The sequence below is a fragment of the Flavobacterium sp. genome (genome assembly GCF_036405015.1).
Lineage (GTDB): Bacteria > Bacteroidota > Bacteroidia > Flavobacteriales > Flavobacteriaceae > Flavobacterium.
In genome coordinates, this window is sequence record NZ_DASWYK010000014.1 from 1 (window position 1) to 53,361 (window position 53,361).

Sequence of the window (53,361 nt, forward strand, 5' to 3'; positions counted from 1 at the left end):
AATTTTGATGGTTTTTCTGGGTATTTAAGCGATGTTGGAAATGTTGAAGAAATGGCTCAAAATGCTTTGAAAATATTAAAAGATGATACGATATTAAATCAGTTTAAGGCGAATGCTTTGGAAGTAGCCAGAAAATTTGATATTAAAAACATCCTGCCTAAATATGAAGCTTTATATCAAAAAGCAGTTGATGATTATAAGTATGAAAAACATTAATTTAAAAGGAGATAAATGAAAAAAGTAATTTCTGTTTTAGCAATTTTTGTTTTGATTTCGTGTGGAGTAAAAAAAGTGGAAAGTTCAAACGCCTTGTATGAAGTTTTGACTAAACAATCTGATGGTGGAGGAAATATTAAATTTTTCGAAATTCTGACAGAACCAAACGAAATTAAAATGCTTGAAAATGATCCGCTTTTGGCAGATAAGATGAAGAATCCGAATGTTCATGATTACAATTATGTGATTTTGAATATGGGTGAAAAAAACACAAGCGGTTATTCTATAGATGTTGAAAATGTTGAAGAGACAGATAAAAACATCATTATAACAGTAAAAGAAAATAGTCCTGCAAAAGATGCGATGACGATGCAAGTAATTTCTTATCCTTATACTGTGGTGAAAATTCATTCTAAAAAAGAAATTATTATTAAGTAAGTTAGAAGTAAAATGTTAGATGTTAGAAGTGATCTTTTCGTCTCGCTGAACAATATCGAAGCTTTTTTACTGTTAAGCTTAAATCATAAAAAAAACCTGTCGCTTGTAAACGACAGGTTTCTTCTTACAATTATTTTTTATTTTTATTTAGAATCTGAATTTAACGCCTAAACCAACGTCAAAACCAAAGTTGTCATCATCATAATATCCTGAACCAATTTCTGGTCTTGCGTCTAATGATAATGTTAAGGGTACTTCTTTAAATCTGTATTCGATACCAACATCTCCAGCTGCAAAAACGTAAGTTCCGCTATCTTTATATCTGTTATCGTTGAAACGGTAGTCGTAATCCCAAGCGGCTAAACCTCCACCGACACCAGCGTACCAGTTAAAACCTCCGTCAATATTCCAAACCCATTGGTAAAGTGCTACTCCTTTTATGGCATCAACATCTCTACTGTTTCTCCAGCCTAAATCGAATTCAAGTCTGTTTTTTTGATTTAATCCTAATTGGTAAGATACCTCACCTCCAAATCCGTTATTGTCTCCTAAACGTAATCCTAATGCGTGTTTTGAAATCTCTTGTGATTGAGCCGTAAATGCTAAACCAAAAAGCATAATGGCAGATAATATTATCTTTTTCATAAAATGGTTAAATTATTTTTTTCAAATTTATTATTACAGTTAAACAGAGAACGTATAATATTTTTGAAAATTGTTATATAATTCACATTTTATCGGGTGAAAAATCCAATATGCTCGCTGTGAAGCCTCTAAAGTAAAGATTATTTCAAAATTATAGAAGATATTAATTGTGATGTCAAAATGTCTTCCATTTCAAAAAGATTATCTTCTTCTACAAAATTACTTGCCTTGTATGAAAATAATTTCCAACGTTTTTTGTGGTATTCAAGGGCTGTTAAATTTTCAACCCAATCGCCAGAATTTAGGTATAATGTAGATCCGTGTTTGTTTTCTTTGGTCATAATTTTCGGTTCATGAATATGTCCGCAGATTACATAATCGTAATTTTTTTCAATTGCCAAATCGGTTGCAGTGGTTTCAAAATCAGAAATAAACTTAACTGCTTTTTTAACGCTGGCTTTGATTTTTTTAGAAAAAGAATAAGGTTCGCGTCCTAATTTTGATAAACACCAATTTACAAATCGGTTCATTAGAATTAAGTAATCGTAACCTAATCCGCCCAATTTTGCGATCCATTTAGAATGTTGTACAGAAGCATCAAAAACATCTCCATGGAAAATCCAAGCTTTTTTATCGTCTAATTCTAAAACTAATTTATCAACCAAAGCAAAATTTCCCATATTCATATCGCTGAATTTTCGAAGTATTTCGTCGTGATTTCCAGTGATGTAATACACTTTTGTTCCTTTAGAAGCCATTCCGATAATGCGCTGAATAACTCGTAAATGCGCTTTTGGAAAGTATGATTTTCTAAACTGCCAAGCATCAATAATATCGCCGTTTAAGACTAAAGTTTTGGGTTTAATGCTTGAAAGATAGTTGTTTAATTCTTTTGCGTGACTCCCGTAAGTTCCCAAATGGACATCAGAAAGAATGACCAATTCGACGTTTCTCTTTTTCAATTTTTCTTGATTTGAAGTTTTACAAATTAATGAAACTTTCATCAGATTGATTTTATCAAAAGGTTACGAAAAAGAGGATAATTTTACCAAATTGTGATTTTTAATCCATTTAATGTTTCGTTAATAATACCAGTTTTAAATTTTTTAATTTAATTCATAAAACTTACATTTGCTCAAAACAAAATACAATGGCAGGAAACAGCTTCGGCACACTATATAAAGTAACAACATTTGGAGAATCTCACGGTGAGGCTTTAGGCGGAATTATCGATGGATGCCCTCCGGGAATACAATTAGATTTTGAAGCAATTGAATTGGATATGGCTAGAAGAAAGCCAGGTCAGTCAGCAATTGTTACGCAAAGAAAAGAACCAGATGCAGTTCAGTTTTTATCTGGAATCTTTGACGGTAAAACTACTGGAACTCCAATCGGTTTTATTATTCCGAATACCAATCAAAAATCAGATGATTATTCGCATATAAAAGATAATTACAGACCAAGTCATGCTGATTATGTTTACGATCAGAAATATGGTTTCCGTGATTATCGCGGTGGTGGAAGAAGTTCTGCCAGAGAAACAGCGAGCAGAGTAGTGGCGGGAGCAATTGCAAAACAAATGTTGCCAGAAATTAAAATTAATGCTTATGTTTCTTCTGTTGGTCCAATTCATTTAGATACTCCTTATCAAGAATTGGATTTTTCTAAAATTGAAAGTAACCCTGTTCGTTGTCCAGACGAAAAATCGGCGGCGATTATGGAAGAATATATTCGTGATATTCGTAAGCAAGGTGATACTGTTGGAGGTGTTGTAACTTGTGTAATTCAGAATGTTCCGGTTGGTTTAGGAGAACCTGTTTTTGATAAACTTCATGCTGAATTAGGAAAAGCAATGCTTTCTATTAATGCGGTAAAAGGTTTTGAATATGGAAGTGGTTTCTCTGGTTCTGAAATGAAAGGAAGCGAGCATAATGACTTGTATAATCCTGACGGAACTACAAAAACAAATCTTTCAGGAGGTATCCAAGGCGGAATTAGCAACGGAATGGATATTTATTTTAGAGTAGCTTTTAAACCTGTTGCAACCATTATGCAGACTCAGGACTCATTAGATAATAAAGGTAACATTACACCAATGACAGGAAAAGGACGTCATGATCCATGTGTAGTGCCTCGCGCTGTGCCAATTGTAGAAGCAATGGCGGCAATTGTTTTGGCTGATTTTTATTTGATCAACAAAACATATTAGTAAAAGGTAAGACAGTGAGGGTCTTATATTTTAATAATCAAAAAATAAATTAATGCAAGAAGTTACAGAAACTAAAAAAAAATCATTTCTTTCAGGATTAACAGCGCAGATTATAATTGCGATGGTGCTTGGAGCTGTTCTCGGAATTATACTCCATAACACAATTTCGCCAGAAGCAGCACAGTCTTTTAGTACTAAAATTAAAATGCTGGCAACTGTTTTTATTCGTTTGGTGCAAATGATTATTTCTCCTTTGGTTTTTACAACATTAGTAGTAGGAATTGCAAAATTAGGAGATATTAAAACAGTTGGAAGAATTGGAGGAAAAGCTATTGGATGGTTTTTTACGGCATCGTTTATTTCTTTGTTAATTGGATTGTTTTATGTAAATGTTTTACAACCAGGAGTTGGTTTAAAACTGGAGCATGTTGATATGGCAACGGCTTCTGAAGTTACAGGTAAAACGCAAAATCTATCTTTTGAAAACTTTGTTGAGCATATTGTTCCAAAGAGTATCATAGAGGCTATGGCTACAAATGAAATTCTTCAGATTGTAGTATTTTCAATTTTCTTCGGATTAGCGGCAGCGTCTTTAGGATCTGCTGTAAAACCAATTGTTGGAGCTTTTGATAAGTTATCTCATATCGTTTTAAAAATGGTAAATTATGTAATGAACTTTGCTCCAATCGGAGTTTTTGGTGCCATTGCAGGAGTATTTGCTGTTAGAGATGCAAAAGAATTAGTGATTACTTATTTCAAATTCTTCGGTTCGTTTTTAATTGGTATTGGTACGCTTTGGATTATTTTGATCCTAGTTGGATATATTTTCCTAAGAGGAAGAATGACAGACTTATTAAAACGTATTATTGGGCCATTAGCGATTGCTTTTGGAACAACGAGTAGTGAAGCTGTATTTCCTAAATTAACAGAAGAATTAGAAGGTTTTGGAGTAAAAGATAAAATTGTTTCTTTTATGCTGCCACTTGGTTATTCTTTTAATCTTGACGGAAGTATGATGTACATGACTTTTGCCAGTATTTTTATTGCTCAGTTTTATAACGTGCATTTAGATTTAGGAACTCAAATGGCAATGCTTTTGGTTTTAATGCTTACCAGTAAAGGGATTGCAGGTGTTCCGAGAGCAAGTTTGGTTGTGGTTGCAGCAACTTGCGGGATGTTTGATATTCCGATTGAGGGAATCGCTTTAATTTTGCCAATTGACCACTTTTGTGATATGTTTAGAAGTGCAACCAATGTACTTGGAAATGCTTTAGCAACCTCTGTTGTAGGACAATGGGAAGAGAATAAAGAATAAAATTTAATACTAAGAATAGTATATTTATTGCTTAGTAATCATAATAATATTTGAAAAGCTGTATTTTTTTTGGAAATACAGCTTTTTTTTATTTTAAAGTGTATATTTGAGCAAATTAGCCGATTGATGCCCCACATACGGATTCTTTTACTTTTACTGTTTGCACTGAATTGCTGTGCCAATTCGGCAATATCTCAATCTAATTGTAACAGCGATCCTGATTTAGATAAACTTGTAAAAAAAGCACTCTTCAATTTTAGAGAATCCAATTTTGAGCAATCACTCAAAATCTCGAGAACTGCACTAAATGCTGCTACTTTAAATAAAGATTATTGTCTGATGTCTCGTTCTTACAATATCATTGCAGCCAATTATAACGAATTAACAGATTTTGATAAAGCAATTTTCTTCTACAAAAAAAGTCTGTATTACGCCGATAAAACCGAAAACGATTCCTTGAAAAGTAATGTCTATAATAATTTAGGCAACATGTATTGTTTTGAAAAAAAACAATTTGAAGACGGAATTCGATACTTCAAGAAATCTGTGGCTTATGCTCTTAAAATTAACAATTTAAAAGAAGTCTATTTTACCAATGTTAATATTGCATGGGCTTATTTTGATATCGGAAATTATGAACAAGGTTATCTTTTTTTAAAGTATATCAATAGTGCAAAAAATAAATATAGCGACGGCTCAACAGAGGTAATAGTCGAAATGCTGAATGGTATTTATTTAAGTCATAAAAATGATAATAAAGGGGCAAATGCCTATTTTTTGAAAGCTATTGAAGTAGGAAAAAAAGCTCAAGAAAAAACAGATTTATCTAGTGCTTATTTAGAATATTCAAAGTTTTTGAATAAAATTAATAAGCATAAAGAAGCTTATCAGGCTTTGATTAATTACAATGCTATTTCGGAAGATATTTATAGTGTAAAGAAGATTAAAAAAGCTTCAATTGCTGGACTTGGACTTGAACTCGATGAATACAAAAGGCAGATAAACAAAATAGAAAATGAGAAAGTAGAGCAATCTCAAAGCCTTAAGAAATCGAAAATTATTGTAATTCTTTTTGTACTTATTTCTCTAATACTTTTGTTTTTAATTATTACTCTGGTAAAGAATATTCGTTTCAAGAAAAGACACAATCTCGAGCTTTTAAAAGCAAAAGAAATTGCAGAGGAAGCCTCTTTGCTTAAAAGTCAATTTATTTCGACCATAAGCCATGAATTACGTACTCCTTTGTATGGAGTAGTGGGAATTACCAATATGTTGCTCGAAGAACATAAAGAACTTTCCAGAAGTCAGCATTTAAGTTCGCTAAAATTTTCGGCAAGATATCTTTTGTCTTTAGTGAATGATATTCTTCAAATTAATAAAATTGAAGAAAATAAAATTGTTTTGGAGAATTTGACTTTTAATATTTCGGATGAAATAACTGTAATTAAAAATTCGCTTTCTTTCCTTTCTCAGAAAAACAACAATAGAATATCGATCGATATTGATTCGACTATTCCTGAATATTTAATTGGTGACAAACTTCGTTTAGCCCAAATTTTAATGAATTTAGTGAGTAACGCTCTAAAATTTACGAAAGACGGTCAAGTTGAAATAATCGTTAAGTTGAGTAAAGTTGAGGGTAAAATGAATTACTTAGATTTCTTAATCAGAGATAATGGCGTTGGAATTGCCATTATGGATCAAAGTAAGATTTTTGAGAAATTTGTTCAGGTTGGAAGAAAAGATGAAGATTATCAAGGAACCGGATTGGGACTTAGTATTGTAAAAAGGTTATTAGGTCTTTTTGGAAGTGAAATTACTCTAGAAAGTGATTTAGGAAAAGGTACTTCATTTTCGTTTGAGATTGCATTTGAACATGATCTTGTCAAAACTCAAAGTATTATTGATGAGATAGAAGTGGACTTGACTTCATTCGAAGCGTATAAAATTTTAGTGGTTGAAGATAACTTAATTAACCAGCTTGTGACTAAAAAGATTATTGAAAAGAATAATTACGTCTGTAAAGTGGTTGATGATGGTTATGCTGCTCTTAAAGTTTTAGAAGAGGAAGTTTTTGATCTGATTTTAATGGATATCAATATGCCTATAATGAATGGTTTTGAAGCCACAAAAAGAATTCGTCTTGCAGGAATAGAAACGCCAATTGTAGCTTTGACAGCTTTTGATAAAGATGAAATAACAGACGAGGCGCTTTCGTCAGGGATGAATGATATTATTATAAAGCCTTTTGAACCCGTTAAATTGTTTAAAATTATCAATTACCTTATAAAAGAAAAAAGCGCTGTTTAGTACCAGCGCTTTTTATTTTTCTTAGAAGAATTAGATTTTCTTGATTTATGAGCTCCTCCGCTTCTGTTAGAGTTTTTTGGTTTTTCTCCCGCTTCAGGACTTCCTGAATGCCATTGATACGGATGATCAGTAATCGTTTTTACATCTACTTTTATTAATTTCTGAATGTCTTTCCAATAAGGCAATTCGTCTTTTCCACAGAAAGAAATCGCAATTCCGCCATTTCCTGCACGACCTGTACGTCCAATACGGTGTACATAAGTTTCAGGAATATTTGGTAAGTCAAAATTGATTACATAAGGCAGTTGCTCAATATCAATTCCTCTTGCTGCAATATCTGTTGCAACCAAAACACCAACTTCTTTGTTTTTAAAAGCATCTAAAACACGTTGTCTCGCGTTTTGTGATTTGTCTCCGTGAATTGCTTCCGCAGGAATGTCTTTTTTACGAAGCGCTTTTACAACATTGTCTGCGCCGTGTTTGGTTCTAGAGAAAACAAGTACATTTGATAAGTTTTCTTCCTTGATCAAAGTGTACAATAAGTTTCTTTTCTCTGTTTTGTCAACGAAATAAACGCGTTGTTCTACATTTTCGGCTGTTGATGAAACTGGCGAAACTTCTACTTTTTCAGGATCCTGAAGAAACATTTCTGCTAGTTCACGAATTGCAATTGGCATTGTAGCCGAGAAAAGTAACGTTTGTCTGTTTTTAGGCGTCAGTTTTATGATTTTTTTGACATCGTTGATAAAACCCATATCCAGCATCTGATCGGCTTCATCAAGCACTAAAGTGTGTAAATGATTTAAATCAAGAAAGCCTTGTTTGTGAAGGTCTAATAAACGTCCTGGCGTAGCAACTAAAATGTCAACTCCGTTTTTTAAAGTTTCAACTTGAGGGTTTTGAGAAACTCCACCAAAAATAGTCAACTGTGTTAAATTGGTGTATTTAGCGTAAGTATCAAAACTTTGTCCAATTTGAACGGCAAGTTCGCGGGTAGGGGTAACTACAAGTGCACGAATTTGTTTTGCTTTTTTTGATGAACCGACAATTCGGTGTAATTGATGTATAATTGGGATGGCAAATGCTGCCGTTTTTCCTGTTCCTGTCTGAGCGCAGCCAATTAAATCACGTCCTTCTAAAACAACAGGAATTGATTTTTCCTGAATAGGAGTCGGATTTAAATAGCCTTCTTCAAATACGGCTCTTTGTATACTTTTTGAAAGTGATAAATCTTCGAATAACATATCTTTGGTATTAAGTATTTTAGTTTTAAGTACTAAAATGCCGTGCAAAGATAGTTTTATTCGGCCAATCGTTTGTTTGAATTGGCTTTTATTTGGCAAAACCATATTGTTTTACAATTTGGTTCTGCCTATTAATTAGTCTTTTTCGATGTTTGCCTTGATAAAATCGGTTACTAAATATCCAATTAATTTTCCAATCAAATTGTGATTTGGAGAATTGTCTAAATCGGGTGCACCTTCGCAGATATGAAGATAAGCTGCATTTTTATGCTCACCAAAAAAGGAAACAAACTGTCTTAGTTCTTCAACAGAAAATCCGCTAATGGTCATAGCACTGCTGGCGATATTAGGAATAGCGTCTAAGTCAATTTCAATCCCGAAAGCATCATTTTTAATAAAATCCAAAGCTGTAATCATTTCACGATTAAAATCTTTTTCTTTTCTAATGTTAACGCTGTCGTAGGTGTTATAACGAACTCTGTCTTCCAATTTTTTGATGATATCCAAAACACTTTTTGAAGTGTAATTTTCATGAAGACCAAAAATGAAATATTTTTTCAAGAAACCTTCCTCGTAAGCATAAGAAAACCCGTTTCCGCTATGACGTCCTTCTAGGATTCTAAAATCAGAATGAGCATCAAAATTAATGGCATTTACTGGTTTTCCTTTTGCTAAGGCAGCACCTTTAATATTTCCGTATGCATTATTGTGGCCTCCGCCAATAATAATAGGCGTTTTTCCAGCTTTAATAATAGTAAATATAATATGAGATACCTCTTTGTCTATTTTTTCTACTAACTGACTCAGTTTAGAACGATCGTCAACGTCATTAAAATCTAAGTTTTCGACTTCGCGCATTTCGTCAGCAACATTAATATGACCCAGAATTATGATGTTGCTTCCTTTAGAAAATCTATTGTGCTGAATGTTTGCAATGCTTTTTATAGCACATTGCCATGCAGAAGCAGCTCCAGGTCTTCCATAATTAGCTCTTATGCCAATATCTTCAGGAATTCCAAGAAGGACATATTTAGCTTCACTTTCTTTAAGAAAATTAAGTTTGTCAGCTCCGGGTGGAATGACAATCATTTTCTCTCCAAACTTTATTTCACCGCTTCGATGATTTGTGACTTTTGCTAAATCATTTATAGTGAAAGGGATTAATTTCTCCATTAAAAAAATTTATTTTCCAAAAATAATATAATTGTAGAAACTTACGTTATTACCTTATATTAATTCTTAAATTTGTTATTAAAGAAAATTTTTTAAATATGGAAAACCCAAAGAACAACAATTCAAGTCTAAAGGCGGTAATCGCAGTTTTAGCAGTCCTACTGATTGGTAGCTTAGTGTATATTTTTAAATTATCTTCTGACTCAGAAGTAGTTAAGACAGAACTTACGACAAGTTTAACAGAGAAAGAATCTGTTATGAAAGATTTACAGGAATTGAAAGCAACTTATGATGCTGCAATTGCTGAAAACACTTCTATGTCTGACGAATTAATCCAGGAGAGAGATAAAGTAGTTGCTTTAATGGATGATTTGAACAAGTCTAAAGGAGATGTTTCTAAATACAGATCTCAGGTTCAGGCAATGCAGAGTAAAATGAAAACTTTAGTTGCTGAAAACGATGAGTTGAAAAAACAAAATGGTGTTTTAACAACTCAAAGAGATAGTACAATTGTAGTTTTAGGAGAATCTAAAAAATACAACGAAGTATTGGTTGGTCAAAACGAGGAACTAGCTAAAACGGTAGAAAAAGGTTCTAAATTATCTGTTTTAAATACAAAAACTTCTGCTTACAAATTGAAAAGCTCAGGAAAACAAATTGAAACAGATAAAGCTAGTCGTGCTGATATTTTAAAAGTAAGTTTTACAATTGCTGAAAACCAAATTGCAAAATCTGGTGATAAAACATACTATGTTCAGGTAATTGACGCTAAAAACAATGTTTTAGGTGAAAAGAAAACAGAAAGTTTTGGAGATAACTCTTTAACTTACAGTTTTAAAACTACTGTAAAATATGAAAACAAAAGTGTAAATGTAAGTGAAGATCTTCCTGGTAAAGATTTTGCAAAAGGAACTTACTTCATCAATGTTTTTGATAATGACGAATTAGTTTCTAAAACTAGTTTCAGCTTAAGATAATTGCCTAAAGGGATAAAATACCACTTTGATATTAAAGGTCTGTGCATTTTCACAGACCTTTTTTTATGGAGTTTAGTGGTTATTCCGTAGAGATGTTTGTTTATAGACCAGATTATCATTTTTAGAAATCAAGTGTTCCTAAGGAACACAATTTGAAACATATATTCTTTTTTACCAACCAGATATTCCTACGGAATAGTTGAATGCAATTTATTGGTAAAATGAAATAAAATTAATTTCAGCGAATTTGTTACTATTAATCAGTGATTATCCGTGTTTTCGCAAGGCGAATCTGTTTTATCCGCGTACTATTTCACTACGAACTATTCTAAAATTTTTCCATCCACAAAAACAGATTCGATTAAATTGCTTCCAAAAGCGTAAGGAATCTGGTAATATGACGAAATAGGTTTTGTAAGGATCAGATTGGCTTTTTTGCTTTTGGTAATACTTCCGTGAGTATCTGAAAGTCCCATGGCATAAGCTCCGTTTATTGTAGCTGCGTTAATGGCTTCTTCTGGTGTCATTTTCATTTTAATACAAGCTGTGGCCACAACAAAATTCATATTTCCGGATGGAGTAGAGCCTGGATTGAAATCGGTTGCCAATGCTAAAGGTAATCCAGCTTTTATCATTTCGCGAGCTGGAGTGTATGGAATACTTAAAAAATAAGAACAAGAAGGTAAAGCTACTGGCATTGTTTCAGTTTCTTTTAAAGCTTCGATATCTTCCATGTTCATAACTTCTAAATGATCGACAGAAAGGGCGTTAAATTTAACTCCTGCCTGAATTCCGCCAATAGAATTGAATTGGTTTACATGGATTTTAGGTTTTAGGCCAAATTCAATTCCTGCCTGCATGATTTTTTCGGTTTCTTCGACAGAAAAATAGCCACTTTCGCAGAAAACATCGACATAATCTGCAAGTTTGTTTTTTGCAATTTCGGGAATCATTTTAGAAATGATTTCTTCAATATATCCAGCTTTGTTGTCCTTGTAATGTGTCGGAAAAGCATGAGCACCTAAAAAAGTAGCTTTAATTGAAATAGGATAGTTTTCTGCCAGTTTTTTTATTACACGAAGCATTTTTAATTCGCCTTCAATTGTTAGGCCGTAACCTGATTTTATTTCTACAGCTCCGGTTCCTAAATGCATGACTTCTTCTAAACGAAGCTTGGATTGTTCGTAGATTTCTTCTTCAGAGGTTTCGTTTAGTTTTTTGGCAGAATTTAAAATACCACCACCGCGATTCGCAATTTCTTCATAAGAAAGTCCGTTGATGCGGTCTACAAATTCCTGTTCGCGATTTCCCGCATAAACAATATGAGTATGACTGTCGCACCAGGAAGGAAGAACAACTTTTCCTGTAGCGTCTATAGTTATATCAGCATTCATTTTAGGAAGATTTTCCATCGAACCAAAATCGGCAATAAGATCGTTTTCTAAAACTATAAAAGCATTTTTAATACTTGGAAGTATCGCCATTTCAGAACCTGAAACTTTATGGATTGAAGTTTCACGAACTTGTAATAATTCTTGTATGTTGGTGATTAAAGTGATCATTGATATGAATTGTTATAAAACACAAATTTCACAAATTAGCACTAAATAATTAGTGAAATCTGTGAAATTCGTATTTTTTGATTTTTTGTTCTAATTATTCTGAAACAGCTATTTCAAACATTTTGCTCCAGTTTTTACCTGTTACAAAAATGGTTTTAGTTTTAGGATTGTAAGCAATTCCGTTTAAAACATCGTCTTTAGTAATATCGGTCATTGTTTTACGTAAATCAGACAGGTTTAGAATTCCTTCAACAGCTCCGTTAGCAGGATTTACAACAGCAATAGCATCTTTAAACCAGACATTGGTATAGATTTTTCCATTAATCCATTCTAGTTCGTTAACAGCTTTGATTTTGGTATCTCCTGAGTAAACGTTAATATAGTCTATCATTTTTTGTGTTGCAGGATCAACTTTCCAAATTTTCTCAGTTCCGTCAGTTTGGTAAATGTATTTGCCGTCGTTTGTCATTCCCCAACCTTCAATATCTTTTTCGTAATCAAAAGTTTTTTCCAGTTTTAGTGTTTTAGCATTGTAGATAAAACCTTTTTTGTTTTTATAAGTTAATTGGAATAATTTACCATTTATAAAAGTAATTCCTTCTCCAAAATATTGTTGGTCAAGATCAATTTGTTGAAAGACTTTACCTGTTTTGTAATCATATTTTTTAATGAAAGAAGCACCTTCTTGTCCTGTACTTTCGTATAAAGTATCGTTGTAAAACTCAAATCCTTCTGTAAAAGCTTTTTTGTCGTGAGGAAAAGTGTTTACGACTTTATACTTTAATAATTTTGGTTGTATATCTGAAACGACTTCGATTCTTTTGGTTGCATCAGAAGAGTCTCCTCCAAAATAAACTTTTGCTTTTAAGTATTGATATCCTAATTTTTGATCAATTAATTCAAATTTAAATTCTGCGGCACCTTTTGTACTTCCAACTCTTTGGTCGTTTATGAAGTAGGCAACGCTATCAATTTCTTTCGATTTTGGATTTAAAATACCGATTGTAAGCGATTCTTTTGGCGTAAAATGAGCCGGAAAAGCAGAATCATCGATATTAAATAAAGAATTTTCACTTTTATTTTTATCTCCACATCCAATTAATGTGATTCCTAATAAAATGATGCCTAGGAAGTTATGTTTTTTCATGATTTAAAATTTGAATAATGCAATATACGATGTTATTTTTATAGCAACAAAGGTCTTGCAAAAATATAAAAAGGTTGTATATTTGCACCGGCAAGTCCTACACGACCAGCTCCTGCAGACTCCCCCAGGATGGGAACATAGCAAGGGTACGCGGTTGAGCGGTGCGATGTAGGTCGCTTGCCATTTTTTTTAGAATAAATTTAATTTGTAATCTTCCTTTTCAGGAGGATTTTTTTATTTTTGGACATTCTGAAGTTAGATGTTATTGGTTAGAAGTTAAATGTTGAGCTTTTGTATAATGCTTAAAATAATACCATTTCCAAAACTCATAACTTAATAACCCATAACTTATAAATAAAAAATGAGTAAAGTCGTTTTAATTACTGGAGGATCATCAGGGATTGGGAAATCTATTGGTGAATTTTTACACCAGAAAGGTTTCGTTGTGTACGGAACGAGCAGAAATCCTGAAAAAGTTTTAAACTCTGTTTTTCCTTTAGTTGCTTTAGATGTTCGAAATTCGGAATCGATTCAAAATGCTGTTTCAAGAATTATAGAAACTTCTGGCAGATTAGATATCGTTATAAATAATGCGGGAGTTGGTATTACGGGACCTTTGGAAGAGATTCCGACAGAAGAAATTCGAAATAATTTTGAAACGAATTTCTTTGGACCAATTGAAGTTATGAAAGCGGCATTACCACAAATGCGTAAACAAAATTCGGGACTTATTATTAATATTACTTCTATTGCTGGGTATATGGGGCTTCCGTACAGAAGTGTTTATTCTGCATCAAAAGGTGCTTTGGAATTGATTACCGAAGCTTTAAGAATGGAAGTGAAAGCTTTTGGTGTTGAAATTACCAATGTTGCTCCTGGAGATTTTGCTACCAATATTGCGGCAGGACGTTATCACGCGCCACTTATCAAGGATTCTGCTTATGAAAAGGTTTATGGAGATGTTTTGGCAACGATGAACGATCATGTTGATGCAGGAAGTAATCCGAATGAAATGGCCGAAGCGGTTTATAAAATTATTCAGACTAAGAAGCCCAATGTACATTATAAAGTCGGCGCTTTTATGCAGAAGTTTTCGATTGTATTGAAACGTGCGCTTCCGGACAAGGTTTATGAAAAGATGTTAATGAATCACTATAAATTATAAAATTATGGATAAGTTGAGTGAGTTTGTGCCTACTATTTTCGGCGTTTTAGTTATTGTTTTTATTTGGTTTGTACTTCGCAGAATACTTGGTGCTATTAGCGATAAGATTAATAATTCTGAAATTCATAGAGAAGAAACCTTAAAATTTTTGGAAGAAATTAGAAATGAATTGAAAGAATTAAATAAAAAGAATTCTTCGGGACAGTTTTAAGTCAAATGTCTCAGCAGATTTTGAGAAAAGAATACAGGCTTTTTTGAAAACAAGGTAAAATTTACTGTTTGTACTTATTTTGTGAATTTTAAGATAATTTACAAATTGATCTTGTTTTTGAAATTGTTATTGGTATTGATTTCGTAATTTTGCACCTGAATTTGCGTGAGGGATAGAAGCTAACTACCGAAGTAGTGCGGATAGCCCGACCATATTTGGAAAAGGCGCTCATACCCGTTCTGATGAGTGCGCCTTTTGCAAATTTGGGCACGCCCAATTAATCAACACAATTTAAATAATATAAATTATGAAATTTTTTATTGACACAGCTAATTTAGCTCAAATTAAAGAAGCACAGGCTTTAGGTGTTTTGGATGGTGTAACAACTAACCCATCATTGATGGCAAAAGAAGGAATTACTGGAAAAAACAATATCTTAAAGCATTATGTTGACATTTGCAATCTTGTTGAAGGTGACGTAAGTGCTGAAGTTAATGCCCTTGATTTTGAAGGAATGGTTAAAGAAGGCGAGGAGTTAGCTGAATTACATGACCAAATCGTTGTAAAACTTCCAATGACTAAGGAAGGTGTTATGGCTGCAAAATATTTTTCTGATAAAGGAATTAAAACTAACGTAACTCTTGTTTTCTCTGTAGGACAAGCTATCTTGGCTGCAAAAGCGGGAGCTACTTATGTTTCTCCGTTTGTTGGTCGTTTAGATGATATTTCTACTGATGGATTGAATTTGATTCAGGAAATTAGAGAGGTTTACGATAACTACGGTTACGAAACTCAAATTTTAGCGGCTTCTGTACGTCATACAATGCATATTGTTAACTGTGCTAAAATTGGTGCAGATGTTATGACAGGACCTCTTTCTGCAATTTACGGATTGTTGAAACATCCTTTAACTGATATCGGTTTAGCTCAGTTTGTTGCTGACTTCGAGAAAGGAAACAAGTGATCCTTAGATACTTACAAAATTTTAATCGCCTTTTTTCTAACGAGAAAAGGCGATTTTTTTTACTTTTATATGAAACTTAAATAGCTGATTATGAAAGTACTATTGATTGTGTTGTGTTTTTTTGTTAGTTTTTTAATAAATGCTCAGGCTAAAATTATTACTTCTGTAAATGACGCGGGAGATGTAGCAACTTATGAGCTGGATTGTTCGGTTCGGTTTCAAAGTTTGGCAAAAGGACTTCGGTATAATATTACCAGACATGAGTTTAAAGGGCCAGAAATGAAAAATAGTTATAGGTTGCTTTTGGTAATGGATGGTTTTTATTCTAAAACGTTGAATAAAGAAATGACTATTTCGGCAGTTTTAAGTGATGGAACTGTTTTGGAAGCCAGAAAAATTATTGAAGATGACGGATTTTTTGATGGTGCTTGTACTTTGAAAATTAAAGATCCTAAAGCTCTTTTAAAAGCCGATATTGACAAAGTAATAGTCCATGCAGATAAAGATGTAGTTTATTCGATTTCGGAGCCTAATAAGACACTTTTTAAAAAGAATCTAGAGAATATTATAAAGGCTAAATAAAGGTTCTGAGGTTCTAAGTTTTTAAGATGCTGAGATTTTCTTTTTTAATCTTTTGTATAAAAAAAATCCAAATTCCTATTGGAGATTGGAATTTGGATTTTTTTATATTGATATTTTAAATTTTAGTGTCCACCGCCACCGCCTTCAACGTGGCTGATACCTTGTTTCTTTAAGATTTTTGGACAGTAGAAACCGTAGAATCCTAAATAAGCAAAACCAAGTAATGGTACGATGTATGAGAAGTGTGTGTAAGTAATTCCGAAAATTCCGTTCGGATTTGTTGCATCTAAATCACAGATACTTCCTTGTAAAAGTGGAATTACACCACCTCCAAGAATCATCATAATTAAGAAAGAAGATGCTTTTCCTGTGTTTTTTCCTAAACCTGCAATCGCTAAATCGAAGATTGAAGGCCACATGATAGACAAGAATAATCCGCCAGAAATAAAGAAGAATTTAGCAATTTCTGGGTTTGGCCAAACTAATCCTAAGATCATCATGGTTAATCCTGAAATTCCGAAAAGCATTAATGTTTTTCCAGCGTTTTTACCACCAACGAAACTTACGCCAATAAATAACAAAATCCAGAATGGGTAAATGTAGAATGAAGAAACGTCGTGTGCTGCAAAGATGTTAGCACCAATGATTACTCCGAATGCTACAGCAGGAACGATAAATTTAAGTGCTGTGTTTACTAAGTTTGAAGTGTTGAAAACGTTAACTCCACCATTCCAACGTCCGATCATTAAACTTCCCCAGTAAAGCGCGATAAATGGTGCAATTGCGTCTTCTAAGATGTTTCCGAATTCGTTAGTGTGTAATAATGCAGGTAAATTACTGATGATCGTAACCTCAGTTCCAACATAAATAAAAATTCCTAACATACCCAAGTACAATTGTGGATAGTCAAGAATGTTGAATTTACTGTGTGCATCTTTAATTACGGCTTCTTCCTCTTTTGCTGGATTTTCGATTTTGGAGAAATTCATGAAAATAGCAACGGCAATAAAGGCAAGACCTAAAATGATGAATGGCAATTTAATATCTTCTAATGAAAGAGCTGTTTTTTTGTTGTCTCCCATTCCGAATAAAGCAATTCCTAATAAGATTGCTCCAATTGTTGTTCCGAAAGAGTTGATTCCTCCGGCAAGAGTTAAACGGTGTGCTCCAGTTTCAGGGCTTCCCATTTTAATAGCTAAAGGATTTGCAACAATTTGCTGGATAGAGAATCCTAAACCTACTGTAAACAAGGCTGTTAAAAAGAAAGGGAAACTTTGAATTGTAGCTGCAGGAACGAATAAAAATGAACCAACAGCCGACAAGATTAATCCTGCGGATAATGTTCTTTTGTATCCGTATTTTTGTAAAACATCTACTTTTAAGGAAACTATAAAAAATATAATTGATCCGACAAAGTATGCTGCATAAAATGCCCAGGCTACTAATTGTGATTGTACTTGCGATAAAGTAAATACTTTTTTGAATACTGGAATCAGGATGTCATTGGCAGACCCAACAAAACCCCAAAAGAAGAAGACGATTATCAACGAGATAAACTGCCCCCATTTGGTTTGCACATTTTCTGAACTCATAATAATAAGGTTAATTTTTTATTTTATTGTTTTTTGAAGACCGTAAATATATTTGTTAGGAGTATCAAAAAAAAATAAAAAGGCATAAATAATGTTAAATTTAAACCAACGACCGTGTTTTTTCAACAAAGTGTTAATTTTAACCTACTTAGAAAATGTAATTCGCAATTATATTTATTCCAATATCTTATTTTTGACCTCTTTACTGTAGTTTCGGCCTATCGGAATGTTATAAGATTGGATTTGAACGCGGTTTCCTTCTATCGATTTTACCTTGTTTAGCGCAATGACATAAGATTTATGAATTCTAAGGAAGCGTTCTGCTGGTAATTCTTCGGATAAAGATGTAAGAGATTTATGAGTAATATAGGTTTTATCTGGGGTGACAACTTTTATATATTCTTTCATTCCTTCCACAAACAGAATTTCTTCAATATTAATTTTCATCATTTTTTTATCGACTTTAATGAAAATATGTGAATCACCTTTTGCGGTTTCAACTTTAATATTGTTTTTAAGATTGTATTCGGTTGTGATTTTATTGATGCATTTTATAAATCTCGGAAGCGGAATAGGTTTTACTAAATAATCTAGCACATCGAGATCATAACTTTCGGCTGCAAATTCTCTAAAAGCTGTTGTAATAATAACTTTGGTTTTGCTTTCTATAAGACTTATTAATTCAAAACCAGTCATCATTGGCATGTTGATGTCTAAAAATACGGCATCTACCGGTGTACTGTTAATGAAATCCAATGCCTCCAGAGAATTATTGAACGTAGCAATTACTTCAAAATCTGTAAAATTGGTGAAATAATTTTGCAGGACTTTGATTGCTAAAGGTTCATCATCAATTAATACACATTTAATCTTCATTCTGAGTAGGTATTTGTAATCGGATTATGTAGAAATTTAGTTTGGTTTTCTGTTTAAGGCTGAAATTGTTTCTATAAATAAGTTTTAGTCTCTTTTTAGTATTGACTAAGCCAATTCCTCTTTTTGGATTATCATCTTGTGAAATTACAAAATTATTTAAGATTTCAAAATCAAGGATTTTATTGTCGACAACTTTACAATTGATCTTTATTTTTAAGTTTTTGTTGTTTAAACCGCCGTGTTTAAAGGCATTTTCGACCAATGAAATAAAAATTAGCGGTGGTACGACAACATCTTCAATATTCGATTCTAGATTTATGGTAACTTCTACATTTTCAAAACGTAGTTTTTCAATTTCAATATAATTCTGAATATAATCGATCTCTTTTAGTAAAGGAACAAATTTGGTTCCTTTCACATCATAAAGAACGTATTCCATTAAATTGGAAAGTTTGATAATTACATCAGGAACTTTTTTGGAAGATTCTAATGAAAGAGCATATAAATTATTTAAAGTATTGAAGAAAAAATGTGGCTGGATCTGATTTTCAAGATATTTTAGTTTAATCTTAAACTGATTTTCTCTTAGTGATCTGTTCCTTTCTCTTTCACGTAGCCACGTCAAAGTCAGATAAACGGATGATGCCATTGCGAGAACGTACAATTCGCCAATACAAACTGCTACAATATGATTGATTTCGAAAGGATGATATTCGCGATTGGCTTCGGGCCAGATATTTTCGGATATAATGTAATAAGTAAGTGCTGTTTTTAGCAGATAAATTGCAAATAAACTCAGTAAAAGCAAAAAAGTGTACATAATATACTTTTGCTTTAAAACATATTTTGGAACCAAAACAAATAAATTCAAATACACTAATGGAATTACTAATGAAAATTCGATTAAGTTGGATTTGAATGCATAAGGATAATCATTAAAGTAAGCTCCCCATCTTAAAAAGTTCAAAGTAAAATAGACTCCCCAAAACCAAATATGATTTTGCAGTTTGATATCAAATTTAACTTTTCTTATTTCTTTCAACTGATTGTAGTTATTTGGAGGATTTTGGTTTTTCTTAACAATATTGAAATATTGTGCAACTTTAAACAATTAAAGGCAAAGTCACAATTTTTTTGAATAAAATTTTGCAATTAAACGAGATTGGTGTTTTATTTTTTAAATAGAACGTTTTCGTAAAACGCATTATTGAATAATTTATGTCGTTGGTTTAAATTTTATTGTCGTTGGTTTAATTTATTTTTTTTAACAATGTCTTAAGAATAATTTTACTTCATAACTAACAAAATAAAATAAACATGAAAAAAATTTTCTCAATCTTTATGATTGTTTTTACGGCGCAATTTATGTTTGCCCAAGTAAAGACAGTCAAAGGTTTGGTAACAGACCAGAAAGGTTTGCCATTACCAGGTGTGACGGTTCTTGTTAAAGGATCAAACAAGGCAAGTCAGAGTGATTACGATGGATTGTATACAATTCAGGCGTCTAAAAATGATGTTTTGGTTTTTTCTTACATCGGATTTAAATCACAATCAGTTACTGTAACAGATGCTTCACAATTAAATGTATCACTTGCTGAAGATGCTCAGAATCTTAATGAAGTTGTTGTAACCGCATTAGGTATTAAGAGACAGAAAAAAGAATTAGGTTATGCTGTTCAGGATGTAAAAGGTGATCAATTAAACAAAGTAATTACTACAAACGTTGCAACAGCACTTTCGGGTAAAGTTGCTGGTGTTGATGTGTCTATTCCTGCTACAGGTGTTGGTGGAAGTACTCGTGTTATTATTAGAGGTATTTCAAGTATTGGTGAGAGTAATCAGCCACTTTACATTGTTGATGGTGTGCCAATTGACAACTCAGGTTTGTCTAATGATCAGGCAGCTACAAGCAAATGGTTTGATGGTAGAGATAGTGGAGACGGAATCTCAAGTATCAACCCAAACAATATCGAAAGTTTAACGGTTCTTAAAGGAGCTGCTGCAGCTGCTTTATATGGTTCTAGAGCGTTAAACGGTGTAATTTTGATCACTACTAAAAAAGGAAGTAAAGGAGCACTAAAAGTAGAACTTAACAGTGGTGTAAGTTTTGACCGTGTAAATGCTAAATACAGTGACTATCAAAAAGAATACGGTTCAGGATCTAATGGACTTTTACCAGATCCAGCAAGACCTACCGAAGTTTACAGTTATACTACAAGTGCATGGGGACCTAAATTTTCTGAGACAGTAGGACAACAAGTTGTAATATTTGATGGCTCTATGAAACCTTATGCAAAAGTTGATAATAATATTCAGGACTTTTTCAGAACTGGGGTTACAATGACAAATGGAATCTCTTTATCGTCAGGTAGTGAAAATGCATTTGTACGTTTCGGATATAATAATTTAAAAAATGATGACGTAATTCCGAACACAGGTTTAGAAAGAAACGATGCAAGTTTAAATGCAACATTAAAATCTGAAAAATTTACTTTAGATGCTAATGTGAATTACATGGTAGAAAACACCAATAACAGACCAGGATTAGGAGATTCTCCAAACAACGTTGGATATGCTTTAAGCGGTTTGGCTCCAAATATTGATCAAGCATGGTTGAAAAATTCTCAAAATCCTGAAACTGGTGCAATGTATCAATGGAATAACAATGTGTACTCATTGAATCCTTATTGGATTGTAGACCAAAATCATAATGCAACTAAGAAAAACCGTTTCATGGGTAATGTTACAGGAACATACCAGTTGAAAAAATGGGTTGGATTAACTTTTAGAACTGGTTTGGATACTTATACTTTTGATTCTAAAGATTTCATGGAAGGTGGAAATACTTGGCCAGGAAGAGATAATGGTTACTTAGGTATAGAAGGAATTAAAGTTTCGGAAATGAATACGGATATCATTGCTACTTTCAGTGATATTAAATTAGCCAACGATTTCACTTTTTCTGGAATTTTAGGTACTGGTAGAAGAGATTTTAGAAGAGAACAGAACTCTAGATTCGCAACTAACATTATCGAGCCAGGAACAGAGTATATTAGTAATTTCTCTAATCAAACAGAAAATGCTCCTTTAGAAACAAAAACAAGAACGAACTCTGTTTATGGTTCTGCAAAATTTGATTATAAAGGATATTTATATGCTGAATTTACAGGAAGAAATGACTGGTTTAGTGTAATTAATAAAGATGCTTTTTATCCTGCAGCTTCTATGGGATTCATCTTCTCTGATGCACTTGGACTTCAAAGCGATACTTTCTCTTATGGTAAATTAAGAGGTTCTTGGGCGCAAGTTTCAAATGCTCCTGGAGCTTACAAAAACGCATTAAACTATACAACTTATTCTTCATATAATGGAGGAAGCGTGGTTAACATTAAAAATACTTCTGCACCAAATCCAAATTTAACATATCAGTCTAAAACAGGAATTGAGTTTGGTCTTGAAACAGCTTTCTTCAAAAACAGATTAAGAGCAGATATTACAGTATATCGTGAAGATACTTCAGATCAAACTATAGATTTACCTTCATCTGCAACTTCTGGATATGAATTTATCTCTGTAAATGCTGGTAAGTTACGTAACGAAGGTATCGAGGTATTTTTATCTGGTACCCCAATCAAAACAAAAGATTTTGAGTGGGGAATTGATTTGAACTTCTCTAGAAATAAAAACTCAATCTTGTCTTTACATCCAGATATTGATACTTATACAATTTCTGAAGCTCGTTGGGCTGGAGCTGCAATTGTTGCTCAGGTTGGAGGACAATACGGAACTATTATGGGGAAAGATTTCTTGAAAACACCATCTGGAGAAAAAATTGTAGGAGCTAATGGTATGCCTCTGTTTACAGATAATAAAGTGGCTTTAGGAAAAGGTCTTCCGGATTGGGCAGCAGGTTTAACAAATCGTTTCTCTTACAAAGGAATTACGCTTCAGTTCTTAATTGATATGAAATTTGGAATGGATGTATATTCTATGACAAATGCACTTGCAGCTCAAAAAGGTCTTTTGGATATTACAACAGAAGGTAGAGATGCTTACAATGCAGCAAGAGCTCAGGCTGTTGCAAATGATCCGAACTTTAGCCAGTCAACTTGGGTTCCTACTGCAGGTTATGTAGTTAAAGGTGTGGTAAACACTGGTACAGCAGAAAATCCAAATTATGTACAAAATACAACCCCTGTAAATCCTCAGGATTACTGGAGCAGTGTTTTCAATAATACACCAGCACCGTTTGTTTATGATGCTTCTTACGTAAAACTTAGAGAGGTAAGTTTAGGATATACAATTCCTGGAAGTGTTTTCGCTGGTTCAAAAATTAGCTCAATTTATGTTTCAGCATTTGCTAGAAATCTATTGACTTTTAATAAAGATTTACCAAACGTAGATCCTGAATCTATGTATACTTCAGGTAATGGGCAAGGTTTTGAATATGGTTCTTTACCATTTAGAAGATCGTATGGTTTTAATCTTAAAGTTACATTCTAAAAAATAGAAATTATGAAATTTAAAAATATATTATTAGCTGCACTTGTAACTTTTGCTACGGTAAGCTGTACAGACAACTTTGACGAATTGGAAAAAGATCCAGTTGCGTTATCTGCAAATCCTGCAGGACAGCTTTCATTTACTCAATTGTGTATGTCTGGTGACGGATACTACCAATGGAGAGCCAATCTTATCTATTCTGGAGGATTTGTACAGCACTATGCAGGAGCATGGAATGTAACAGAATTTGGAAGCAAGTTTAAGAAAAACGACGACTACGCAACTGCATTGTGGAGAAACGGATATGCTAACGAGCTGAAAAGTATCGTAGATGTTCTTGAAAAAACAAGTGGAAAAGCGGATATGGTAAATATGAATGCTGTTGCAAAAATCATGAAAGTAATGATTGCGCAGCGTATCACAGATTTATATGGTGATGTTCCGTATTCAGAAGCAGGTTTAGGTTTCTCTAAAGGAATTGTAACTCCGAAATACGATAAGCAACAAGATATTTACAACATGTTCTTCAAAGAATTAGAAGAAGCTTTTGTACAGTTAAATGCAAATGGTGGTGCTATTAAAGGAGACTTGTTTTATAATGGAGATGTTTCAAAATGGAAAAAACTAGCTAATACGATTCGTTTGCGTCTGGCAATGAGAATTTCGGAGGTTAGTGCAGCAGAAGCAGAAAAACAAGCAAAAGCAGCATTTCAAAATGGTGTTTTCGAAAGTAATCTTGATAACTGTATCATGAAACATTTGGATTATCCTTTTAATGATACTCCTGGAGCACTTGATTTTAGAGGAAATGGTCTTTCTTATGCGCTTATCGGAAACGAAAATGGAGATCACTTTAGTTCTCTAATGATCAATTTCTTAAAAAATAACGGAGATCCTAGATTAACAATGCTTGCAACTCCAAAAACTGGTGGTGCAGCAGGTGGTGCTCCTCTTCCTGGAGAAGATTTGTACATAGGAAATACTCCTGGACTTTTTCAATGGGAAATGCCTGGTGGTTCTAACGCAATCTCTGGAATTCAGCCTTATTTAAAACTAAGAACAACGCCGTTTTTACATGTAAGTTATTCAGAATCACAATTGTTATTGGCCGAAGCTGCATTTAGAGGATGGGTTACTGGTTCAGCAGCTGATTATTATAAAAAAGGTGTTGAAGCAGGTATCAGACAATTAGAAATTTACGGAGCGGCAGCACCAACTGCGGCAGCTATCAACACGTATTTAGCGGCAAAACCATTAGTTGCAGGATCTGAAAAAGAACAAATTGCAACTCAGCTTTGGGTTACTTATTTATTCAACAGTATTGAAGCTTATTCAAACTGGAGAAGAACAGGATTCCCTCAATTGCTTCCAATTACAAATCCAGATTCTGAAACAAATGGTGTTACGCCAAAACGTTTATACTATCCAAATGATGAAATGCAGAAGAATGGAGCTAATTATACAGAAGCTTTGTCCAGAATGGGAGGAACAAACGACTGGCTGAACAAAGTTTGGTGGGATGTAAACTAAAAAAAACTAGAGTTATGCCTAATAAGGTATTATTTAAATCTAATTAAGATTAAAAATTATGAGTAAAAATAAAGCCTTGTTAGGCATCCTCTTTTTCATAAGTTCGCTTATTTCAGTTTATAGCTGCACTTCTCAAAAAGATTCAGAAAATGATGATGTTAAACAAAAAAATGCTAGAGTAGTAGGATATCTGTCTACGGATAATTTTGATAAAATGACTTCAATTCAGTTTTGTAAAATAACGCATTTGAATGTGGCCTTTGCAAATCCTGATAAAAACGGAAATCTTGTTTTTTCAGGAGATATTGATGGACTTGTCAAATATGCAAAATCGGTTAATCCGAATATTGTAATCAGTATTTCTTTGGCTGGAGGTGTAATTTCAGAAGAACAGGCATCAAATTGGTCTTGGTTAATCGATAAGCCAGAAAAGAGACCTGTTTTAATTCAGAACATTGTAAATTTTGTAGACCTTCACAAGTTGGATGGTGTTGATGTAGATTTAGAATGGGATGCTGTAACAGTCGGATATAGTGGTTTTGTTTTAGAATTGAAGAAGAGTCTTCTAGAACGTAAAAAACTAATGACTGCAGCATTACCAAATAATTCTCGTTTCGAAAACATAAGCGCCGCTGCTTTACAGGCTTTTGATTTTATAAATGTTATGGCTTATGACAGTACTGGTCCTTGGGCACCGAATAAACCAGGTCAGCATAGTTCTTTTGCTTTCGCTAAAGAGGGAATTGAATTTTGGAAACTCCAAAATGTTCCAAGTGAAAAATTAACTCTTGGAGTTCCTTTTTATGGTTACAATTTTACTAATCCAGAAGTTACAAGTTCTAAATACGGAGAAATTGTGGCAACAGGAAAACAATTTGCAGAACTTGATGAATTGGGTAAAATATATTACAATGGCAGACCTACAATTGTTCAAAAGGTAGAATACGCCGCTCAAAATACAGGCGGAATTATGATTTGGGAATTGTCGCAAGATTCTTTTGATGAATACTCTTTATTGGAAGTGATTCATAAAAAATATACTTCCTTAAAAGTAAAAACAACAAATCTCTGTGGCAACTAAATCACTGTTTTAACAAGCGTCAAAAAAATAAAAATCATAAGGTTTTAAGTTTGGTTAGTAGTAAATGGTATAGGCAGTAAAAGCTGTCTATACTGTTTCTTAAAATCAAAATGGTAATTACTACAAAAAAAGAAAAGAAATGAAAAGTGCTTTAGAAATAAAACCTGATATCAGTTACAAGAGCGCCGGAAAATTTGAAGAAACTCGATTTGAAAAAATTCATAACGAAATCTTCAAAAGTTCTGTTGAAGCTTCTGTAATTGTAGCACAGGAAATTGCGCAGCTAATTCGATCTAAACAGGACAAAAATAAATCTTGTGTATTAGGTTTGGCTACAGGTTCTTCTCCTATAAAAGTTTACGAAGAACTGGTGAGAATGCATAGAGAAGAAGGACTAAGTTTTAGCAATGTAATCACTTTTAATTTGGATGAATATTATCCAATGACAAAAGAGAACAATCAGAGTTATCACTATTTCATGCATGAGCATCTTTTTAATCATATTGATATAAAACCTGAAAATATTAATATTCCAGATGGTACAGTTGCGATTGAAGAAATCAATCAGTATTGTATCGATTATGAAATGAATATTAAAAATGCAGGTGGTCTTGATTTTCAGTTATTAGGAATTGGACGAACAGGTCACGTTGGTTTTAACGAGCCAGGTTCGCACATCAATTCAGGAACCAGAATTATTACATTAGATCATATTACAAGAGTAGATGCTTCGTCTGCTTTTAACGGAATTGATAATGTGCCAAAACGAGCCATTACAATGGGAGTTTCAACCATTATGAGATCAAAACGTATTGTTTTGATGGCATGGGGACAAAACAAAGCCGATATTATCAAAAGAACTATTCAAGGTGATATTAGTTCTGAAGTTCCAGCCACATTTTTGCAAAACCATCCTAATGCGACTTTCGTTTTAGACCAATCGGCGGCGACAGAATTAACCCGTTTTAAAACTCCTTGGTTAGTTGGTGAATGTCTTTGGACTCCTGAAATGAAAAGCAAAGCCATTGTGTGGTTATGTCAAAAAACAAAACAGTCGATTTTAAAACTGACTGACCGTGATTATAATAATAACGGAATGTCTGATCTTTTGGCACAAGAAGGTTCAGCTTATGATATGAACATTAATATGTTTAATATTTTACAGCATACCATTACAGGATGGCCAGGAGGGAAACCAAACACAGATGATTCTCATCGTCCAGAAAGAGCAAATCCGGCAAAAAAGAGAGTGATTCTTTTCAGTCCACATCCAGATGATGATGTGATTTCTATGGGAGGAACTTTTTCTAAACTAATCAAACAAGGTCATGATGTGCATGTGGTGTACCAAACTTCAGGAAATATTGCGGTTTCAGATGATGAGGCTTTAAAATTTGCAGAAGTTGCGAGTGATTTTGTTGGAAAAGACAAAGCAGATATCAACTTCAAAGCTGTAATTGATTTTCTAAACAATAAATCGGAAAACCAAATTGATTCTTTAGAAGTAAGAAAATTAAAAGGACTCATTAGAAGAAGAGAATCTTATGCAGCCACAAGATATATTGGTTTAAAAGATGAAAATACGCATTTCTTAGATCTCCCTTTTTATGAGACAGGCCAAGTAAAAAAGAATCCGTTAGGCCCAGAGGATATTGAGATTGTAAAAGAGATTATTGCCAAAATAAAACCACATCAGGTATTTGCTGCTGGTGATCTCGCAGATCCGCACGGCACGCATGAGGTTTGTTTGAATGCCATTTTTGCGGCTTTAAAAGAATTGAAACCTGAACCTTATATGAATGATTGTTGGCTTTGGCTTTACAGAGGAGCTTGGCACGAATGGGATATTCATGAAATAGACATGGCAGTTCCGTTAAGTCCGTCAGAGGTTTTATTAAAACGTCATGCTATTTTACATCATCAATCTCAAAAAGACAGAGTGATGTTTCAAGGAAATGATTCGCGTGAGTTCTGGGTAAGAGCAGAAGACCGCAACAAGAATACGGCCATTTTATACGATGAATTAGGTTTGGCCGAATATGAAGCTATTGAAGCTTTTAAACGTTTTGATTACTAATTAATTTTTACTGATTCATTTGAAAATGAATCGAATAACAAGATTCGGATTGATCTCATTGCAAGAGTGAGGTAAAGCAGAAGACTCTCTGAATTTTGTTTATTTTATAAATCTAGGATACTTAAAACCTATCCAAACCAAAAAAAAGAAAAATGAAATATCTATTTGTACTATTGTTTGCAAGCATATCTGCAGGCGCTCAAATTCAGAAAGAGCAGCTCAATCTTATGCCGTGGCCTCAGAATGTTGTTATTAATGAAGGTAATTTTGCTTTGAATAAAAACTTTAAAGTAAATATTACAGGTAATCCCAATCCAAGAATTTTTGGAGGAGTAACACGTTTCTTACGCCGCTTAGATGGTAGAACAGGTATGTTTTTCCAACAAGGATTCATTACAAAATTAAACGAGGTTCCAAACGCAGAATTACAAATCAACTGTACTAAAAGTGGTAAAATTGGTTTGTATGAAGACGAAAGTTATCATTTAGATATTACATCAAACAAAATTACGCTTAATGCTTCGAGCGATTTAGGAGCTTTGCATGGTTTGGAAACATTATTACAAATGCTTCAAAACAATGCTTCATCGTATTATTTTCCAGCTTCAAAAATTTCAGATTTTCCAAGATTTACTTGGAGAGGTTTAATGATTGATGCTTCAAGACATTTTCAGCCGGTTGATGTAATCAAAAGAAATATAGATGCTTTGGCTGCAATGAAAATGAATGTTTTTCACTGGCATTTGGTTGACGATCAAGGCTGGAGAATCGAAATGAAAAAACACACCAAGTTTATCGAATTAGCATCAGATGGACTTTATTATACACAAGAGGAAATTAAAAATATCGTAAAATATGCAGATGAGCGCGGTATTTTAATTGTTCCAGAAATAGATGTTCCAGGTCACGGATCGGCAATTTTGACGGCTTATCCAGAAATTGGCAGTAAAGTAATTACTTTGACAGGAGGAACAACCGAAAAAAATATTCAAGGTACAGCAATCGCTACCTATGGAGTTGAAAGAAATGCTGGTATTTTTTCACCAACATTAGATCCTTCAAATCCTAAAACATATCAAATTTTAAGTGAAGTTTTTGATGAGGTTTGTCCGTTATTTCCAGGAGCTTATTTCCACATTGGTGGAGATGAGAATGAAGGAAAGGATTGGGATGCAAATCCGAAAATTCAAGAATTTAAAAAGAAACACAACTTAAAAAACAATCACGAATTACAGACTTACTTTACCATGCAGTTGGCTCCAATGTTGAAAAAACACGGAAAACAATTGATGGGTTGGGAAGAAATCTTAACTAAAGATTTATCTAAAGAAGCTATTGTTCATTCTTGGAGAGGTCCAAACGAAGGAATGACTGCTGGGCAATCTTTGGTAGATGCTGTGAAAAAAGGATATAAAACAGTTCTGTCAAATGGTTATTATATTGATTTAATGTATCCAATTGCAAGTCATTATCTAAATGACCCAATGCCGAAAGGAGCAAATTTAACAGCAGAAGAAAAAGCAAGAATTTTGGGAGGTGAAGCAACCATGTGGACAGAATTAGCGACATCTGAAACAATCGATTCGAGACTTTGGCCAAGAACAGCAGCAATTGCAGAAAGACTTTGGTCTGCTGAAGATATTACTGATGTCGAAAATATGCGTAAACGTTTAGAAACGGTTTCTTTTAGATTAGAAGAATTAGGTGTTACGCACATTCGCAACAAAGATGTGATTTTAAGAAATATTGCAAACAATCAAGATATTAAAGCGCTTGAAGAATTTTCATATGTAAGCGAGCCATTAAAGGGATATACTCGTAACAAAGGCGGAACAGAATATCAAATGTATTCTCCGTTTACTTTATTCGCAGACGCTTGTGGTCCAGATTCAAAAGATTCTTTAGCATTTGATGCAGCAGTAAGTCAGTATTTAGCCAATAAATCTGCAGAGAATAAAGCCAAAGTTGCGGCATTTTTCAATAAATGGATTGCGGTACACAAAGATTTGACAGCACTTAGTGCCAATGCACCATTGGTACAGCCGATACTTCCTTTGTCTAAAAAGTTAAGCGATGCTTCGCAGGAATTATTATTGGTTTTGGATAATAAATCAGCTTCTGGTAATTTGAAAAAGCTAGTAGAAGATTGTAATACAAAAGATCATGCAGATGTAGAACTGGGTGTTTATACAAGCTTGAAGAAATTATTGTAAAATTAGTTTGAATTAGTGTTTAGTAATTTATTGCCATTATTGATTTAAAATGATTTATCTCTGCCAGAAAACAATTTGGCAGAGATATTTACAAAGATGTTTTGCTGGTCAATTCCATTTGATCGGTTTAAGATATATTTTCAAGAGTTAATAACAAAGTTCATGAAAATTAATTGAGGTAAAATTTTTGGTGGGTTAAAATTGAGTTTGGTTATTTATTTTTTAATCTAAATTTTATTTCAAAACAATGTACCGAGTTTAGGTAATTTGTTATTTGGTTTTTACCTATACGAGGACATTTATAAAACCTGGCAATTCGTTGTCAGGTTTTTTTATTAAAAAAAAGTTTCAATTTATTAGGAAGAAACTCTTTTAACTTTATTTTTACCACAACTAATCAAACCCATAACTAATGAAAATATTTTCTATTTTTAATTTTGTGTTCTCTATTGTTGGCGCTGGCCTAATGGCGGGCGCAATTTATCTTTATGTAGACAAACAAGCTTTTTTAGCGAAAGCAGAAACCGTACAAGGAACTGTTACAGAACTGATACCGAAACGTTCTAAGGAATCAACAACTTATAGTCCAGTGGTTTCTTTTACAACAAAAACAGGTCAAACTATTACGCATCATTCATCAGTAAGTAGCAGTCCGCCGAGTTATGATGTAGGGGAGAAAGTAGAAGTTTTTTATGATCCAGCGAATCCTAATAAAGCAGAAATAAAAGGTTTTGTGTCGCTTTGGCTTGGCGTACTGATTTTAGGAGTAGTAGGGACAGTTTTCTTTTTAATAGGTTCTTTGGGAGTTTTATTCCGTTGGCTTAAAAAAAGAAAAACGCAAAATTTACGCGAAACCGGAAAACCTATTGCAGCAAAATTTACACAAGTGCAATTAAATACTAATCAAACATTAAACGGTCGAAATCCTTTTCAGATTTTGAGTCAATGGCAAGATCCTCAGACCAACGAATTGTATGTATTTAAAAGTGATAATATTTGGTTTGATCCTACAGATTTTGTAAAAACAGATACGGTTAGAGTTTTCATTGATCCCGAAAATCCTTCAAAATATACTATGGATATTTCTTTTTTACCTGTTTTAAAAAATTAGAAAAAAAATATAAATAATGAACCTGACAGTTTTTTGTCGGGTTTTTTTATGTTTGAAAAATTTCTAATATTCCTGCAAGTTTGTTAATTCAATAAAAACTATCGTCAATGATTCTTCATTTCAAAATTGACAGTTTCACAGTTTCTCATAACGTAATGTGCCTTAAATTAAAACCTTTGCGAACTTAGCGTAAACCTTTGCGCCTTTGCGGTTAAAAAACTTTCATTACTTTTGAAATAAAATACAATTGTTTCAGAATCCATGCATAAATTCATAAGTTTAATCACTTTCCTTTTAATTTTCTCTTTAAGTTCAGCTCAAACTAAATTCGGAAATCCAGAAGTTGATCCCATTCAAATTCAGAAAACGTACGAACAATGGTCGGTGTATCAGAATAAAAACATCATGCTTTCTAGAGATTTTAAAGCTTTGGATTTTTCATCAAAAGAAATTTCAAAAGAAACTTTTTTAGATCAATTAGCAAATGGAAATTTTATTCCAATTCGATTGAAATCAGAAGCGAATATTTACATTTACAAGTTATTCAAAATTCAGCCCAAAACCGATTCAAGCATAAAAGCAACAATCAATCAAATTGGTTTTGATGCTTATAAAAACTTCAAAATGGAAGGAACTGCTTTTCCTCAATTTTCATTTAAAGATTTGAACGGAAATTTGGTTACCAACGAATCCATGAAAGGAAAAATCATCGTAATAAAATGCTGGTACATTCACTGTGCGCCCTGCATTAGAGAATTTCCTCAAGTGAACAAATTAGTTGAAGATTATAAAGACAGAAAAGATATTGTTTTCATGAGTTTAGCAGAGGATTCACAAGAACAATTAAAAGTGTTTTTGGCTAGAAAACCGCTATCTTATTCTATAATTCCAGATATGAAAGAATATATGAATACTGCTTTACAGCTAAATTCTTTTCCAACACATTTTATCATCAACAAAGAAGGAAATATTTCAAAAGTACTTCCAAATTTTGAGAGTCTAGAAGTTGCTTTAGCGAAAGAAAGTAAATTGTGAAGTTTTGAACCATATAAGTAATATAAGAAAATTTAAGTTTTGCTAAAATGAACTTATATTACTTATATGGTTAAATAAAAAACTTAGCACCTTTGCACCTTTGCAACTCTGAACCTTTTTCCGTACTTTTGCACCAAATTAATTAAAAAGACATTCATGTTAACAGTCAATAATTTATCAGTTCAATTTGGTAAAAGGATTTTATTTGATGAAGTAAATACAACTTTCACTCATGGAAATATTTACGGAGTTATTGGAGCCAATGGTGCTGGAAAATCTACTTTCTTAAAAGTTATTTCGGGCGATATCGATCCAACTTCTGGTCACATTCATTTGGAGCCAGGAAAACGTATGTCGGTTTTAAACCAGAACCACAACATGTTCGACGAACATACTGTTTTGGAAACCGTTTTAATGGGGAATAAAGTTTTGTATGCTGTTAAAAAAGAAATGGATGAGCTTTATTTAGATTATAACGATGCAAATGCAGATCGAATTGGAGAGCTTCAAGTTCAGTTTGAAGAAATGAACGGATGGAATGCCGATTCTGATGCAGCTGCGATGTTGTCTAACTTAGGTATCACAGAAGCAGATCATTATACTTTAATGGCAGATATGGAAGGAAAAATGAAAGTACGTGTGCTTTTGGCGCAGGCACTTTTCGGAAATCCTGATTTACTGATTATGGATGAGCCTACCAACGATTTGGATTTCGAGACAATCGCTTGGTTAGAAAACTTCTTAGCAAACTACGAAAACACTGTAATCGTTGTATCTCACGACCGTCACTTTTTAGATGCGGTTTGTACACATATTTCTGATATTGATTTCGGAAAAATCAATCACTACTCAGGAAACTATACTTTCTGGTACGAGTCTAGCCAATTAGCGGCAAAACAACGTGCGCAGCAAAACAAAAAAGCAGAAGAGAAGAAACAAGAGTTGGAAGAATTTATTCGTCGTTTTAGTGCAAACGTGGCGAAATCGAAACAAGCAACTTCTCGTAAAAAAATGATTTCGAAATTGAATATTTCTGAGATCAAACCTTCTAGCCGTCGTTACCCTGCGATTATTTTCGATCAGGATCGTGAAGCTGGAGATCAAATCTTAAACGTAGAAAACTTATCTGCTTCTGTAGAAGGAGAAGTTTTATTTAAAGATATTAACTTGAATATGGCAAAAGGCGATAAAATCGTTCTTTTCTCTAAAGATTCACGTGCAACAACTGCTTTCTACGAAATCTTAAACGGTGAACAAAAAGCAGATTCTGGAACTTTTGACTGGGGAATTACAACAAACCAAGCGTATTTGCCAGCTGAAAACCACAAATACTTCGAAAATGATTTAAGCTTAGTGGATTGGTTACGTCAATACGCTAAAACGGAAGAAGAGCGTGATGAGGTTTTCATTAGAGGTTTCTTAGGGAAAATGATTTTCTCTGGAGAAGAAGCTTTAAAAACATCTAGAGTTTTATCTGGAGGAGAAAAAGTTCGTTGTATGCTTTCTAGAATGATGATGGAACGCGCTAACGTTTTAATGCTAGACGAGCCAACAAATCACTTAGATTTGGAGTCTATTACAGCTTTCAACAACTCATTGAAAAACTTTAAAGGTTCTGTAATTTTCACAACACATGACCACGAGTTTGCACAAACTGTTGGTAACCGAATTGTAGAATTGACACCAAGCGGAGTTATCGATCGTTACATGACATTTGATGAATATCTTGATGATGAGAAGATTCAAGAGCAAAGAAAGAAGATGTACAATCTTTAATATTTTAAAATCCAAATTTAGAACTTACAACTTTGTCAAAGTTTTAAACTTTGACAAAGTTCAATAACCATAAAAAAATCCCAAACTCCAAGTTTAATTGGAATTTGGGATTTTTTAATTTGTAGATTTTATTTTATTTATTTCTTGCCAAACATTTTAGCAAAGATCCAGATAATAATCGCAATGATAAAGATTACGATAAAAATCCCGAATCCCATTCCGGCTTTAAAAATGTCTCCAACTAGTTCACAGCTTGTAAATGAAAATAGTATTACGAATACCATTAACAATCTAAGTATTTTATTTTGCATGATTTTGAGTTTTTAAATTGCTTTCATAAAATTACTTCACGAATCGGGCAAATGTGTTATATAATTTTTGAGAAATGTTTTAGTATTTGGATTTGATAATTTTTATTTCCAAAAATACGAGCCCGATAATAACTAAGATTTCAGCCAAAAAATAAGCAATTCCAAAAATCGAAATGTTTTGGTAATAATAAAGTATAATTCCAAATGTCAAAATGCAATAAAGAATATTGGCGGTACAGATTATTTTTAAATAAGATTTCCAATTTCGCTTGACGAAAAAATAACAACTGATGGAATAAACGAAGAAAATCAAAGCAAGTATTGAAAGAAGTTCGAAAACATCTTTTGATAAACCGAAAAAAGCATTGAAATTTCTGAGAACAAAATAGAGTAGAAAAGTAGTTAGCAAAGCTCCCAAGCTGTCTAATAGAAAAATGTTTTTGGGGTTAGATATAAATTGTTTACTACTTTTCCTCATACTATTTATTGGGTTTTACAACATTTCAATAAGCTGAATATTATTGCCGCAAGTATCATTTAAAATAGCAATTTTAACCGTTCCCATTTCAGTAGGTTTCATGCTAAATTCTACGCCAAGATTTACAAGTCGGTTGTATTCTTCTTCGATGTTATCAACGTTGAATTGTGTGTATGGAATTCCAGCTTCGAAAAGGGCTTTCTGATACGTTTTAGCTGGTTCAAAATGATTTGGCGATGGTTCTAATAAAATCTCAGTTCCAAATTGTTCTTCCTTCGAAACGACTGTTAACCATCTATTGTTTTCACTCAAAGGCACATCATGTTTTTTTATAAAACCTAGTTTTTCTGTATAAAATTGTAATGCAATCTCTTGATCTTGAACTGGGATTCCGATAACTTTTACTCTCATCTTTTTATGTTTTTAAATTGATTGATGCAAAGTTTGTAAAATCAATTCCGACTTACTTTGCGAAAATTGCTCTTTTTTGAAATTCCATTGGAGCGATTCCAATTTTGGTTTTGAATAAAGTACTAAACGAACTCGGACTTTCAAACCCAACTGCAAAACAAGTTTGAGTTACAGGCATTCCATTTCGTAAGTATTCTTTAGATTTTTCTATTCTTCTGTCAATCAAATATTGCATGGGCGTCATGCCGTAATATTTTTTAAATAAACGCAATAAATGGAATTTAGATGTAAATTGTGAATCAGAAAGAACATCCAAATTCAGTTCTTGTTCAAAGTTGTTTTCAATGAATTTCTTCGTCCGAATTACAGTTTTAATCTGTCCTTCGTTTTTGTAGCAGATTTTGCTGATGCGATTTATTTCTTGTTGGTAAAAATTCATTTCTTGTTCTTCTGATAATTCATGTTATTTTCTCTAATTTTTGAGTTCTTGAATTCGATTTAAAAGTACTTAAAAATCAGAGATATGTGTTGTATAATTTTTAGGGAAATGTTTTAGGATTTGGATTTACAATGTTATTTCAGAAGTCTTTTTTTAGAAAAATTAATGACTTAAATCCTCTTCTGCTTCATATTGGTTTTCAAAAATATCTTCGTAAGAAATTTTAATTCTACATTTTGTCAGGAGATCATTGCAATCATTAAGATATTTTTTTTGTTTCGGTGATAAAGTTTGCCCATCATTTATCTTTAATAGAGAAGTAGATGATCCAGAACTTATTACATGTTTTGATAATCGTTCATAAGAAAGCGATATATAATCTTTATCTGTCAATTTTTGATCTATAAGTTTGCCGAAATTGGTGAAACTGACATTGTCAAAAATAATTTCCCAATTTTTGATAATTAAAGGACCTGGTCCTTGATTTGATAGTATTATGTTTAAATTATTATATAAACGATCATAGTCAAAGTGAGGAAATGGCATATTTTGCCTTTTAATTAATTCTTTTTCTTGTGTAAATCTTTCATTATCGCGTTGAATATTTTCTCGAATGTTCCTGTCTTCAATTTCATGAATTTTAACCGCAATTTTTAATGTTATGTAAATGCTGATTATAGAAAAGACTACCGCTAGTAAATTAAAGAAAGTTCCTAATACTCCACCAATATAGTCACCAAAAGCCCCCCATATAGCCTGGCTTTTGGAAATTTCACCATCAAAATTGCAAAAGTAAGCCATTATAGTTATTAAACTAATTAATCCACTTGAGATGCATAATATTGCTACAAATTTTTTTATTATTTGCGAATTTACTATTTCCATATCTTTTAAAAATATTTTTAGATTTACTGTTTAGCTAAAATATAATTTTAAATATATATTATTGATTAATGGAAAAAAATCTTGAATTGCCATTTCAGCTTTTTGTTAATTTTTTATATTTTAATTTTTTTTAAAAAACATTTCCCGTTTCAACACCCCAACAAATAAAATCAGATTCCGTATATTTGCCCGACCAATCATTACAATTAATTATGAGCCAGAAAGTATTACTTAATTCAAAAGAAGTTACTATCATACTTCACCGTTTGGCTTGTCAGTTAATCGAAAAACATCTTGATTTTTCAAATACTATTTTAGTGGGAATTCAGCCAAGAGGCGTTTTTTTAGCTGAACGTTTAAAACAAATATTAGAAAACGAATACCAAGTTCCTGAAATTTCTTTGGGTTATTTGGATATTACTTTTTTTAGAGATGATTTTCGTCGTACAGAAAAACCACTCGAAGCCAACAAAACTCAAATCAATTTTATAGTCGAAGACAAAAAAGTCATTTTTATTGATGACGTTTTGTTTACAGGTCGAAGCATTCGTTCTGCATTAACTGCCATTCAATCTTTCGGAAGACCTTCAGAAATCGAATTGTTAGTTTTAATTGACAGACGTTTCAGTCGTCATTTACCAATTCAACCCGATTATCGCGGTCGTCAGGTAGATGCTATTAATGGCGAAAAAGTGATTGTAAGCTGGAAAGAAAACGACGGCGAAGATGTAGTTCATTTGGTTACAAATTAGTTTAATCGGTTCACCGGTTAATTGTTTAATCGGGAAAACGACATTTTAACGATTAAGCAATAAACGATTAAACAATAAAGCATGACAGAGAACGAAGAGTTTATTTATGAGTCAATTTTTAACCAGGTAAGAATGGGATTTCTTTCTATTGATGATATCAAAGAAAACATCATGGAAGAAATTGAAGATAACGAATTTGAAGATGAAATCTCTGAAGCTTGGGCTTTTGAAAAAATCGACGAAGAATATCAAAAGTTATTAGAAGAAAGTAAAAATTGGGAAAGCCCAACAGATACTGAAAAACTTATAAATGCGTTTGATGATTTATGCGATCAAAATATCATTGCGCTTCATAATGCTGGATATACCACAAGCGACGGAGAATACGAAGTAGTCGAAGTCGAAAGAGATCTCAGAAATAGCGGCGTAGAATCTGACGGTTATTGCTTTTATCACGAACAAGATTTGGCGAGAGCTGTAATGCAAGATGATCCGAGTTTGTTTATCGCTTTTCAAAAAGTGGATAATTCTGATGAAGCTACGACAATTGAAGTTGGAAATAAAGTAGCAAAAGTTCTAAGAAATAATGGTCTTGAAGTAAAATGGGATGGTTCTGCTAAAAGAAAGTTAGAAATCCCAGGTTTCAGATGGAAGCAAATTTATGATGAAGACGGAAGAGATTTACAGGATTACAGCGAAGTTGTTGAAAGAATGACGGAATAGAGTAGCTGCTCTTTAAAGAAGCATAGAATGTCGAATATTTCGTCATTCAGTAATTTGACCAATAATATTAAAGAAAGAAAAATGAAAGAATTAAGCGTAGATCATTTATTAGGTATAAAATATATCAATGAAAATGATATTAACCTGATTTTTGAAACGGCAGATCATTTTAAAGAAGTCATTAACCGACCAATTAAAAAAGTTCCTTCATTACGAGATATTACCATTGCCAATATTTTTTTCGAAAACAGTACCAGAACCAAACTCTCTTTCGAATTAGCGCAGAAACGTTTATCTGCTGATGTGATCAGTTTTTCTGCAGCTCAATCGTCGGTTAAAAAAGGAGAGACCTTGATTGATACTGTAAATAATATCCTTTCGATGAAAGTTGATATGGTTGTAATGCGCCACTCCAATCCCGGAGCGGCTTATTTTTTATCTAAAAATGTCAAAGCAAGTATCGTAAATGCAGGTGACGGAGCGCACGAACATCCAACTCAAGCTTTATTAGACAGTTATTCGATCAGAGAAAAACTAGGAGATGTAGCGGGTAAAAAAGTGGTGATTGTGGGTGATATTCTGCATTCGAGAGTAGCTTTATCCAACATATATGCTTTGCAAATGCAAGGTGCAGAAGTAAAAGTTTGCGGACCAAAAACCTTAATTCCGAGATATATCGAATCTCTAGGCGTTACGGTTGAACCGAATCTTCGTAAAGCTTTAGAATGGTGCGATGTTGCGAATATGCTTCGTGTACAAAACGAACGTATGGACGTAAACTTCTTCCCATCAACACGTGAATATGCACAACAATACGGAGTAGACAAACCGCTTTTGGATTCTCTTAATAAAGAAATCGTAATCATGCACCCAGGACCAATCAATAGAGGAGTAGAGATTACTTCTGAAGTTGCAGATTCTGATCATTCTGTGATTTTGAATCAGGTTGAGAATGGTGTAGCGATTAGAATGGCGGTTATTTATCTTTTGGCGTCTAAAATACAGTAGATTTAGTGTTCAGTCACAGTCGCAGTTTTCAGTTAATGGAAACTTAAAAACTGGGACTAAAAACTTTTTTAAATAGATAGTTTACAGTCTCAGTTTTCAGTTAGCGAAACTTAAAAAAGTAAGACTAAAAACTATTTTAAACGGAAAGTTTGAAGTTATAGTGAGAAACTGAATACTGAAAACTGCGACTGAAAACTCTTTTAAAGAGATAGTTTACAGCCATAGTAAGAAACTGAAAACTGTGACTGCGACTGAAAACTATAAAAAAACTTCGTACCTTAGCTCTCAGAAAATCAATTTTTATACAAGCCCCATACATTAAAAAATGAAAGTAGATCAAAAAGGACATACCGTTACTATTAAAGACACACAGGGAGATGTAAACGCTTTCCTTGAAAATGTGACGCAGCAGTTTAAAACCTTTGAAAAACAAAATATTATAATCGATTTGTCAGCTGATGCGATTACAGAAAAAGATTTAAAAGCTTTTTTACCGCTTTCTAAAGCACATAAAAAAGCAAAAAAATCTTTTGTAATTGTGGCTTCTGATCTTGATTTTAATGCTATTTCAGATAAGTTAGCCGTTGTTCCTTCTCTTTTAGAAGCACACGATATTATCGAAATGGAAGAAATCGAAAGAGACCTCGGATTTTAAATATTGGTTTAATTGTTTATTCGTTTAACCGTTTAATCGATTTGATTTAATTTTAGACGATTAAACGATTTACCAAATAAACGAATAAACAATTGAAACTAACAATACTTGGCTGTTATGCCGCAACTCCACGAACACTTACAAACCCGACTTCGCAGGTTTTAGAAATCAGAAACAGATTGTTTTTAATTGACTGTGGCGAAGGAACTCAGGTTCAGCTTCGAAAGAATAAGATTAAATTCTCTAAAATTAATCACATTTTTATTTCCCATCTTCATGGAGATCATTTATATGGATTGATTGGAACAATTTCGACTTTTTCACTTTTAGGAAGAACAACCGATCTACATATTTATGGTCCAAAAGGAATTAAGGAACTGATTCTGCTTCAATTAAAATTGACAGAATCATGGACAACTTATTCTTTGTTTTTTCATGAATTGGAATCGAAAGAAAGTGAAGTTGTTTTTGAAGATAATAAAGTAATTGTCAAAACAATTCCGTTAAAACATCGCGTCTATACAAACGGATTTTTATTTCAGGAAAAACCTGCCGAACGAAAATTGAATGTAGAAGCTGTTCAGCAGTATGATATTCATGTGGCTTATTATCAAAAAATAAAAAACGGAGGAAATGTTACATTAGATGACGGAACTGTTATTGAAAACAAGAAACTGACTTTTGATCCAGAACCTATAAAAAGTTATGCTTTTTGTTCGGATACCGTTTATAATGAAGAAATCATTCCAGTTATTGCCAATACTGATGTTTTGTACCACGAATCTACGTTTTTAGATTCTGAAGCAAGACTTGCGGAAAAAACACTTCATTCAACTTCAAAAGAAGCAGCGACTATTGCATTAAAAGCGAATGTAAAACAATTAATTTTAGGTCATTATTCTACACGTTATGACGGAATTGAGCGTTTTAAAGAAGAAGCGGAAACGATTTTCCCGAATGTACTTTTGGGTGATGACGGAGTTTTATTTGAGTTTTAAAAGGTGCAAAGCTGCAAAGTGACAAAGTTTTTGAACTTGAAACAAAACAATCTAAAATCAACAATCTAAAATAACAAATCATGAGTGATTTAAGTAATTATAGAAAATCTTACGAGAAAAGTGAATTGCTTGAAAGTAATATTCCAGAAGATCCCATTAATCTTTTTAACCGTTGGTTTCATGAAGTGGAAGATTTTGGTGGAAGCGGAGAAGTAAACGCCATGACCGTTTCGACAATTGGTTTGGATGGATTTCCAAAATCTCGAGTGGTGTTATTGAAAAAATTCTCAGAAGAAGGATTTATATTTTATACCAATTATAATTCTGAAAAAGGAAAAGCAATAGAAGCCAATCCCAATGTTTGTTTGTCATTTTTTTGGCAGGAAATGGAACGTCAGGTTATTATAAAAGGAATTGTACAGAAGACTTCAGAAATAATTTCAGATAATTATTTTGATTCACGTCCAGAAGGAAGTAAGCTTGGTGCTGTAGTTTCGCATCAAAGTGAAGTTATTCCCTCAAGAACTTTCTTAGAAGAAAATTTGAAAAAACTGGAGACAGAGTTTGAAGGAAAACCGATTCCGAGACCTGAAAATTGGGGAGGATATATTGTCACACCGTTACAGGTAGAATTTTGGCAGGGGAGAGCAAATCGTCTGCATGACAGAATACGTTATACCAGTCAATCTGACTTTTCATGGAAAATTGAGCGACTTTCTTCTTAATATGTAGGAAAAATATATTACTATTAAAAAATCGAATGCATTTCATCGATTAAATTTGTAGTTTAACGGTAAATTGAATATGTTTGGTATAGAAAATTAGACGACAAATTATTCAAAAATAAATTTAAAGGATTTGCCCCAACATCTACTTTAAACTGCTAAAATGCTGTTGATTATGGAAAAGATTAAGCGCACCATGTTGTTCATTGCGATTCTAGTCGCAATGAACGCATGTTCTGCAGATACTGCCGTTGGAAGCGTGGATAATACTACCGTCGAAGCGCTTGTTACCAATTATACCTACAACGATACTGAGTTGCAAACCATGAAACTCATAAACGAACACCGCTTAAGTGTAGGATTAAATGCTTTGGAAAGAATCAATCATATTTCTTTTAAATGTGAAGAACATAATCTCTATATGATTGAAAACAATGTTGTAAATCATAATGATTTTGTGGAAAGATCTAAAAATATTACAAATGTTTTAGGAGCTAAAAAAGTTGGTGAGAACGTTGCCTACAACTATAAAACTCCTGAAGCGGCTTTGAGAGCCTGGCTGGAGAGTCCAGGCCACAAAGAGAATATCGAAGGTGATTATACGCACTTCGGATTATCTGTAACAACAGATGCTGCTACAGGTAAAAAATATTACACTAACATTTTTGTTAAGATTTAAACGTATATTGAACAGGTTGGTTTTTTAGAGGTCGTTGTAATTCATAGAGTTGCAACGACTTTTTATTTAGAAAAAAGCTGCCTGTAAAATACAGACAGCTTTTTGGTTTTGATCGTGAGTTTTGGTTATAAACCTGTTATTATAAATTCGCTTCTTCTGTTGGCTTGGTGTTCTTCTTCGGTACATTTTACTCCATCAGAACATTTGTTGACAAGCTGTGTTTCTCCAAAGCCTTTTCCGGTTAATCGGTTTGCAGCTATTCCGTTTTTAATAAGCCATTTAATGGTAGATTTTGCTCTTCTATCAGATAAAGCTTCGTTGTACTTATGTGTTGCTCTACTATCTGTATGAGAACGAATATCTAATTTCATGTTTGGATAATCGTTTAAAACCACTAATATTTTTTCTAAATCTAAAGCGGCTTCTCTTCTAATATCAGATTTATCCAAATCGAAATAAATCATTTTGATTCCGAAACATTTACCTAAATCGTCTCCAATTGTAACTTGGCAATTTGATTTTTCTAAGGCAATTGGTAAGTTCGTTTTTCCAGTTGATTTTGAAATGGTAACGGGTATTTCTTTGGTTGTATATTCTGGTTTTTCGGCTCTTACAAAATAGGTTTTACCACATTCTACAGGGAAAACATATTTTCCTGATCCATCCGTAATAGTAGAATTTTTAACCGCCATTTTATCATCGTATAAAGTGATTTTGGCTTCTGGTAAAATAATTCCGCTTTCCGAATCAGTAACAATTCCTTCAAGCTCCTGAATGCATTTTAGTTTTCGGGTTTCTAAGAATTTATAAATATCATCAGAACCTTGTCCGCCATCTTTATTAGAAGTAAAAAATCCTCTTCTTGTTGTTGGATCAATAATGTAAGCAAAATCATCTTTAGGAGAATTTATATCTACACCGACGTTCTGTATGTTATCAATTTTTCCGTTATCGTCAATACTGCCCACAAAAACATCTAAACCTCCTAATCCTGGATGCCCGTCAGATGAAAAATAAATTTCATTTTCGCTAGTCACAAACGGATAGGTTTCTTTTCCTTCTGTATTGATAGTGTTTCCAAGATTTTCAGGAGTGCCATAACCGCCATTTGGATTAATACTTACTTTATACAAATCAGATTGTCCGATAGAGCCTGGCATATCAGAAGAAAAATATAGCGTTTTCTCATCTGGACTTAAAGCTGGATGACCTGCACTGTAATTGTTACTATTAAACGGAAGTTCTGTAATGTTGTTCCATTTATTTTTTTCGTCTAAAGTAGCTTTGTAAATCTTAATCAAAGTAGTTCTATGATCGTCTTTTCCTTTTTTACCGTCAATATAATTGTTTCTGGTAAAGTAAACTGTTTTGCCATCTTTAGTAAAAACTGGAGAGGCTTCATGGAATTTTGTATTAATAGCAGATTTAAACTTATTTACTTTTATAGCGTTTCCAGTTTCCGGATTTAAATCAGCATTGTAAATATTCGTAAAATATTCGCCAGTCCATTTGTGTTTGCGTTGCGAGAAATTTCCAGTGTCTCTTGCCGAGGCAAAATAAATTTTATTATTATAAACAAATGATCCGTAATCTGAATATTTACTGTTTATTCCGGCATCTTCTACTTTATATCTTCCTGAATTGGCTTTAATCTCATCCAGATAATTACGATCAGTTTTATAAAATTTGGCTCTAGAATCGTTTTTTGATTTAGCATTAAATTCGCCAAGCATTTGATTGGCTTTAGTAATATTACCAGTAGATTTTAGAGATTGTGCGTATCTGTAATAGTACTCTGGTTCTACAGTTGTATTCATGGCAAATAATTCGCCGTACCATTTTGCTGCTCCTTCAAAATTAGAATTAAAATAATAGGCATTACCTAGTTTTTTAAACATATCTTCAGATTTGTAACCTTTGGCAGCCACTTTTTCGTAGGTTTTAATAGCGTCAACATAGGCATAACTATCATATTTCTTGTCACCTGAATTTATTTTTGCCTGTTGTGAATAAGTGCTAAACGAAAAAGAACTTATAATTGTAAGGAAAAGTAATGTATAGTTTTTCATGATCCAATTTTTTAGAAGAAACGAGGAGTTGTGATTTTGCCATTGTTTTTAAATAATTCATAGCGAAGGAAAATTTCATGTGAGCCTGAATTATAGTTTTTTAATCTGGTTGTTTCGTTATCATAACCATAACCAATATATAATCCGTCAGTAATTTGAAAACCTGCCATTGCACTCACTGCAGCATCCCATCTGTAGGCAACACCAAGAGTTAATTTTTCAAAAAACATAAAGTTAGCCGATACGTCTACCTGAAGTGGAGCTCCTTCAACCATTTTTGTCAACACTGCTGGTTTAAATTTTACTTCCTGAGAAAAATCGAAAACATAACCACCTATTAAATAATAATTGATTTTGTCTTTATAAATCGCTACATCATTATCGTCATAACGATTGGTCTGAATGAAATTAGGTACTGATAATCCGATATAAGCTTTACTAGAGTGCCAGTAAATTCCAGCTCCTACATTTGGTGAAAAATCATTATTTAAGTTTTGAAATTGAGGATCTCCGGCATTTTCTGGATTTAGTTTTGTGACATCAAGATTAAAAAAATCAGCTGTACCTTTTATACCAAATGAAAGTTTCCATGTTTCCGATGTAGGTACACTATAAGAAAGATCTACAGAAAATTGATTTTCATTTGTAGGTCCAATTTTATCATTAACCAAAGAAACTCCAAGTCCGACATTGCTATTATTTATTGGTGTATTAATAGAAATTGTATTCGTTTTAGGAGCACCATCAAGTCCTACCCATTGATCACGGTGTAAAGCAAACACGCTTAATGCACCACGAGAACCAGCATAAGCAGGGTTAATGTTAATCGTATTGTACATATATTGTGTAAACTGTGCATCTTGTTGCGCATAGCCACAATATGTAATTAACAGAATGACGAAGAAAAATAATTTTGTTCTCATAGTAAATGGATTATTTTTATTATTGGCATTGACTTTAAGGTTTTGAAAATCAATGTTTTATTTTGTGTAAAATTACGTTTATTTTTACGTAAAATTAATTAATATGCTGTAAAAGAGTGTTTTACAGCATATGTTGGTTAGTTGTTATTTTGACAGATATAAATAGCCGCTTAGTTTGTTGTCTTGAAGATTATTACTTCCGTCTAATGACTTATAATTGATAATGTAAAAATAAGTTCCGGTAGGTAATCCGTCAGATTGTTTAACGGTTGTTCTTCCTCTTGAAATTCCGTCAAAAGCATTTGTTGTATTGTTGTAGTTTTTAGTTTCAAAAACCAAAATACCCCAACGATTATAGATTTCAACAGTGTTTTCAGGATAACAGGTTACGTCATCGATGTTGTCAATTTTGAACGTTTCGTTGAAATTATCTCCATTTGGAGAAAATGCATTATGAGGAAGAACTTCTCCGCAGGCTAAAACCTTACAATCATCGTTTACTTCCATATCTAATACAATGCTTCTTGGACATTTTTCATCAGCAATCAAATATTCAAAAGTGTAATTTCCGAGTGCCAAACCAAATGGATTAAGAACACTTCCCTGAAGCGCATTTGAATTGTTTTTATCTACCCAGGTTCCTGTAATCGGACTGCCTTCTGGAAGTAAAGTAGTTAAATTAATGAGTGATGAATCATCAGTACATGCTGTACTTTTAATTGTGGTAACACCATTTGGAACTACAGTAATGGTTACAGTTGCAGTATCACAGTTTTCTGAACTTAATTTATCACATATTCTATAGCTGTACGTATACGTTCCCGCTGGTGTTGCACTAGAAACGGTTACATTTCCAGAACCATCAATTGTAATATTTGGATTAGTTTGAGAAGTAACTGTAAAGTTTACCATTTCTATCGTTACTAGAGTTGTCCCTTTTACGTCGTTTGCCAATACATTTCCAACTAATCCGAAAGTATTACATCCAATATTGCTATAAGTATCATCATTTGCTACAACAGGTGTCGGAGGTGCTGACGGAGTGGTAACAGTTACGGTTACTACAGCCGTATCGCAATTTCCGAAATCGGCTTTTTCGCAAATTTGATAAGTCAATGTATAGGTTCCAGCAGGTGTATTCGGAGCCACATTTACAGAACCATCTGAATTTAAGGTTATAGCGCCTTTTGGATCAGGAATAGTAGTTGTTAAGGTGACATCATTAATAGTAACTACTGAACCGTTTAAGGTATCGTTAGTTAGAACATTTATAACATTATTTGCTCCTGATACTCCATTTACCGGACCAGCTGTATCATCATTTGCTATAATGGCGAAAGTTGGTCTTGCTGTACAATAAGGATCAGCAGGCGGATAGTCAATAATAATAGTTTCAGTAGGATTTAAAGATATGATCAAATTAGCTTTTGGACGTAATTTTTCAAATCCATCCGCGCCTTGAACCCATTTATTATTTTCAAAAATCCATCCTGGCCAGTCAATTCCTTTTCCATTTGCGTCAACTACGGCTCCAGGCCATAAAATTCTACCACTTAATGCTAAATTTGAAGTTGTTGTAATAGTGTTGTTGCTACTATCTGCCCATGTAATGGTTACGCCATTTACTGGAGTAAAGTTTAGCGGAGTGACCACATAATCAACGTATGGAACATCATTAACGCATATCGCTGTCGCAGTAACCGTCATTTTTGGTGCTTCAATAGTAATGGTTACAGTTGCAGTGTCACAATTATCAGGTTGAGCAGCTTCACAAATTTGATATACAAGAGTTAATGTTCCAACCGGAGCATTTGGCAACACATCTATAGAACCATCAGGATTTAACTGTAAATAATTATTAGGTGTTACAGTAGTTAAGATTACATCTGCAGGAGTTATTTTAGTTCCATCAAGATTATCATTTGAAAATATATTTAAAACATTTGTTGTAGTATGATTTACTCCCACAATTGGTCCCGCACTATCATCATTTGCTACAATGTTCTTTTTAACCTTGCAGTTTACGCTAAAAGTTTGAACAAGTTCTGTTTTATTTCCAGCACAATCTGTTAATGTGTACGTTCTGGTCATAATATAAACATTTCCGTCACATGCGCCTGTAGCATCCGAAACAGTTATGTTTACTGTTGGACTACAGTTGTCTGCAGCGTCTTTAATATCTGAAGAACTTCCTACTGGAATTAAATCAGCACTTGCCAAATTAATTACATTGGCAGGAGCTGTTCCCGTTGGAGGAGTTGTGTCTCTTACTGTAATAATTTGAGTATATGAAGCTGTGTTTCCTCCACAATCACTAGTTTTCCAAGTACGTGTTAAGGTGTAATTAGTTGGACATCCATTTTGAATATCAGATTTTGTCTCTGTAAATACAATAGGTAAATCGCCATTACAATTATCTGAAGCCGTCATTTCGGCTGGTTGAGGAATTGCATCACATGAAACCGTAACATCTTGTGGAAGATTTCCTGTAAATGCTGGCGCAGTTGTATCCTGAATTGTGATCACTTGCGTGAAAGTATCGGAAGTATTTCCACAATCATCTTTTACTGTCCAAGTATTGGTGTAAGTTCCTGCATTCGCACAAGTTGCAGAAGCCACAAATTGACCACTCACTTTTACGATATTCGTTACATCAGCATCGCAAGAATCTGAAGCAGTTGGGAATAAAGCCTGAGCATTTGCTAAAGCTGCTGAATCGCTACATTCTATTGTTTTATCTAATGAACCTGCTAAAGTTGTCCATGTTGGTGCAGTTGTATCCTGAATTGTGATCACTTGCGTGAAAGTATTAGAAGTATTTCCACAATCGTCTTTTACTGTCCATGTATTGGTGTAAGTTCCTGCATTCGCACAAGTTGCAGAAGCCACAAACTGACCGCTCACTTTTACGATATTCGTTACATCAGCATCACAAGAATCTGAAGCAGTTGGGAATAAAACTTGAGCATTTGCTAAAGCTGCTGAATCGCTACATTCAATTGTTTTGTCTAATGAATTTGCTAAAGTTGTCCATGTTGGAGCTGTAATATCTTGTACAATAATAGTTTGACTAACAGGAAGAGAAGTGTTTCCACAAGCATCTTTTGCAGTCCATGTTCTTGTTGTGGTATAAGATCCGGCGCAGTTTCCAGGTGTTATTGTATCTACATAAGTTAAAGATGCTATTGTACCATTGTTATCAGTAGCAGTTGCCTGTGAAAAAACTGGTTCTGCCGGACAATTGATTGTCGTTGTTTCTGGTAATGGATTTATAACAGGAACAACAGAATCTCCATCAAGAATAGTAAATGATTCAGAAATGTTACATCCATTTGCATCGGTAATTAAAACAGTATAATTACCAGAAGCAAGATTAGTAGCTGTTGCTGTTGTTTGAACAGGAATTGTATTCCAGTTATAAGTATAGCCAGCTGTTCCTCCAGAAACAGTTACAGTTGCAGAACCATTGTTGCCACCACCGCATGTAACATTGGTTTGAGTTTTTGTTGCGGTTAATGCGCTTTGAGGTTGCGAAATGGTAACGGTACAGGTTGTAGTATAACTTAATTTATCTGTTACTGTTACAGTATGTAAACCAGCGCTTAGGGTAATAGCCTGAGCTGTTGTTTCTCCGTTATCCCAAAGATAAGTGTAATCACCATTTCCGCCTATAGCAGTTATTGTTGCTTTACCTGTATTTTCTCCAAAACATTTTACAGGACTATCCTTAGAAATACTACAAGAAAGAACATTTGGTTCAGTTATCGTTACGGTACAAGTTGTAGTACAACCTTTTGCATCTGTTACAGTTACAGAATGAGTTCCTGCGCTCAATGCAATTGCTTTTTGAGTCGTTTCGTTATTGTCCCATAAATAAGTATAATCTCCGTTTCCACCAATTGGTGTTACTGTTGCTTCTCCATTACTTAAACCATTTGCAGAAACAGCTTTGTTTTGAATAATAGAACAGCTAAGAGCAGTTGTTGGCTGTGTAATTATTACAGAGTTAGATTGCGAAGAACAAGAATCTGTTACGGTTAAAGTATAAGTTCCTGCTGGTAAATTTGCAACTGTGGCTGCAGTTCCAACTTCGAGATTTGCACTGTTTTTCCAAGAATAATTTACTGTTCCAACAGCGTTTGTTACTGTTCCTGCCATTACAGATCCAGTGCTTGTGCCATAGCATGAAATATCTGTTTTAGAAGAATTTCCAAGAGCTAAGGCTGCAGTTGGTTGTGCAATTGTTACAGAGTTAGATTGCGAAGAACAAGAATCTGTTACGGTTAAAGTATAAGTTCCTGCTGGTAAATTTACAACTGTCGCTGCAGTTCCAACTTCTACATTTGCGCTGTTTTTCCAAGAATAATTTACTGCTCCAACAGCATTTGTTACTGTTCCTGCTGTTACAGATCCAGTGCTTGTGCCATAGCATGAAATATCTGTTTTAGAAGAATTTCCAAGAGCTAAGGCTGCAGTTGGCTGCGTAATTGTCACAGAGTTAGATTGCGAAGAACAAGAATCCGTTACGGTTAAAGTATAAGTTCCTGCTGGTAAATTTGCAACTGTGGCTGCAGTTCCAACTTCGAGATTTGTACTGTTTTTCCAAGAATAATTTACTGTACCAACAGCGTTTGTTACTGTTCCTGCTGTTACAGATCCAGTACTTGTGCCATAGCATGAAATATCTGTTTTAGAAGAATTTCCAAGAGCTAAAGCAGCTGTAGGTTGTAAAATGCTAATCGTTAGTGCTCCCTGACAACCATTTGCATCTGTTGCAGTAACTTCATAATTTCCGAAACCTAAATCAGTTAAGGTTTGTGATGTGCCAGTGTATGCATTACCATTTTTTTTCCATGAATAAGTATAAGGACCAACTCCTCCCGAAGCATTGTTAATACTGATTGATCCAGTAGATGCATTAAAACATTTTACATCAACGTGCGACGCAGTAATTTCTGTTACTGTAACAGTACTTTTTGTAACTGTAACAGGTTTTATGTCATAACAATTAGAAGCATTTGTTCCTTTTATATAATAAGTACCTGGAATTACTGCATTAAAATTTGTCAGTGGAATGGTAGCGGTTGCATCAGTCCAATAGGTATAAGTTAATCCAGTAGTACTTCCAGCAGTAATACTTGCGGCAGTTAAATCTAACGAAGTTGTTGGCGCACAAATTGGAAGTGGATTGGTAATAGTAACTGTTGGTTTTGCATTTACATTAACTACAATTTCTTTCTTAGGACCAATACACGCATTGGTTTTTCCTTCAGCTACATAAAAGGTAAATTGACCAGCTGTTGTAGTTAAAGGTGTTATAGATTGTTGCGCTGTAGAAGTCGTTGTTTGGTAATAGTATAATGTATATTCTGGCTTACTTGCAACAGCTGTTAAAGGAACTGCATTATCTCCAATACAATAATTTACAGGGCCTGCCACCGTTGGCATTGTTGTAATACTTTCGATATTGATTGTAAATTGAAAGTAACAACCACTGCTGGCTCCTCCTGGAGGAATAGCATAATACGTTTTTGTTCCAACTGTCGCAGGGAACGGATTGTTTATAGTGTATTGAGTTGTAGTACCAGCCACTACAGGATATGCATTATAAAATGTTGATCCAGTAGGAAATGATCCTATTACGTCGGTAACTGGAATTGATGTCATTGAACCATTACAAAAAGTAAAGGCAATAGTTGGCGGTGTTGCCTGACAATTCGCATTGATATAATCTGTTGAATTAATCGCCGTCTGAAGTGGAGCTGCTATAGAAGTTCCTGTACAGCTTCCTGAGTTGGTATAACCTAGAATTAGAGATTTGTCGGCTAATGTTACCCCAGTACCTGCGTCTTTTCCACTTAATATACCATTTACTTGAATATTATTATTGCAGTTTGAATTTTTCAGTAAAGCACAATTTTCTGTAGCTTTTAATTTGAATGTCATTTCAGCTAAAACAGTATCTGGATTAGAAGGCAGCGGTAATGTGCCAATATCCCAAACTATTGATCCATTTGCTCCAATTGTAGGTTCATAAGTCAATGAATTTGGAGCAGGAGCAGGAGAAAAATTTATAGTTTTTAGTAAACTATTGTCAACAAAGGTAGCATTGTACGGAATTGGAATTACAAGTTTGCTGTTTTGTATCGCATCCGAGCCTTTGTTTTTTATTTGTACTTTATAGCCCAGTTCCTGACCAGGTAAAACGGTATATGGACCTGCGCCTGCGTTATTTCCGTTTATGGTTGTAGCTGACAGAATACCTTCAATCTCTGGAACATACGCATCAACCGACATTACAATAGAAAAGATGGCATAAGTATCGACTGTAGAGCCATATTTAAAAGTGGTTGAAGTCTGATTATTTCCAATAAGGTCATTTGCACTATTGGGCAGATTGAACATAGTAATATCTATACCCGAATTATTCATTAGGTTCGGATTTCTATTGTTTCCTCCAGTATTGATGGTAGAATTAAAGAAGTTGGTTGCCGTATTCAATGAATGACTCAAGCTTTGGTAGGTGTTTGTATTCAATTTTTCAATTTGGAAATAATCGCCATCATAATACAAATCACCTTCTCCAGCCATGATACCTAGTTTGATGCCAACTGGTCCAGATGTCACAGAATTAAATCCAGAAACAGGAATAGTATAATTGGCAGTTGTGTTATTGGTTACAAAGGCATGGCCATCAAAAACAGTTATGTCTCTGTTTTTCATGTTTGAGTTTTCATAGATAACAACCAATCCCCAGCCGGCATATTTTCCTATCGTACCTCCATCGGCTCCTTCAGTTGCTGCTATGTTAGCTGCAAAATATTCTCCAACTCCGTTTGTTCTTACATAATCGGTAACTTCAGCATAAGCGCTGAACATATTGTTATCTGCATTAGTTGGGAAATAAATATCACTAGCTGTAAATTCAGTGTAATTGGAACTTACGGGACCTTTGAATAAAATTTTTCTTTTATCTAAAGTTTTCGTTACACCATTTTTTGTTACAGTAAAAGTATCCGGACTAGTAGCGGCATCAGAAACTCTCCCTGTCCAATACAAACCTGCATAAACGATGTTGTAACAGTTCGTTAATTTTGCACCACTGTCATTCAGTAAATCCAAAGTCGCTCCAGAAGAGTTATGAGTTTGATTATTACTGTCTCTGTCAACATAAACCATCGGATTGGTTCCGTTAGGTTCTGTGTCGCTGTAATGTTGTAATGTCAAATTGCTATTTCCAATCATCGTAAAATCTCCTTTGATTTTATAGATTGTTCTGGCAGGAGAAAATAAAGATGTTCTTTCTTTAAACGGTTTTATTACTTGTGCATTTCCTTCATTAGTTCCAATAAACAGGATTAAAAAGAAACAAAAAACAGCAAAACATTGAGAGTAGATTTTTTTCATAGTAATAGTTTTTTAATTATCCGCCTATAGAAATTTTATAAAGAAGAATGTATTTTGAAGTATTGTTTTTAATCAGATTATTGATTACAGTTGGATTTGTTTCAACTTCTGAAATGATGAAAATGTATTTTAATTTTTCAAAACCCGAAAAAGAATTCAGATCAATAGCAGTATTTAAATCTGCTGCTTTCTCGATTTTTATGGTTGCAATTTCAATATCGCCCTTCAAAGAGACCGAGGTGTTTAGGCTGTTAAGTGAAGTATTGTTTGTGAATAAAGCAGTTGGCTGATCGCCATAAACTTTTAATTCACCAGAAGAAGCATAAACTGCAGATTGCAAACCATACAGTAAATGTTTGAGATTACTAAGCTTAGAATCCTGTCCAGAATTTTCTAAGTTTGTTAAGTACGAATCCACATTTTCAATTTGACCAAATGAAAAATTTGTCATTAAAAAAAACAACAAGAAAAAAATGTTCTTTTGGAAGATGTTCTTTTTGAAAGAAAAAATAAACTTACAATTATTAACAAATTTTACTGCTTTTTCAAGAGTAGATTTAGTTCTCATAACTTAAGGATTTTGTTTTAATGTATTTAAAGTATTTTAACAGAATCAAAGTTATATAGACCGTTTATTTTTGATTTTTTTTGTCCGTAACTAACCTAAAAACTCGTTGAAAGGTTCTTTTTTAACAAAAAATAGCGTTAAAAAGCATTTTTTTTAACCTAAAAAAACGAATTTTTTAAAGTGATTTTTTTGCTTTTTTGATGAAAATCCTTTCATTTGAAATATTGTAAATACTTAAAAACCAATTATTTGGTTAAAATATTGCAAATTTGGGTAATATCGATTAAATACTAATTTCTTAGACAAAGAACATAAAAACCAAAAAAGAGCGGATTGCATTTTATATAAATGTTAACCTTTTTGAAAGAAAACATTCTT

At 33.4% G+C, this 53,361-nt stretch carries 41 protein-coding genes, 1 other RNA gene and 1 pseudogene; 26 read left to right on the forward strand and 17 right to left on the reverse strand.

What is annotated here, in order from left to right; all coding sequences use genetic code 11:
• Both VGE71_RS01210 and VGE71_RS01215 read left to right on the forward strand, forming a co-directional pair.
• Positions 1-216 (forward strand): annotated as a pseudogene (locus tag VGE71_RS01210) (N-acetyl-alpha-D-glucosaminyl L-malate synthase BshA); the annotation flags it as partial.
• Between the two features lie 15 nt (positions 217-231).
• A complete protein-coding gene (locus tag VGE71_RS01215; RefSeq protein WP_144219100.1) occupies positions 232-654 on the forward strand; it encodes a protease complex subunit PrcB family protein in 423 nt (140 codons plus the stop codon).
• Between the two features lie 147 nt (positions 655-801).
• Here the strand turns inward: VGE71_RS01215 and VGE71_RS01220 are convergent, their stop codons facing one another.
• Complete coding sequence (locus tag VGE71_RS01220) at positions 802-1,299, reverse strand: hypothetical protein (RefSeq protein WP_331136670.1); 498 nt, start codon at positions 1,297-1,299, stop codon at positions 802-804.
• A gap of 140 nt (positions 1,300-1,439) precedes the next feature.
• Positions 1,440-2,261 (reverse strand): UDP-2,3-diacylglucosamine diphosphatase, encoded by an 822-nt coding sequence (locus VGE71_RS01225; RefSeq protein ID WP_331136671.1) that lies wholly within the window; start codon positions 2,259-2,261, stop codon positions 1,440-1,442.
• A 188-nt stretch (positions 2,262-2,449) separates the two neighbouring features.
• On the opposite strand from VGE71_RS01225, the gene aroC reads away from it, so the two are divergent.
• The 3 genes from aroC to VGE71_RS01240 all read left to right on the forward strand — a co-directional run bounded on the left by aroC (position 2,450) and on the right by VGE71_RS01240 (position 7,133).
• Positions 2,450-3,508: a chorismate synthase gene (gene aroC / locus VGE71_RS01230; protein ID WP_331136672.1), complete on the forward strand. Its 1,059-nt coding sequence runs from the start codon at positions 2,450-2,452 to the stop codon at positions 3,506-3,508.
• A gap of 52 nt (positions 3,509-3,560) precedes the next feature.
• Positions 3,561-4,823, forward strand: coding sequence for a dicarboxylate/amino acid:cation symporter (locus VGE71_RS01235; RefSeq protein WP_331136673.1), 1,263 nt, complete (start codon positions 3,561-3,563; stop codon positions 4,821-4,823).
• A gap of 126 nt (positions 4,824-4,949) precedes the next feature.
• Complete coding sequence (locus tag VGE71_RS01240) at positions 4,950-7,133, forward strand: response regulator (RefSeq protein ID WP_331136674.1); 2,184 nt, start codon at positions 4,950-4,952, stop codon at positions 7,131-7,133.
• On the opposite strand, the gene VGE71_RS01245 is transcribed toward VGE71_RS01240, so the two are convergent.
• Together VGE71_RS01245 and VGE71_RS01250 are read right to left on the reverse strand one after the other, a co-directional pair.
• A complete protein-coding gene (locus VGE71_RS01245) occupies positions 7,130-8,377 on the reverse strand; it encodes a DEAD/DEAH box helicase (RefSeq protein WP_331136701.1) in 1,248 nt (415 codons plus the stop codon). The genes VGE71_RS01240 and VGE71_RS01245 overlap by 4 nt on opposite strands.
• A 135-nt stretch (positions 8,378-8,512) precedes the next feature.
• On the reverse strand, positions 8,513-9,550 hold the full coding sequence (locus tag VGE71_RS01250) for a formimidoylglutamase (protein ID WP_331136675.1): 1,038 nt from the start codon (positions 9,548-9,550) through the stop codon (positions 8,513-8,515).
• 98 nt (positions 9,551-9,648) lie between these two features.
• Between VGE71_RS01250 and VGE71_RS01255 the strand changes: the two genes are divergently transcribed.
• The gene (locus VGE71_RS01255) at positions 9,649-10,527 is read left to right on the forward strand and encodes a hypothetical protein (RefSeq protein ID WP_144219108.1); all 879 of its coding nucleotides are present in this window, start codon (positions 9,649-9,651) and stop codon (positions 10,525-10,527) included.
• A gap of 323 nt (positions 10,528-10,850) precedes the next feature.
• Here VGE71_RS01255 and hutI read toward each other — a convergent pair whose 3' ends face one another.
• Positions 10,851-12,089, reverse strand: coding sequence for an imidazolonepropionase (gene hutI / locus VGE71_RS01260; protein WP_331136676.1), 1,239 nt, complete (start codon positions 12,087-12,089; stop codon positions 10,851-10,853).
• 94 nt (positions 12,090-12,183) lie between these two features.
• Positions 12,184-13,236: a glutaminyl-peptide cyclotransferase gene (locus VGE71_RS01265; RefSeq protein ID WP_331136677.1), complete on the reverse strand. Its 1,053-nt coding sequence runs from the start codon at positions 13,234-13,236 to the stop codon at positions 12,184-12,186.
• Between the two features lie 88 nt (positions 13,237-13,324).
• Between VGE71_RS01265 and ffs the strand changes: the two genes are divergently transcribed.
• From ffs to VGE71_RS01290, 5 genes are all read left to right on the forward strand, one after another.
• Positions 13,325-13,422, forward strand: an RNA gene (ffs, locus tag VGE71_RS01270) — signal recognition particle sRNA small type.
• 175 nt (positions 13,423-13,597) lie between these two features.
• Positions 13,598-14,401 (forward strand): SDR family oxidoreductase, encoded by an 804-nt coding sequence (locus tag VGE71_RS01275; RefSeq protein WP_331136678.1) that lies wholly within the window; start codon positions 13,598-13,600, stop codon positions 14,399-14,401.
• Between the two features lie 4 nt (positions 14,402-14,405).
• On the forward strand, positions 14,406-14,612 hold the full coding sequence (locus VGE71_RS01280; RefSeq protein ID WP_331136679.1) for a hypothetical protein: 207 nt from the start codon (positions 14,406-14,408) through the stop codon (positions 14,610-14,612).
• Between the two features lie 307 nt (positions 14,613-14,919).
• Positions 14,920-15,576: a fructose-6-phosphate aldolase gene (fsa, locus tag VGE71_RS01285; protein WP_091493007.1), complete on the forward strand. Its 657-nt coding sequence runs from the start codon at positions 14,920-14,922 to the stop codon at positions 15,574-15,576.
• 90 nt (positions 15,577-15,666) lie between these two features.
• Positions 15,667-16,158, forward strand: coding sequence for a hypothetical protein (locus VGE71_RS01290; protein WP_331136680.1), 492 nt, complete (start codon positions 15,667-15,669; stop codon positions 16,156-16,158).
• A gap of 122 nt (positions 16,159-16,280) precedes the next feature.
• Here VGE71_RS01290 and VGE71_RS01295 read toward each other — a convergent pair whose 3' ends face one another.
• The 3 genes from VGE71_RS01295 to VGE71_RS01305 form a co-directional block, all read right to left on the reverse strand.
• A complete protein-coding gene (locus VGE71_RS01295) occupies positions 16,281-17,750 on the reverse strand; it encodes an MFS transporter (protein WP_331136681.1) in 1,470 nt (489 codons plus the stop codon).
• 174 nt (positions 17,751-17,924) lie between these two features.
• Entirely contained in the window at positions 17,925-18,626 is a 702-nt protein-coding gene (locus VGE71_RS01300; RefSeq protein ID WP_144219115.1) for a LytR/AlgR family response regulator transcription factor, read from the reverse strand.
• On the reverse strand, positions 18,616-19,668 hold the full coding sequence (locus tag VGE71_RS01305; protein ID WP_331136682.1) for a sensor histidine kinase: 1,053 nt from the start codon (positions 19,666-19,668) through the stop codon (positions 18,616-18,618). Before VGE71_RS01305 ends, VGE71_RS01300 begins: the two co-directional genes overlap by 11 nt.
• A 275-nt stretch (positions 19,669-19,943) precedes the next feature.
• On the opposite strand from VGE71_RS01305, the gene VGE71_RS01310 reads away from it, so the two are divergent.
• From VGE71_RS01310 to VGE71_RS01345, 8 genes are all read left to right on the forward strand, one after another.
• On the forward strand, positions 19,944-23,129 hold the full coding sequence (locus VGE71_RS01310) for a SusC/RagA family TonB-linked outer membrane protein (protein WP_331136683.1): 3,186 nt from the start codon (positions 19,944-19,946) through the stop codon (positions 23,127-23,129).
• Positions 23,130-23,141: 12 nt separating this feature from the next.
• Positions 23,142-24,659 (forward strand): SusD/RagB family nutrient-binding outer membrane lipoprotein, encoded by a 1,518-nt coding sequence (locus VGE71_RS01315; RefSeq protein WP_331136684.1) that lies wholly within the window; start codon positions 23,142-23,144, stop codon positions 24,657-24,659.
• A 58-nt stretch (positions 24,660-24,717) separates the two neighbouring features.
• Positions 24,718-25,740: a glycosyl hydrolase family 18 protein gene (locus VGE71_RS01320; RefSeq protein ID WP_331136685.1), complete on the forward strand. Its 1,023-nt coding sequence runs from the start codon at positions 24,718-24,720 to the stop codon at positions 25,738-25,740.
• A 139-nt stretch (positions 25,741-25,879) separates the two neighbouring features.
• Positions 25,880-27,817, forward strand: a complete 1,938-nt coding sequence (gene nagB, locus VGE71_RS01325) for a glucosamine-6-phosphate deaminase (protein ID WP_331136686.1) — start codon at positions 25,880-25,882, stop codon at positions 27,815-27,817.
• 152 nt (positions 27,818-27,969) lie between these two features.
• Positions 27,970-30,030 carry a beta-N-acetylhexosaminidase gene (locus VGE71_RS01330; RefSeq protein ID WP_331136687.1) on the forward strand — a complete coding sequence of 687 codons (2,061 nt, stop codon included), beginning with the start codon at positions 27,970-27,972 and terminating at the stop codon, positions 30,028-30,030.
• Between the two features lie 412 nt (positions 30,031-30,442).
• A complete protein-coding gene (locus tag VGE71_RS01335; RefSeq protein ID WP_331136688.1) occupies positions 30,443-31,141 on the forward strand; it encodes a DUF3592 domain-containing protein in 699 nt (232 codons plus the stop codon).
• 261 nt (positions 31,142-31,402) lie between these two features.
• Positions 31,403-32,176, forward strand: coding sequence for a TlpA disulfide reductase family protein (locus VGE71_RS01340; protein ID WP_331136689.1), 774 nt, complete (start codon positions 31,403-31,405; stop codon positions 32,174-32,176).
• Positions 32,177-32,332: 156 nt separating this feature from the next.
• The gene (locus tag VGE71_RS01345) at positions 32,333-33,952 is read left to right on the forward strand and encodes an ABC-F family ATP-binding cassette domain-containing protein (RefSeq protein WP_331136690.1); all 1,620 of its coding nucleotides are present in this window, start codon (positions 32,333-32,335) and stop codon (positions 33,950-33,952) included.
• A 137-nt stretch (positions 33,953-34,089) separates the two neighbouring features.
• Here the strand turns inward: VGE71_RS01345 and VGE71_RS01350 are convergent, their stop codons facing one another.
• The 4 genes from VGE71_RS01350 to VGE71_RS01365 form a co-directional block, all read right to left on the reverse strand.
• Positions 34,090-34,263, reverse strand: a complete 174-nt coding sequence (locus tag VGE71_RS01350; protein ID WP_186296638.1) for a hypothetical protein — start codon at positions 34,261-34,263, stop codon at positions 34,090-34,092.
• A 493-nt stretch (positions 34,264-34,756) separates the two neighbouring features.
• On the reverse strand, positions 34,757-35,152 hold the full coding sequence (locus tag VGE71_RS01355; protein WP_331136691.1) for a VOC family protein: 396 nt from the start codon (positions 35,150-35,152) through the stop codon (positions 34,757-34,759).
• A 52-nt stretch (positions 35,153-35,204) separates the two neighbouring features.
• The gene (locus VGE71_RS01360; RefSeq protein ID WP_276381816.1) at positions 35,205-35,591 is read right to left on the reverse strand and encodes a helix-turn-helix domain-containing protein; all 387 of its coding nucleotides are present in this window, start codon (positions 35,589-35,591) and stop codon (positions 35,205-35,207) included.
• A 162-nt stretch (positions 35,592-35,753) separates the two neighbouring features.
• Positions 35,754-36,476 (reverse strand): hypothetical protein, encoded by a 723-nt coding sequence (locus VGE71_RS01365; protein WP_331136692.1) that lies wholly within the window; start codon positions 36,474-36,476, stop codon positions 35,754-35,756.
• A gap of 212 nt (positions 36,477-36,688) precedes the next feature.
• Here VGE71_RS01365 and pyrR point away from each other — a divergent pair, with 212 nt between their 5' ends.
• The 7 genes from pyrR (at position 36,689) to VGE71_RS01400 (ending at position 42,016) form a co-directional block, all read left to right on the forward strand.
• On the forward strand, positions 36,689-37,228 hold the full coding sequence (gene pyrR / locus VGE71_RS01370) for a bifunctional pyr operon transcriptional regulator/uracil phosphoribosyltransferase PyrR (protein WP_144219125.1): 540 nt from the start codon (positions 36,689-36,691) through the stop codon (positions 37,226-37,228).
• An 81-nt stretch (positions 37,229-37,309) separates the two neighbouring features.
• A complete protein-coding gene (locus VGE71_RS01375; RefSeq protein ID WP_331136693.1) occupies positions 37,310-37,951 on the forward strand; it encodes a DUF6891 domain-containing protein in 642 nt (213 codons plus the stop codon).
• A gap of 81 nt (positions 37,952-38,032) precedes the next feature.
• Positions 38,033-38,959: an aspartate carbamoyltransferase catalytic subunit gene (locus VGE71_RS01380; protein WP_012026510.1), complete on the forward strand. Its 927-nt coding sequence runs from the start codon at positions 38,033-38,035 to the stop codon at positions 38,957-38,959.
• A 325-nt stretch (positions 38,960-39,284) separates the two neighbouring features.
• On the forward strand, positions 39,285-39,614 hold the full coding sequence (locus VGE71_RS01385; protein ID WP_144219127.1) for a ribonuclease Z: 330 nt from the start codon (positions 39,285-39,287) through the stop codon (positions 39,612-39,614).
• 92 nt (positions 39,615-39,706) lie between these two features.
• Complete coding sequence (locus VGE71_RS01390) at positions 39,707-40,612, forward strand: ribonuclease Z (protein WP_331136694.1); 906 nt, start codon at positions 39,707-39,709, stop codon at positions 40,610-40,612.
• 80 nt (positions 40,613-40,692) lie between these two features.
• Complete coding sequence (gene pdxH / locus VGE71_RS01395; RefSeq protein WP_331136695.1) at positions 40,693-41,337, forward strand: pyridoxamine 5'-phosphate oxidase; 645 nt, start codon at positions 40,693-40,695, stop codon at positions 41,335-41,337.
• Positions 41,338-41,512: 175 nt separating this feature from the next.
• Positions 41,513-42,016 carry a CAP domain-containing protein gene (locus VGE71_RS01400; protein ID WP_331136696.1) on the forward strand — a complete coding sequence of 168 codons (504 nt, stop codon included), beginning with the start codon at positions 41,513-41,515 and terminating at the stop codon, positions 42,014-42,016.
• A gap of 125 nt (positions 42,017-42,141) precedes the next feature.
• Here VGE71_RS01400 and VGE71_RS01405 read toward each other — a convergent pair whose 3' ends face one another.
• The 4 genes from VGE71_RS01405 to VGE71_RS01420 all read right to left on the reverse strand — a co-directional run bounded on the left by VGE71_RS01405 (position 42,142) and on the right by VGE71_RS01420 (position 52,833).
• Complete coding sequence (locus tag VGE71_RS01405) at positions 42,142-44,085, reverse strand: OmpA family protein (protein ID WP_331136697.1); 1,944 nt, start codon at positions 44,083-44,085, stop codon at positions 42,142-42,144.
• Positions 44,086-44,096: 11 nt separating this feature from the next.
• A complete protein-coding gene (locus VGE71_RS01410; protein ID WP_331136698.1) occupies positions 44,097-45,008 on the reverse strand; it encodes a type IX secretion system membrane protein PorP/SprF in 912 nt (303 codons plus the stop codon).
• Between the two features lie 144 nt (positions 45,009-45,152).
• Positions 45,153-52,415, reverse strand: coding sequence for a gliding motility-associated C-terminal domain-containing protein (locus VGE71_RS01415; protein ID WP_331136699.1), 7,263 nt, complete (start codon positions 52,413-52,415; stop codon positions 45,153-45,155).
• Positions 52,416-52,431: 16 nt separating this feature from the next.
• Positions 52,432-52,833 (reverse strand): hypothetical protein, encoded by a 402-nt coding sequence (locus VGE71_RS01420; RefSeq protein ID WP_331136700.1) that lies wholly within the window; start codon positions 52,831-52,833, stop codon positions 52,432-52,434.
• Positions 52,834-53,361: the final 528 nt, after the last annotated feature.

What these genes read in the sequence shown, in the direction of transcription:
- VGE71_RS01215 (WP_144219100.1), top strand. Translation starts at nt 232, where the DNA reads ATGAAAAAAGTAATTTCTGTTTTAGCAATTTTTGTTTTGATTTCGTGT.
- VGE71_RS01220 (WP_331136670.1), bottom strand. Translation starts at nt 1,299, where the DNA reads ATGAAAAAGATAATATTATCTGCCATTATGCTTTTTGGTTTAGCATTT.
- aroC (WP_331136672.1), top strand. Translation starts at nt 2,450, where the DNA reads ATGGCAGGAAACAGCTTCGGCACACTATATAAAGTAACAACATTTGGA.
- VGE71_RS01235 (WP_331136673.1), top strand. Translation starts at nt 3,561, where the DNA reads ATGCAAGAAGTTACAGAAACTAAAAAAAAATCATTTCTTTCAGGATTA.
- VGE71_RS01240 (WP_331136674.1), top strand. Translation starts at nt 4,950, where the DNA reads ATGCCCCACATACGGATTCTTTTACTTTTACTGTTTGCACTGAATTGC.
- VGE71_RS01245 (WP_331136701.1), bottom strand. Translation starts at nt 8,377, where the DNA reads ATGTTATTCGAAGATTTATCACTTTCAAAAAGTATACAAAGAGCCGTA.
- VGE71_RS01250 (WP_331136675.1), bottom strand. Translation starts at nt 9,550, where the DNA reads ATGGAGAAATTAATCCCTTTCACTATAAATGATTTAGCAAAAGTCACA.
- VGE71_RS01255 (WP_144219108.1), top strand. Translation starts at nt 9,649, where the DNA reads ATGGAAAACCCAAAGAACAACAATTCAAGTCTAAAGGCGGTAATCGCA.
- hutI (WP_331136676.1), bottom strand. Translation starts at nt 12,089, where the DNA reads ATGATCACTTTAATCACCAACATACAAGAATTATTACAAGTTCGTGAA.
- VGE71_RS01265 (WP_331136677.1), bottom strand. Translation starts at nt 13,236, where the DNA reads ATGAAAAAACATAACTTCCTAGGCATCATTTTATTAGGAATCACATTA.
- VGE71_RS01275 (WP_331136678.1), top strand. Translation starts at nt 13,598, where the DNA reads ATGAGTAAAGTCGTTTTAATTACTGGAGGATCATCAGGGATTGGGAAA.
- VGE71_RS01280 (WP_331136679.1), top strand. Translation starts at nt 14,406, where the DNA reads ATGGATAAGTTGAGTGAGTTTGTGCCTACTATTTTCGGCGTTTTAGTT.
- fsa (WP_091493007.1), top strand. Translation starts at nt 14,920, where the DNA reads ATGAAATTTTTTATTGACACAGCTAATTTAGCTCAAATTAAAGAAGCA.
- VGE71_RS01290 (WP_331136680.1), top strand. Translation starts at nt 15,667, where the DNA reads ATGAAAGTACTATTGATTGTGTTGTGTTTTTTTGTTAGTTTTTTAATA.
- VGE71_RS01295 (WP_331136681.1), bottom strand. Translation starts at nt 17,750, where the DNA reads ATGAGTTCAGAAAATGTGCAAACCAAATGGGGGCAGTTTATCTCGTTG.
- VGE71_RS01300 (WP_144219115.1), bottom strand. Translation starts at nt 18,626, where the DNA reads ATGAAGATTAAATGTGTATTAATTGATGATGAACCTTTAGCAATCAAA.
- VGE71_RS01310 (WP_331136683.1), top strand. Translation starts at nt 19,944, where the DNA reads ATGAAAAAAATTTTCTCAATCTTTATGATTGTTTTTACGGCGCAATTT.
- VGE71_RS01315 (WP_331136684.1), top strand. Translation starts at nt 23,142, where the DNA reads ATGAAATTTAAAAATATATTATTAGCTGCACTTGTAACTTTTGCTACG.
- VGE71_RS01320 (WP_331136685.1), top strand. Translation starts at nt 24,718, where the DNA reads ATGAGTAAAAATAAAGCCTTGTTAGGCATCCTCTTTTTCATAAGTTCG.
- nagB (WP_331136686.1), top strand. Translation starts at nt 25,880, where the DNA reads ATGAAAAGTGCTTTAGAAATAAAACCTGATATCAGTTACAAGAGCGCC.
- VGE71_RS01330 (WP_331136687.1), top strand. Translation starts at nt 27,970, where the DNA reads ATGAAATATCTATTTGTACTATTGTTTGCAAGCATATCTGCAGGCGCT.
- VGE71_RS01335 (WP_331136688.1), top strand. Translation starts at nt 30,443, where the DNA reads ATGAAAATATTTTCTATTTTTAATTTTGTGTTCTCTATTGTTGGCGCT.
- VGE71_RS01340 (WP_331136689.1), top strand. Translation starts at nt 31,403, where the DNA reads ATGCATAAATTCATAAGTTTAATCACTTTCCTTTTAATTTTCTCTTTA.
- VGE71_RS01345 (WP_331136690.1), top strand. Translation starts at nt 32,333, where the DNA reads ATGTTAACAGTCAATAATTTATCAGTTCAATTTGGTAAAAGGATTTTA.
- VGE71_RS01350 (WP_186296638.1), bottom strand. Translation starts at nt 34,263, where the DNA reads ATGCAAAATAAAATACTTAGATTGTTAATGGTATTCGTAATACTATTT.
- VGE71_RS01355 (WP_331136691.1), bottom strand. Translation starts at nt 35,152, where the DNA reads ATGAGAGTAAAAGTTATCGGAATCCCAGTTCAAGATCAAGAGATTGCA.
- VGE71_RS01360 (WP_276381816.1), bottom strand. Translation starts at nt 35,591, where the DNA reads ATGAATTTTTACCAACAAGAAATAAATCGCATCAGCAAAATCTGCTAC.
- VGE71_RS01365 (WP_331136692.1), bottom strand. Translation starts at nt 36,476, where the DNA reads ATGGAAATAGTAAATTCGCAAATAATAAAAAAATTTGTAGCAATATTA.
- pyrR (WP_144219125.1), top strand. Translation starts at nt 36,689, where the DNA reads ATGAGCCAGAAAGTATTACTTAATTCAAAAGAAGTTACTATCATACTT.
- VGE71_RS01375 (WP_331136693.1), top strand. Translation starts at nt 37,310, where the DNA reads ATGACAGAGAACGAAGAGTTTATTTATGAGTCAATTTTTAACCAGGTA.
- VGE71_RS01380 (WP_012026510.1), top strand. Translation starts at nt 38,033, where the DNA reads ATGAAAGAATTAAGCGTAGATCATTTATTAGGTATAAAATATATCAAT.
- VGE71_RS01385 (WP_144219127.1), top strand. Translation starts at nt 39,285, where the DNA reads ATGAAAGTAGATCAAAAAGGACATACCGTTACTATTAAAGACACACAG.
- pdxH (WP_331136695.1), top strand. Translation starts at nt 40,693, where the DNA reads ATGAGTGATTTAAGTAATTATAGAAAATCTTACGAGAAAAGTGAATTG.
- VGE71_RS01400 (WP_331136696.1), top strand. Translation starts at nt 41,513, where the DNA reads ATGGAAAAGATTAAGCGCACCATGTTGTTCATTGCGATTCTAGTCGCA.
- VGE71_RS01405 (WP_331136697.1), bottom strand. Translation starts at nt 44,085, where the DNA reads ATGAAAAACTATACATTACTTTTCCTTACAATTATAAGTTCTTTTTCG.
- VGE71_RS01410 (WP_331136698.1), bottom strand. Translation starts at nt 45,008, where the DNA reads ATGAGAACAAAATTATTTTTCTTCGTCATTCTGTTAATTACATATTGT.
- VGE71_RS01415 (WP_331136699.1), bottom strand. Translation starts at nt 52,415, where the DNA reads ATGAAAAAAATCTACTCTCAATGTTTTGCTGTTTTTTGTTTCTTTTTA.